General features: G+C 29.6%; 55 protein-coding genes. 45 read left to right on the top strand and 10 right to left on the bottom strand.

Translation table 11 applies throughout. The features are described from left to right. Positions 1-137: 137 nt before the first annotated feature. The 6 genes from L21TH_RS11615 (at position 138) to L21TH_RS13875 (ending at position 3604) form a co-directional block, all read left to right on the top strand. A complete protein-coding gene (locus L21TH_RS11615) occupies positions 138-452 on the top strand; it encodes an ArsR/SmtB family transcription factor (RefSeq protein ID WP_006316565.1) in 315 nt (104 codons plus the stop codon). Positions 453-474: 22 nt separating this feature from the next. After that, entirely contained in the window at positions 475-1299 is an 825-nt protein-coding gene (arsB, locus tag L21TH_RS11610; protein ID WP_006316564.1) for an ACR3 family arsenite efflux transporter, read from the top strand. A gap of 56 nt (positions 1300-1355) precedes the next feature. After that, positions 1356-1523 carry an arsenic resistance protein gene (locus L21TH_RS15245; RefSeq protein WP_006316543.1) on the top strand — a complete coding sequence of 56 codons (168 nt, stop codon included), beginning with the start codon at positions 1356-1358 and terminating at the stop codon, positions 1521-1523. Between the two features lie 33 nt (positions 1524-1556). After that, complete coding sequence (locus L21TH_RS11605) at positions 1557-1958, top strand: arsenate reductase ArsC (protein ID WP_006316536.1); 402 nt, start codon at positions 1557-1559, stop codon at positions 1956-1958. A gap of 196 nt (positions 1959-2154) precedes the next feature. Then, complete coding sequence (locus L21TH_RS11600; protein WP_006316533.1) at positions 2155-2709, top strand: histidine phosphatase family protein; 555 nt, start codon at positions 2155-2157, stop codon at positions 2707-2709. Between the two features lie 88 nt (positions 2710-2797). After that, entirely contained in the window at positions 2798-3604 is an 807-nt protein-coding gene (locus L21TH_RS13875; RefSeq protein WP_006316531.1) for a VanZ family protein, read from the top strand. A gap of 37 nt (positions 3605-3641) precedes the next feature. Here the strand turns inward: L21TH_RS13875 and safA are convergent, their stop codons facing one another. Beyond that, a complete protein-coding gene (gene safA, locus L21TH_RS15170) occupies positions 3642-4277 on the bottom strand; it encodes a SafA/ExsA family spore coat assembly protein (protein WP_006316529.1) in 636 nt (211 codons plus the stop codon). A 319-nt stretch (positions 4278-4596) separates the two neighbouring features. Here safA and L21TH_RS11585 point away from each other — a divergent pair, with 319 nt between their 5' ends. The 12 genes from L21TH_RS11585 (at position 4597) to L21TH_RS11530 (ending at position 12179) form a co-directional block, all read left to right on the top strand. After that, the gene (locus L21TH_RS11585) at positions 4597-5037 is read left to right on the top strand and encodes a hypothetical protein (protein WP_006316527.1); all 441 of its coding nucleotides are present in this window, start codon (positions 4597-4599) and stop codon (positions 5035-5037) included. A 24-nt stretch (positions 5038-5061) separates the two neighbouring features. Beyond that, positions 5062-5448 (top strand): VOC family protein, encoded by a 387-nt coding sequence (locus L21TH_RS11580; protein ID WP_006316525.1) that lies wholly within the window; start codon positions 5062-5064, stop codon positions 5446-5448. 57 nt (positions 5449-5505) lie between these two features. Then, a complete protein-coding gene (locus tag L21TH_RS11575; protein WP_006316523.1) occupies positions 5506-6012 on the top strand; it encodes a GNAT family N-acetyltransferase in 507 nt (168 codons plus the stop codon). A gap of 45 nt (positions 6013-6057) precedes the next feature. Next, positions 6058-6648, top strand: a complete 591-nt coding sequence (locus L21TH_RS11570) for a hypothetical protein (protein WP_006316521.1) — start codon at positions 6058-6060, stop codon at positions 6646-6648. 28 nt (positions 6649-6676) lie between these two features. Next, entirely contained in the window at positions 6677-7507 is an 831-nt protein-coding gene (locus L21TH_RS11565; RefSeq protein ID WP_006316519.1) for a metallophosphoesterase, read from the top strand. 24 nt (positions 7508-7531) lie between these two features. After that, complete coding sequence (locus L21TH_RS11560) at positions 7532-7804, top strand: hypothetical protein (protein ID WP_006316517.1); 273 nt, start codon at positions 7532-7534, stop codon at positions 7802-7804. Positions 7805-8040: 236 nt separating this feature from the next. Continuing rightward, complete coding sequence (locus L21TH_RS11555) at positions 8041-9039, top strand: Trm112 family protein (RefSeq protein ID WP_006316514.1); 999 nt, start codon at positions 8041-8043, stop codon at positions 9037-9039. A gap of 67 nt (positions 9040-9106) precedes the next feature. Further along, a complete protein-coding gene (locus L21TH_RS11550; protein WP_006316512.1) occupies positions 9107-9778 on the top strand; it encodes a class I SAM-dependent methyltransferase in 672 nt (223 codons plus the stop codon). 18 nt (positions 9779-9796) lie between these two features. Further along, complete coding sequence (locus L21TH_RS11545; protein WP_006316510.1) at positions 9797-10279, top strand: nucleotidyltransferase family protein; 483 nt, start codon at positions 9797-9799, stop codon at positions 10277-10279. Continuing rightward, positions 10261-11361, top strand: a complete 1101-nt coding sequence (locus tag L21TH_RS11540) for a serine hydrolase domain-containing protein (protein WP_006316509.1) — start codon at positions 10261-10263, stop codon at positions 11359-11361. The genes L21TH_RS11545 and L21TH_RS11540 overlap by 19 nt, the downstream gene beginning before the upstream one ends. After that, positions 11339-11530, top strand: coding sequence for a hypothetical protein (locus L21TH_RS11535; protein WP_034430020.1), 192 nt, complete (start codon positions 11339-11341; stop codon positions 11528-11530). Before L21TH_RS11540 ends, L21TH_RS11535 begins: the two co-directional genes overlap by 23 nt. Positions 11531-11747: 217 nt before the next feature. Then, entirely contained in the window at positions 11748-12179 is a 432-nt protein-coding gene (locus tag L21TH_RS11530) for a hypothetical protein (RefSeq protein WP_155848380.1), read from the top strand. A 36-nt stretch (positions 12180-12215) separates the two neighbouring features. Here the strand turns inward: L21TH_RS11530 and L21TH_RS11525 are convergent, their stop codons facing one another. The 4 genes from L21TH_RS11525 to L21TH_RS11510 all read right to left on the bottom strand — a co-directional run bounded on the left by L21TH_RS11525 (position 12216) and on the right by L21TH_RS11510 (position 13969). Continuing rightward, positions 12216-12737, bottom strand: a complete 522-nt coding sequence (locus L21TH_RS11525; protein WP_006316503.1) for a hypothetical protein — start codon at positions 12735-12737, stop codon at positions 12216-12218. Between the two features lie 176 nt (positions 12738-12913). Then, positions 12914-13486 carry a manganese catalase family protein gene (locus L21TH_RS11520; protein WP_006316501.1) on the bottom strand — a complete coding sequence of 191 codons (573 nt, stop codon included), beginning with the start codon at positions 13484-13486 and terminating at the stop codon, positions 12914-12916. Between the two features lie 12 nt (positions 13487-13498). Beyond that, a complete protein-coding gene (locus L21TH_RS11515; protein WP_006316498.1) occupies positions 13499-13759 on the bottom strand; it encodes a spore coat protein CotJB in 261 nt (86 codons plus the stop codon). Positions 13760-13786: 27 nt separating this feature from the next. After that, a complete protein-coding gene (locus tag L21TH_RS11510) occupies positions 13787-13969 on the bottom strand; it encodes a spore coat associated protein CotJA (protein ID WP_006316489.1) in 183 nt (60 codons plus the stop codon). 59 nt (positions 13970-14028) lie between these two features. Between L21TH_RS11510 and L21TH_RS11505 the strand changes: the two genes are divergently transcribed. Next, positions 14029-14736 carry a hypothetical protein gene (locus L21TH_RS11505; protein WP_006316487.1) on the top strand — a complete coding sequence of 236 codons (708 nt, stop codon included), beginning with the start codon at positions 14029-14031 and terminating at the stop codon, positions 14734-14736. A gap of 66 nt (positions 14737-14802) precedes the next feature. On the opposite strand, the gene L21TH_RS11500 is transcribed toward L21TH_RS11505, so the two are convergent. The 4 genes from L21TH_RS11500 to L21TH_RS11485 form a co-directional block, all read right to left on the bottom strand. Further along, a complete protein-coding gene (locus tag L21TH_RS11500) occupies positions 14803-16923 on the bottom strand; it encodes a heavy metal translocating P-type ATPase (RefSeq protein WP_006316485.1) in 2121 nt (706 codons plus the stop codon). Between the two features lie 22 nt (positions 16924-16945). Continuing rightward, on the bottom strand, positions 16946-17305 hold the full coding sequence (locus L21TH_RS11495) for an ArsR/SmtB family transcription factor (RefSeq protein WP_006316483.1): 360 nt from the start codon (positions 17303-17305) through the stop codon (positions 16946-16948). A gap of 121 nt (positions 17306-17426) precedes the next feature. Next, positions 17427-17768 carry a hypothetical protein gene (locus L21TH_RS11490; RefSeq protein ID WP_006316481.1) on the bottom strand — a complete coding sequence of 114 codons (342 nt, stop codon included), beginning with the start codon at positions 17766-17768 and terminating at the stop codon, positions 17427-17429. Positions 17769-17771: 3 nt separating this feature from the next. Next, on the bottom strand, positions 17772-19034 hold the full coding sequence (locus L21TH_RS11485; protein WP_006316479.1) for a DUF1576 domain-containing protein: 1263 nt from the start codon (positions 19032-19034) through the stop codon (positions 17772-17774). 80 nt (positions 19035-19114) lie between these two features. On the opposite strand from L21TH_RS11485, the gene L21TH_RS11480 reads away from it, so the two are divergent. The 14 genes from L21TH_RS11480 to ptsP all read left to right on the top strand — a co-directional run bounded on the left by L21TH_RS11480 (position 19115) and on the right by ptsP (position 31900). After that, the gene (locus L21TH_RS11480) at positions 19115-19315 is read left to right on the top strand and encodes a hypothetical protein (RefSeq protein ID WP_006316474.1); all 201 of its coding nucleotides are present in this window, start codon (positions 19115-19117) and stop codon (positions 19313-19315) included. Positions 19316-19361: 46 nt separating this feature from the next. Then, positions 19362-19646 (top strand): ArsR/SmtB family transcription factor, encoded by a 285-nt coding sequence (locus tag L21TH_RS11475; RefSeq protein ID WP_341349763.1) that lies wholly within the window; start codon positions 19362-19364, stop codon positions 19644-19646. Between the two features lie 244 nt (positions 19647-19890). Then, positions 19891-20442, top strand: coding sequence for a rubrerythrin family protein (locus L21TH_RS11470; RefSeq protein WP_006316469.1), 552 nt, complete (start codon positions 19891-19893; stop codon positions 20440-20442). Between the two features lie 89 nt (positions 20443-20531). Further along, a complete protein-coding gene (locus tag L21TH_RS14375) occupies positions 20532-20675 on the top strand; it encodes a hypothetical protein (protein WP_155848378.1) in 144 nt (47 codons plus the stop codon). A gap of 170 nt (positions 20676-20845) precedes the next feature. Then, entirely contained in the window at positions 20846-22762 is a 1917-nt protein-coding gene (gene abc-f, locus L21TH_RS11465) for a ribosomal protection-like ABC-F family protein (protein WP_006316467.1), read from the top strand. Between the two features lie 99 nt (positions 22763-22861). Next, complete coding sequence (locus tag L21TH_RS11460; protein ID WP_006316466.1) at positions 22862-23485, top strand: hypothetical protein; 624 nt, start codon at positions 22862-22864, stop codon at positions 23483-23485. Positions 23486-23748: 263 nt separating this feature from the next. Beyond that, positions 23749-25035: an HD-GYP domain-containing protein gene (locus L21TH_RS11455; protein ID WP_006316465.1), complete on the top strand. Its 1287-nt coding sequence runs from the start codon at positions 23749-23751 to the stop codon at positions 25033-25035. After that, entirely contained in the window at positions 25025-25639 is a 615-nt protein-coding gene (locus L21TH_RS11450) for a DUF5317 domain-containing protein (RefSeq protein ID WP_006316464.1), read from the top strand. Before L21TH_RS11455 ends, L21TH_RS11450 begins: the two co-directional genes overlap by 11 nt. Positions 25640-25761: 122 nt before the next feature. After that, positions 25762-26736, top strand: a complete 975-nt coding sequence (locus L21TH_RS11445; protein ID WP_006316463.1) for a type I phosphomannose isomerase catalytic subunit — start codon at positions 25762-25764, stop codon at positions 26734-26736. 212 nt (positions 26737-26948) lie between these two features. Then, the gene (locus L21TH_RS11440; protein WP_006316462.1) at positions 26949-28970 is read left to right on the top strand and encodes a BglG family transcription antiterminator; all 2022 of its coding nucleotides are present in this window, start codon (positions 26949-26951) and stop codon (positions 28968-28970) included. After that, complete coding sequence (locus tag L21TH_RS11435) at positions 28971-29429, top strand: PTS sugar transporter subunit IIA (protein WP_006316461.1); 459 nt, start codon at positions 28971-28973, stop codon at positions 29427-29429. 43 nt (positions 29430-29472) lie between these two features. After that, positions 29473-29820, top strand: a complete 348-nt coding sequence (locus L21TH_RS11430; RefSeq protein WP_006316460.1) for a PTS fructose-like transporter subunit IIB — start codon at positions 29473-29475, stop codon at positions 29818-29820. Between the two features lie 90 nt (positions 29821-29910). Beyond that, the gene (locus L21TH_RS11425; protein WP_006316459.1) at positions 29911-30174 is read left to right on the top strand and encodes an HPr family phosphocarrier protein; all 264 of its coding nucleotides are present in this window, start codon (positions 29911-29913) and stop codon (positions 30172-30174) included. A 13-nt stretch (positions 30175-30187) separates the two neighbouring features. Continuing rightward, entirely contained in the window at positions 30188-31900 is a 1713-nt protein-coding gene (gene ptsP, locus L21TH_RS11420) for a phosphoenolpyruvate--protein phosphotransferase (protein ID WP_006316458.1), read from the top strand. Between the two features lie 30 nt (positions 31901-31930). Here ptsP and L21TH_RS11415 read toward each other — a convergent pair whose 3' ends face one another. Next, complete coding sequence (locus tag L21TH_RS11415; protein ID WP_006316457.1) at positions 31931-33007, bottom strand: FAD:protein FMN transferase; 1077 nt, start codon at positions 33005-33007, stop codon at positions 31931-31933. A gap of 263 nt (positions 33008-33270) precedes the next feature. On the opposite strand from L21TH_RS11415, the gene L21TH_RS11410 reads away from it, so the two are divergent. The 12 genes from L21TH_RS11410 to buk (L21TH_RS11350) all read left to right on the top strand — a co-directional run bounded on the left by L21TH_RS11410 (position 33271) and on the right by buk (L21TH_RS11350) (position 46186). Next, the gene (locus tag L21TH_RS11410; protein WP_006316456.1) at positions 33271-34728 is read left to right on the top strand and encodes an NAD(P)/FAD-dependent oxidoreductase; all 1458 of its coding nucleotides are present in this window, start codon (positions 33271-33273) and stop codon (positions 34726-34728) included. Positions 34729-34730: 2 nt separating this feature from the next. Beyond that, positions 34731-35984 (top strand): NAD(P)/FAD-dependent oxidoreductase, encoded by a 1254-nt coding sequence (locus L21TH_RS11405; protein ID WP_006316455.1) that lies wholly within the window; start codon positions 34731-34733, stop codon positions 35982-35984. A gap of 2 nt (positions 35985-35986) precedes the next feature. After that, positions 35987-36352 (top strand): DUF1667 domain-containing protein, encoded by a 366-nt coding sequence (locus L21TH_RS11400; RefSeq protein WP_006316454.1) that lies wholly within the window; start codon positions 35987-35989, stop codon positions 36350-36352. A gap of 147 nt (positions 36353-36499) precedes the next feature. Beyond that, on the top strand, positions 36500-36733 hold the full coding sequence (locus L21TH_RS11395) for a hypothetical protein (protein ID WP_006316453.1): 234 nt from the start codon (positions 36500-36502) through the stop codon (positions 36731-36733). 21 nt (positions 36734-36754) lie between these two features. Continuing rightward, entirely contained in the window at positions 36755-37471 is a 717-nt protein-coding gene (locus L21TH_RS11390; RefSeq protein WP_278244308.1) for a PrsW family intramembrane metalloprotease, read from the top strand. 94 nt (positions 37472-37565) lie between these two features. Continuing rightward, on the top strand, positions 37566-38780 hold the full coding sequence (locus L21TH_RS11385; RefSeq protein WP_006316451.1) for a CapA family protein: 1215 nt from the start codon (positions 37566-37568) through the stop codon (positions 38778-38780). Between the two features lie 279 nt (positions 38781-39059). Further along, complete coding sequence (cdaA, locus tag L21TH_RS11380) at positions 39060-39896, top strand: diadenylate cyclase CdaA (protein WP_006316450.1); 837 nt, start codon at positions 39060-39062, stop codon at positions 39894-39896. Beyond that, on the top strand, positions 39874-41124 hold the full coding sequence (locus L21TH_RS11375) for a CdaR family protein (RefSeq protein ID WP_034430013.1): 1251 nt from the start codon (positions 39874-39876) through the stop codon (positions 41122-41124). Before cdaA ends, L21TH_RS11375 begins: the two co-directional genes overlap by 23 nt. A gap of 17 nt (positions 41125-41141) precedes the next feature. Beyond that, a complete protein-coding gene (locus L21TH_RS11370) occupies positions 41142-42857 on the top strand; it encodes a sigma-54 interaction domain-containing protein (protein ID WP_006316448.1) in 1716 nt (571 codons plus the stop codon). Between the two features lie 241 nt (positions 42858-43098). Next, complete coding sequence (buk, locus tag L21TH_RS11360) at positions 43099-44190, top strand: butyrate kinase (RefSeq protein ID WP_006316445.1); 1092 nt, start codon at positions 43099-43101, stop codon at positions 44188-44190. After that, positions 44183-45088 (top strand): phosphate butyryltransferase, encoded by a 906-nt coding sequence (ptb, locus tag L21TH_RS11355; RefSeq protein ID WP_006316444.1) that lies wholly within the window; start codon positions 44183-44185, stop codon positions 45086-45088. Before buk (L21TH_RS11360) ends, ptb begins: the two co-directional genes overlap by 8 nt. A 21-nt stretch (positions 45089-45109) precedes the next feature. Beyond that, positions 45110-46186, top strand: coding sequence for a butyrate kinase (gene buk, locus L21TH_RS11350; protein ID WP_006316443.1), 1077 nt, complete (start codon positions 45110-45112; stop codon positions 46184-46186). The last annotated feature ends 13 nt before the right edge of the window (positions 46187-46199 follow it).

The raw sequence follows: 46199 nt of genomic DNA, 5'->3' as shown, positions 1-46199 counted from the left end.
ATAAAATAGACGAAAAGTAGTGGGCAAAGATAAAGCGGCCTACGGCCGCATTTTTTATTGAAATATTGTATGGGTTATGTTACTCTATACATAGACACATTTAAATATATCTATATGTAATGGGAGGGGATATACGTATGAAAGAAAAAGTTGAAATATTTAAAGCTTTAGCGGACGTTAATAGACTTATGATTTTAGATATGCTTTCATGTGGAGAAATGTGTGCATGTGAAATAATAGAAGGGTTAGAGCTCACTCAGCCGACTATATCTCATCATATGAAAATATTACAGAAAGCAGGTCTAGTAAAAGGAAGAAAAGAAGGAAAATGGATGAAATATTCTATAAACAACGATAATATTGACGAATTATGTAACTATATTAAATACTTAACTTCTGATAAAGAAGATTGTATTTGTAAAAAGGTAAGCACAAGCTGCAAATTAAAATAATATTTAGAGGAGGGAAGCGCTGATGGAAAAAGTAAAAGAGCAATCAACAGGTTTAGATTTTTTCGGAAAATATTTATCAATTTGGGTTGCCCTTTGTATATTAGTTGGAGTTGTAATAGGACAGTTATTACCTATTATTCCACAAAACTTAAGTAAACTTGAATATGCTAATGTATCAATTCCAGTAGCAATTTTAATTTGGCTTATGATATATCCTATGATGCTGAAGGTTGATTTCAATAGTATTATTGAAGCTACTAAAAAGCCTAAGGGTCTTACAGTAACTTGTGTTGTAAACTGGCTTATTAAACCCTTTACAATGTATTTGATTGCAAATTTTTTCTTGAATGTTGTTTTTAAATCCTTTATAAGTCAAGAGTTAGCTTCTGAATATTTGGCTGGAGCGATTCTTTTAGGAGCAGCTCCATGTACAGCTATGGTGTTTGTATGGAGCCATTTAACAAAAGGAGACCCTGCTTACACAGTTGTACAAGTAGCGGTAAATGATATAATACTTTTATTTGCATTTACACCAATTGTTGCATTACTTCTTGGGGTTAGTAATGTAACTATACCATATGATACATTATTTCTGTCTGTTGTATTATTTGTTGTTATTCCACTTGCAGGAGGTTATTTATCTAGAAAATATATAATTAAGAATAAAGGAGAAGAATATTTCCAAAAAATATTCTTAAAAAAGTTTGACAATATAACTATCATAGGGCTTTTACTAACATTAATCATAATCTTTTCATTCCAAGGAGAAGTAATTATAAACAACCCACTACATATAGCTTTAATAGCAGTACCACTTATAGTTCAAACTTTCTTTATTTTTTCATAGCTTATGGGTGGGCTAAACTATGGAAATTACCTCATAATATATCAGCACCTGCTTCAATGATTGGAGCAAGTAATTTCTTTGAATTAGCTGTTGCAGTAGCAATATCTCTTTTTGGTCTTGAATCAGGAGCAGCTTTAGCAACAGTTGTTGGAGTATTAGTAGAAGTACCATTAATGCTAACTCTTGTGAAGATAGCAAATAATACAAGACACTGGTTTAACTAACAATAAAGTATTTTAATGATGAGGAGGAAAACTATGAAGAAAAAAGTGGCTTTTATTTGTGTTCATAACTCATGTAGGTCACAAATGGCAGAAGCTTGGGCAAAACATTTAGGAAGTGATGTACTAGAAGTATATTCTGCAGGCACTGAAGAATACCCAGAGGTTAAACCTAAAGCAGTTCAAGTTATGGAAGAAGTGGGTATTGATATGAGTGGCCATTACCCTAAACTATTAACTGATATACCTGAAGAGGTGGATTATTTAATTACTATGGGCTGCGGAGTAGTTTGCCCATATATACCATGTGAGCATCAAGAGGACTGGGGCCTTGAAGACCCATCAGGGGGTCCAATTGAGGGCTTTAGAAAAACAAGGGATATTATTAAAGAAAAGGTTGTTGAGCTTATAGAAAAAGCAAAAAAGGAAATGGAATAAAAATCAAGGGTTTTAATAGCCCTTGATTTTATTTTTTGCCAAACATCAAAGGCATATATAGATTATTTTACTAACTAATGAAGGATATAAGGGAAAAATATAGAAATTATAAAGAAGTACTAAAAAATACATCAAATTATTCAAAAGGTAGTAAAGTTAAATTTACTTTTGAGTCGTTGCAAAGGGGGGAAATAAAATGGCTACAAATATTTACTTGGTAAGACATGCTGAGGTTAAATATATTCCAGATGATTTAATAAGACCATTATCTGAGAAGGGTAGAAAAGATGTTGAGAAAGTTACAAGCTTTTTTAAAGATAAGCTAATTACTAAAATAGTATCAAGTCCCTATTTGAGAGCGATTGACACAATAATTGGTGTTGCACTAGATAAAAATATTGAAATAGAAAAGATACACGATTGTAGAGAAAGAAAAGTAGCTAATGAGTTTATTGAAGATTTTGAGTCTTTTATAAACCAACAATGGGAGGATTTTGATTTTCACTTAGAAGGTGGTGAATCTTTAAATCAAGTACAAAAGAGGGGTATTAATGTTATATTTGATTTATTGGAAAGATATGAAGGTGAAAATATAGTGCTTGGAACCCATGGAACTTGGTTGTCAGTTATTTTAAATTATTTCGACAAAAGCTATGATTTTAGTTTTTGGAAGACACTTAAAATGCCAGATATAGTTTTATTAGTTTTTAATGAAAAAGAGCTACGAAAGATTAAGAGATTTGAAATATAGTATTATATATATTAAATAGTGATTATGATAAACTATATTCTCTTAATGTAAATTAAAGCTGATTAATAAGAGTTTTGGTGGTGAACAAATGCTAAAGTCCATATATAAGAAAGTAATATTTGTTTTATTAGGATTGATGTTACTAGTTGTTGGATATATTTTTTCTGGGATTTTCAACTCAAAAATAGGGCTACTTTCAATATTTGTTTTAGCTATTTTATTGGGTACATTAGTTATGTACTTAACAAAAAATCCAATAAACAACTTAATAATGACTCTTGCCTCTACAATACTATTTGTATTTATGGCGATTTATTTAGTGTTTTTCAAACATGCATATATCTTCGACAGAGAAAATCTAATGATTTATTTACTAACCTACGTTGGTCTTAATATACCAGTTATAGTTTATAAATTTTTAGAACCTGATACTTTAAACTTTAATGATTATATTAAGTACTTAAGTTATTATTTTATATCAAGTTATTTTATTCTTTTATCATATTTTTTATTTTTTTATTATAGAGTTAGAATTTATACTAGAGGAATAAGCTTACAACCATTTAAAACGATAACACCCTATTTAACTAATGCAGCCTATGTAAACAGTAGAATTGCTATAATAAATATATTTGGTAACATTTTGCTTTTTATACCAATTGGTTTTATAGTGGGAATTCACATAAAGAATGCATACAAAAGCTTAATTGTATTATTATCGATACCAATAATAATTGAAATAGTGCAATATATTAGTGCTACTGGTATTAGTGATATTGACGATGTAATTCTTAATTTTATAGGTGAATTAATTGGACTTAGTACGCTTCTAACTATAGAATGGCTTTATAAAAAGAGACATAAGAACATAAATGAGTTAATGTTTAAGATATAATAATGGAACCCTTAACGGGTTCCATTAGATGCCCATTTTATTGATGAATAAACATTTGAGTCCAGTAAGGTGTACCTTGATTGTTAACAGCATATCCTACACCTATTTGTGAGAAGTTAGGTGATAATATATTTCTTCTATGACCAGGAGAATTCATCCAACCTTTCATTACATCTTCTGGTGTTCTGTATCCCATTGCAATGTTTTCACCTGCATAAGAGTAATTAATACCAAAGTCTTTCATCATCTTAAATGGACTACCATAAGTTGGAGATGTGTGACTGAAGTATCCCACTTGAGCCATATCTTTAGATTTGAAACGTGCAACCCTTGATAGTTCCCAATTATATGCAAGTGGCTTTAATCCATGTTTTGCTCTTTCAGCATTTACTAATCTAATAACTTCCATTTCCTTTGCTTTTACATCATCAAAATTAGGGATGTTGATTCTTTGACCTGGATATATTAAGTCTGGATTTTCTAGATGAGGGTTAGCATTAATTATTTCTGATAATCCAACTTCATAACGTACTGCTATTTTCCATAAAGTATCTCCATATCTAACTGTATGAACAGTTTTTATATCAGTTTGTGCAAAGCTTGTACTCATATATGCAAATAATAAAACAACTATAATCCCAGTGAAAACAAATTTCTTTAAAATTTTATTCATGATTAAAACCTCCTTCATTTTATTATGAGGTCGGCCTTTTATCATAATGGGAAGATTTTGATAAGGTCATTTACTAGAAAAGACATATATCGAGTATAACATTTATATTACTATAAATTAAGTTGTAATTTTTACATAGAAGGGAAAATATAGGTGATTATAGAAGTAGAATATAGAAAAGAAAATACTCCACATTAAAAATACAAAATTAAGAAAAATTCGAATAAATTTATGCAACTATTTGTTTAAAATAGAGTCTATATATATTGATAGGGGATTATAGAATAGGAGTTAGTGAGATTAAATAGGAGGAATTAATTTGAATAAAAAAACATTAAAAATAATAATTGTTTGTGCTTCAATTACTTTTATATTGTTAACTGGATGTGCAAGTAAAGAGACAAAAGTAGGATTAAAGGTTTATAATTGGAGTTCTAGCATAGGGGCTGAAAATGGGAATAGCTTAGATAAAACTAGATATTCATATTATATAGACATAACAAATGAAAATCCTAAATCTCTATATATAAAATCAGTAGAGCCTATTATCAGTGAAAATATTAAGGATAAAGTTTTAAAAGCAGAAATAGTAGAAGTAAATAAACATATTAATTCTAATGAAACTATTGAAGTTGAAGGAAAAATAATTATTGATACTAAAGGTCTAAATAAAACAGATATCATAGAGCTTGAACCTTTTATTACAGATATAAAGGTTATAACAGAAGAAACTATAAACTTAAACTATAAATTAAAGTAAATTACAAAAGGGAGAAATGAATAAATGAAAACAAAAATTAGTTTAATTACAATATGGACTAATAATATAGATAAAATGAAGGAGTTTTATAATAAGGTACTTGGATTTAAAATCAAGTTAGACCTTGGAGAATATTTGGAATTTGAAAATGATGGTGTTAGATTTGCTATCTGTATGAGAAAGGTTATGTATAATTATAGCCATGATTTTAAGAAAGAGTGTAGTGGTCAAATACTAGAATTAGCATTTCCATGTGAAAGTCCAGATGATGTAGATATTACATATGATAAGTTAATTTCAAAAGGGGTTAAAGGAATTCAACCACCGACAAATATGCCGTGGAATCAAAGAACAGTTTTGTTTGCTGACCCAGATGGAAACATCCATGAAATCTTTTCAGATTTAAATTAATTAGCATTTATTTATCAATTATGTTCAACAATTAAAGTAAATTCAAGGGGGATAAAAATGAATATATCAATAAAAGAACTTAATGATGATATGTTTATAATTACAGCTAAAATGGTTACAGAACTAATGAATTATCATAGAAAATTAAATAATGCTCCAAAAAAGTATTGGCATACACTTGAAGAAGGAAAAAAAGCTTTAAATGAATGGCTAAGTAAGGGAAGTGCTTATAACATCCTTTTGGATGGAGAAGTAGTAGGATTTTTATATGTTAGATATGGAGGACAAGATGTAGCTTGGTTAGAAGACTTATATATTGCAGAAGAATACAGAGGAAAAGGTATTGGAAGATATGCTATGAATAAATTAGACAAGATTATGGAGGAAAGAGGTATAGTTTCAATGTTTGTTGATGTTATACCACGGAATACAAGTGCAATGGAATTTTACACAGAATGTGGCTTTGACCACCTCAATTTAATTCAGTTAAGAAAGAATTATGATAAAAAATTGAATAAACAAGATGAAGTAGAAATATTAGGATTTAATTTAAAGAAGTATTAAATTAGAAATATAATAATTTTTTATTCATAAATAAGGAGGATGATTTTGGAGTCCAAAAAAATACGTAAGTTCAAGAAAATTATTATCCTATTAATAGTATTATTAATAATTAGCTCTTATTTTAATTATCAATATTATAGGTATAAACAGAAAGAAAGCTATAAATATGAAATTTTTTTAAATCATTTTTATTTCAGTGTAAACTATTCTATAAACATCTTAGATGAAATACTAAATGAGCAATTAATCAGTGAGCAATTAAATAAGAAAATTATGAGGTTAGTATATTTTTTAAATGAAGCTGACCATTTATTAAGTGAGAGTGCATTTTATATTGAAGGAGTAAATTCACGTGGTACAACATTTTTTAAATTAGTTTCTAACGTGATTTCATATGGAACAGAGTATGAAGGGAATAAAATTACTGCATTTTTAAATGACTATAAAATAAATCAAAGTGAAAGGGCATATTTAAGTGAATTGAAAAAATATCTTGAGGATATACATTCAAAGCTTTATTCAGATGAGACAGGACAAGAAAATCCTAACATTAGTAAATATGTATTTAATCATGAAATTATTCCTAGTGCTAATGAAGATTATATTTTATTGAACCAATATATAAACAGTAAATAGTATATTAAAGCCAATTAGAGGTGAATATATGCAGTATATTAAATTAGTAGCGCTTATTATACTAATCATATTAATAGCAATATTTTTATATTACGAGAATAATGCTATACAGATAACATATTACAACATAAAAAATCGAGACATACCTGAGGATTTTATAAACTATAAAATTGTACAATTATCAGACCTTCATAATAAAAGCTTTGGAGAAAATCAAGAAAAACTTGTGAAACTTGTGAAAAAAATAAATCCAAATATTATTGTTATAACGGGAGATATAATTGATAGACGAAGATATAATGAAACACCTAGTTTAATTCTTGTAAGTCAACTTACCCAAATAGCTCCTGTTTATTACGTTACCGGTAATCATGAAGAATGGTCTGGGAAATTTAATGACCTTGAAAAGAAGTTAGCTAAATATAAAGTAAATGTATTAAAGAATCAACGGGTAGAAGTAAAACAAGGAAATTCTAAAGTTAATATCATAGGTGTAAACGACTATGCATATTTTCAAAGCGTTATTGAATATAAACAAGTATTAGAGGATTTAACAAGCAAAATAAATAAATCAGATTTTACTTTATTACTTTCCCACAGGCCTGAGAAAATAAAATATTATAGTGAGTATCATATTGACCTTGCACTTACAGGTCATGCCCATGGAGGACAGATTAGATTACCTTTTATAGGTGGATTAGTAGCACCTGACCAAGGGCTAATACCTAAATATACAGGTGGTTTTTATGAAAAAGGTAACTTACAAATGATAGTAAATAGAGGCTTAGGTAATAGCTTATTTCCTCAAAGATTGTTTAATAGACCAGAAGTAGTGGTAATTACTTTAAAAAGAGAGTGAAAAAAGCTAATAGGAGGTGTTTATATGAATAAGAAAAGGATAATATCTATAGGTGTATTGATATTAGCGATAGTGGTATTTATTATAGGATTAAATATGATATTTAGTTCTGTTAATGTTGGACAAATAGAGGGAGCTGAAGCAATACGAAGACATGGCGGTTCAATGAGTACTGATAAATATCTTATTATTCTTGAATCCGCTATAGAAAATCATCGTACAAGTGGAATAATTGTATCACTTATAGGTGGTTTAGGAATTTTACTTAGTGGTGTAGGTGTGTATAAGGAATTTTAAGTAATATATAAACTTAACTTTTCTTAGTTCATGGGCAATATGGTCTGTAGCTTTATTAAAAACCTAAGGAATAGTTAATATATCATTTCCTAATGAATTAATTATACAAATTGGTAGTTATGCTTTTTTATTATCTTAATTCAAAATAAGAATATTATGTTTAATAAATTTAAGATAAAAGAAGATTAGTGTAAACCAAAATATTATTTCTAAATTTATAACAAGGGGGAATGGGGATGCATAAATATTTAATGGAGATGCTAGAATGTCCAATATGTCATAATGAACTTGACTGGACTATAAATAAAGAAAGTAAAGAAAGAATTATTGAAGGTGAAGCCTATTGCAATGCTTGTGGAGCAAGTTATCCTATTAAAGATGAGATTGGTATATTTTTAACACCTAAGTTACCACGTAATGACTTATGGGAGCAAGGTAGCACTCATTTAACTGAATATCTAAAGGAAAATCCTAAAATTGAAAAACAGCTAATGAATTCTCCTTTAGAAGAACTTTCACCTGCAGACCAATTTATTAGGGGGATGGTTTTAGAAGAATGGGGTAAGTATAGTGAAGCGAATAAAGCATTTAAAGTTGCAGTAAAAGGTATATATACAGAGGATTATGTTAGTTGCTGGGATAAGCAAATTGAATATGTTTGTAATAGTGTTCAATCTACAAATCAACCTATAGTGGATTTGGCTTCTGGACGTTGTTATCTTGTTGAAGAGCTAGCTAAAAAAACTGACAATTTTATCGTGGCTACTGATTTTAGTCCTCGTGTATTACGGCATAGTAGATTGGATTTAAAACAATTAGGTTTATACGATAAAATTAGCCTGATTTCTTTTGATGCTAGAATTACGCCTTTTAAAGATGGAGCAGTTAATATACTAACGACAAATTTAGGATTATCCAATATTGAAAAGCCTAAAAACTTATTAAAAGAACTTAGACGTATAGTAAGTGGAAAATTAATATCAGTAATTCATTTTTATCCTGAGGTTGACAATGAAAATACGGACATTATTTACGAATTAGGTGTTGAAACATTTGCATTTGAAAATATTGCAATAAATAGTTTTAATGAAGCTGATTGGAAAGTAGAACTAGTGAATAAATGTAAAGGTTTAGCTAAACCAACACCAACTGGAAAAATAATCAAGGAAGCTCAGATAGATGGATTACCTGTAAAAGAAACAGAGCTTGAGTGGGCTGTGTTAATTGCAGAGTAACAAGTGATGTAGTTTATCAAAAAATTAAAAGTATTTACAGCCTTTTGGTAAAGGAGAGGAGATACAGATGAGTGATAATACAAATAAAAAACCAGAAGAAATGAAAAGTTTTTTTGAAATTAGAGCTGACGGATATGATGAGCATATGAGAAATAACGTTGATTCATTTGAAGAATTGTACAGTAAAATTGCAGAACCTATTGAAGCGACAGAAGAACAGATAAAGATTTTAGATTTAGGCTGTGGAACTGGATTGGAATTAGATTGGATTTTTAAAAAAGCTCCTAACTTGTTAGTTGTTGGTATAGACTTATCAGAAGAAATGCTTAATAAACTGAAAGATAAATATCAAAGCCATAACGAACAAATAACACTTATAAAGGATTCATATTTAACCTATCCTTTTGAAGAAGAAAGGTACGATTATGTTATTTCAGTTATGACTATGCACCATTGGTTAGAAGAAGAAAAGATGGATTTATACAGGAGAATAAAAGACAGCCTGACTGAAGAAGGAAAGTATATTGAAGGCGACTATGTTGTTAACGAGAAAGAAGAGAAAGAATTTTTGAGAAACTATAAAGAGCAAATGAAAAAAGTAGACGAAAATGAATTATATCACATAGATATACCAATGACAGAAGAAAAACAAATAAGATTATTAAAAGAAGCAGGATTTAAAAGTGTAGAAGTTATTCACAGAGCAGATGAGAACAAAATATTTGTTGCTACAAAGTAAATATGGAGGATTAAAAACATGGACGGAATTATAAAAATTAGTGAAAAAATAAAGAACCGACTACCAAAGACATATGAAATTCTTAAGGATTCAAATTTAACAGTACATCCATATGTTTATAAGGTAATATTAACTGGATCGAGGGGACTAGCAGGTAATTATAGGCCAGATTCTGATATTGATTTATCACTTTTGGTTGACATTAAAAAAATAAAGTCTAATGGAAAAGAAGAAGTAATTTTGAAAGAGGTACTAGATACTACAATGAGAAAATGGAAAGGAAAAGTTGAATTAGATACAGCTGCAGTTTTTGATATTAATAACTGTAACTTAAAATGCTTGAACTATGAGGAATCAGATGTGAAAGATTATTGCAGTAAAGGTACTGATTGTATAGGCTTGTATAAGCTACAAAAAGAATTTTCAGGGTATGTATCGAATATAGGTATTGACATTAAGTGGATTTATCCTCTTATAAGTGTATGGGAAAGAAAAGAGTAGAAATAAAAAATTTTATGAAAGGGTTTGGGAATATGAGATTAGAAATTAGCAATATAAAAGATATTGTGGATAAGAAGAAGGATTTTTCAGGAGTTGTATTTATAAAGGAAAAGGGAAATGAGATATATAAACAAGCCTTTGGATATGCAAATAGAAGCTATAAAGTTTTAAATAACATAGATACTAAATTTGGAATTGCTTCAGGCTGCAAATTATTTACCGCTATAGCTATATGTCAATTAGCGGATAAAGGAACAATAAGCTTTGAAACTAAGTTAAAAGATTGTTTAAATATTGATTTTCCTAAATTTGATTCAAATATTACTATACACCATTTATTAACCCATAGTTCAGGTATTCCGGATTACTTTGATGAAGAAGTTATGAATGATTTTTCGGAGCTTTGGAATGAAAGACCTATGTATAATATTAAAACTCCTAAAGACTTCTTACCTATGTTTCAAAATAGAAATATGGATTTCACTCCTGGGGATAGGTTCAAATATAATAATGCAGGTTATATACTACTAGGACTAGTAGTTGAAGAACAAACAGGGGTTGAATTTTCAGAATATATTGAGAAAAATATTTTTGAACCATGTGAAATGTTTGACTCTGGATACTTTTCATTGGACAGATTGCCAATTAATACAGCGAATGGATATATTAAAGAAAAATCAGGTGAGTGGAAAACTAACATTTACTCCATACCTATAATAGGGGGTCCAGATGGTGGTGCTTATACAACAGTTAGAGACTTGTCGAAAATATGGAACGGTATATTTACAAATAAAATTTTAAGTAAGAAAGCAACTAAGACTATGTTAAAACCTCATATTAATGTAAAGGGTGATTTTAACTATGGATATGGTGTTTGGATATCAAAAAAAGATAATGAAATATTTAAATATTATATTATGGGAGAAGACCCAGGTGTGAGCATGATGTCTTCAGTATATCCTAAATATAATATAGAAGTTACCATTATAGGAAATATAGAGTTTGGTACATGGGATATTGCTAAGGAGATTCAAAGTTTAATTAGTAGGGAGAGTAAAAATGAAGATAAAAGATACATATAGGAAAGTATTGATGATACTAGGAATTTTGGTCATAGTTCTATTGTTTGTAGGTTATATTATAAGACAATATTTTGATATGAGAGCTGGTATGTTTGTTAGTGCTTCTATACCTCCGTTAGTTTTGATATTCGTAATATTATTAGTATTTTCTTTAATAAGCAGAAAGTAAAGTGAAAAATAGATATATTTACGTTTGTAAATATATTAATGATTATCGGTTTCGGGTACACTTGTTATTATTAAAGATATCGAATAAATAATCAAGGAGTAAAAGGAGGACAAACTATGAATTATAAAAATATAGCAAGATTTCATGTAGAATTTTTGCTATTTTCACTTTTATCAGATTTATTTTATTTTTACCATCTATTATTTATCCACTTTTTATGGGAAGTGTAGGTATAAAACCATTTAATACTATATTACCAGTTTTACTATCGACAATCTTATTATTAATTCTCAGTATTATACTTTGGACTTTTTCAGAAAAAATATCAAATCTTATGACAAAGGATTTAAAGGCAGAAAAGGATATAGACATTGATTATAATAAATTACAGTATATAGCTTTTTCTATAGTTGGACTTATATTAGTAATATTTTCGATACCTAAAATTATAACTACATCCGTAGAATTAAAACACATGATTTCATTAGGGATGGAGATGGAGAGTGTAAATCCTTCAATAGCTAGATTTAAAGGTAGACTAGGAAGTGATATAGTTCAGCTGTTAATAGGAATATGGTTATTATTAGGGACAAAGGGGATTTTAAATGCAATTAATAAATTAAGAAGAGCAGGAATAAGTGAGGAGTAATGATAAGGAAAATAAGGTTAAATTATGTCTATAGCATTATTCATCTTCGCTTAAAGAGTAGAACAATTGATTTAAATAGTTGAAATCTATACTATCATTTACTATTTTATAAGTGTGACGGTTATCTACAAGCTTGTAAGTTTTAATTTTCTTTTCCTTATCTTCTTTTATAGCAAGGTGATTAATATTAACAAAAAGAAGATTATCACCTAGTATATGTATTACTATATTCTCCATTGTATCATTGTTAGAGAGATATATTGTATATTTAAAGTATGATGTTTCTTTAGTTTCGACAATTTGAAATTTATTAAAATTAGATAGAAAATCATTAATAACAGTTATATCCTTACTGCTCCTCCTTTCATAGTCTCTTGAGTTATGATTTGTTATAGAAATTTCATCAAAAGTTTTACCACTAGCTTTATTTAAGTATTCATCTAATACAAGTTCTTTAAAAGTACCTCTTTCATTGAACACTCCAATATCTGATAAAGACTCATATCCTACAACAAAAGCCACTAAAATAGCAACTATTAACAAAAACTTCTCGAGCAAAAAAATCACCTACTTTTATAACTATTAAACCATAATACACCATCATTATAATATATTACCATAAACTTTACAACAGATTAAATGTGAAATTATGTAAAATGGTTGAATGAGCGTATGGTACATATTGAAAAGATATAAAAGTCAAGGGTGCAGTGAACTGCACCCTTGACTTTAACTTAATAATATTTTTTTCTATCCTTTTCTTCTTGTACTATCATAAGTGTTTCGCCGAATCTTTGGAAATGAACAACTTCTCTTTGTCTTAAGAATCTAAGGGCATCTGTTACACCAGGGTCATCACTAATTTGAATAAGCTTTTCATAAGTAGCCCTAGCTTTTTGTTCTGCGGCCATATCTTCATGCAAGTTTGCAATAGGGTCTTCCTTTGATTGAATGTAAGCGGCAGTCCAAGGTACACCTGCAGCATTGGCAGGATATAAGTTTCTACCATGATTTGTATAATAAGGTTCTAAAGGAGTTCCCTTTATTTCTTTAACAGGAGCATCCTTTATTAATTTCCATACTATAGTACCTATTATTTCCCAATGAGCCAGTTCTTCAGTTCCTATATCAGTAAGTATACCTTTAGCTTCATTAGTAGGCATAGCCCACCTTTGGGATAAATATCTTAAAGCTGCTGATAATTCTCCATCGGCTCCACCAAATTGTTCTAATATCATAGCTGCTAGGGCTGGATTACAACAGTCTACTTTAACGGGATATTGTAACTTTTTTTCATAAATCCACATATTCTTACCTCCTTATAATCGACTATAGTCTATATTCCAAGGCCATGGGCTTTCGATATATTGCCAAGGACACCTACTCATTTGAGTGTACATTAAAGGACCGAATTGTTTTTGATATGCATCTACAAGCTCCTTATATCTTTTAGAGTATGAATTATGAAGTCTTATAGCTCTATCGTCAGTTGGATGGGTATCTAAATATAGATTACTTTCAACTAAGCAAAAGCTAACTTCCATTAATTCCTTTAATAGTTCTAATTGATTTTTTTTCATAAATACACCTCCATTTAAAAACACAATTTATTTATATTTATGTTCATACTTGTATGGTATATACAGCTCTGGGAATAGTGTCCCTCTTTTTAGAGCCTTTTCACAGTCATAAACCATTCCCATTACTTGAAATGGAATATATGCACGAGCTAATCTAAACTCAGGCTGCATTATAGGTTGATTACAGTTTGGATACATTTGATTTTCCATTATATTACCTCCCTATGAAGTTTTCATTTAGCACTACTATATTTTACGTATATTGTTATATGGTTGTGATTGAATGTTTAAAGGAATTGAATAAAAAAGCTTTGTATAATAAAATGTATAAAAATAACTATTATACAGAAAAAGCATATAAGGAAAAAAGAAATGCTACAATAGAACAATTAAAGGAAAAGACTTTTGAAGAAAGTGGTGAAGAATTTATATTTGAAAATATAGATTTGCTTGAACAGGAGATTTTAACAAAGGAGGAACTTGATTCTATAAAGAAATTAGTTGATACTAAAAATGCATTGAAGTCAAAGGATGATATAGAACTGATAAATAAATATATAGAGGATACGGAAGAACTTATAAAATACGAGTTAATAAGAAGAGATATTGATATAAACAACTTACAAATAGAAAAACAACTTAAGTCCACTGATGGATATAAACTAATGAGAAAGTATTTAGATACTAATAGTGAATTAATAATGGATGAACTTACTAAAAGGGGATTGTATTCAGAAGAATTATTGAGAAGGGTTAAAGTGCTTAAAAATCTTAGAGATAGTGACTTAATGCTTGACTATTTTAAGCCCGAGGACGAGATGGTAGCTAAGGAGCTTATGTATAGGAAATTACCATTAAGCAAAGAGAAAATTGTAAAGAAACTAGATAATATTAATCTTATTGAACTGTATAATGAAACACAAAATGGATTAATTGAAGAGGAGTTAAAGGAAAGGGAATTAACGGAGTTTATATAAAAATATATGGGCTGGATATAATCAGCCCATATATTTTTAAAGACTTCTATTTATTACCAAATTTAATCATTTCTTAAATCTCAAAATTCTCATTGCATTTACTACAGCTAATAGTGCTACTCCTACATCAGCAAATATCGCCTGCCACATTGAAGCCATTCCAATAGTACCTAATAATAAAACTGCTATTTTTATAGTGAGGGCAAATATTATGTTTTGCCATACTATAGTTTTTGTTTTTCTTGCTATCTTTATTGCAGTTACTATTTTAGAAGGTTCATCTGTCATTATAACAATATCAGCTACCTCTATTGCTGCATCAGACCCTAGTCCTCCCATAGCTAAACCGATATCTGCTCTAGCAATAACAGGAGCGTCATTTATACCATCTCCTATGAACATAAGTCTTTTATGTGGGGATTTTTGATTATATAAGGCTTCTAGTTTTTCAACCTTTTCGTCAGGTAAAAGTTCATAATATACTTCATCAATATTTAATTTTTCTTTAACTTTTATAGCAGTAGATTTATTATCACCTGTAAGCATCACATTCTTTTTAATTCCTAGGCTTTTTAGTTTATTTAACGCTTTAAAGGAGTCTTCTTTTATTGCATCAGCAACTACTATATATCCTGCATATTTATCATCTAATGCAATATGAACAATAGTACCTATTTCATTAACATTTTTATATTTAACACTTTGTTTCTTCATTAACTTTGCATTTCCTATTGCAATTTTTGTATTTTGTATAACTGAAATTATACCATGTCCTGGTATTTCGTTATACTTTTGTATCTTAGTTTGGTCAATAGATAAACCATAAGATTTAATAATAGATTTAGCAATAGGGTGATTAGAGTAGCTTTCAGCATAAGCTGCTAATTCTAGCAATTGTTCTTTAGTTATATTGCCATCAGGTTTTATTTTACTTACTTCAAATACTCCTTTTGTAAGAGTTCCTGTTTTATCAAATACAGCTATTTCAACATCATTTAATGCTTCTAAATAATTTCCACCTTTGACTAATATACCATTTTTAGATGCACTACCGATTCCACCAAAGAAACCTAAAGGTACTGAAAGTACAAGTCCACAAGGACAAGATACTACTAAGAATATTAAACTTCTATATAACCAATTAGAAAAAGTAGCTTCTTTGACTAAAAGGGGAGGTAAAAAAGCTATTGTTAAAGCTAATAAAACTACAATAGGTGTATAGTATCTTGAAAATCTTGTAATAAAACGTTCGGTTGGAGCTTTTTTACTACTTGCATTTTCTACTAATTCAATTATTTTTTGTGCTGTAGATTGTTCATAGTTTTTAGTTACTTTTATAGTTAATATACTGTTAGTATTAATAAAACCACTTAAAATTTCATCACCATTTCTTACTTTTCTAGGGACTGATTCACCAGTAAGCATAGATGTGTCAACGAAGGATTCTCCATCAATGATTACTCCATCTAATGGAATTTTTTCACCTGGTTTAATTACTATAATATCACCTATATTTACTTTTTCAGGTGATACCTGTTTAATCTTATCATTTAATTTTAGATTCACATAGTCAGGTCTTAGGTTTAGTAATGACTTGATAGATTTTTTAGAATTATTGACTGCGAGACCTTGTAAATACTCACCTATCTGATAAAAAAGCATAACCATTATTGCCTCTGGAAATTCTTTTATTATAAAGGCGCCAATGGTTGCAAGAGTCATAAGGAAATTTTCATCAAACAATTGTTTCTTTAATATATTTCTATAAGCATTTGATAATACTTTTCTACCTATTAGTAAGTAGCTTGTTAAATATAAAGTTAATTCAACAGGAGAGGTGAGGTTAGCAAATGTAGCTATAAGAAAGATTAATATTCCTATAATATCTAGTATAAATATTTTTAAATTAAATAAGTTATTCTCAAAGTTATTTTTAAACTCATAAGATTTATTCGTTTCTATAACTTTAACATTTGGCTCAATTTCTCTTATAATTCCTTTTGCTTTTTTAGTAATTATATCTAGGGTTTTGTTATCATAAACTTCTATTGTTAATTTACCTGTTGCAAAATTAATATTTACTTTTTTTACGTGATTTAAATTACTAATTTTATTTTCTATCTTTTGTGCACAACTGGCACATATAAGTCCATCTAATATATATTCTTTTCTAATATTTGAACTCACAACGATACCCCCTCAGCTACATTTATTTCTCGTTTATATGTTCTAGACCAGACTTAAAAATTTCTTTTATATGATTATCGTCTAGAGAATAGTATATAACTTTACCTTCCCTACGGTATTTAACAAGTCTAGCTTGCTTTAAAATTCGTAATTGATGGGACACTGCTGATTGTGTAACATCTAATAGAGCTGCTAAATCACACACGCACATTTCAGATGAAGATAAAGCATACAATATTTTAATTCTTGTATTATCACCAAAAACTTTAAAGAACTCAGCTAATTCTTTTAGTTTAGATTCTTCAGGCATAGAGTTTTTAACATTATCAACGGTATGTTGATGAATGATATTACAACTGCAAACCTCAATGTTTTTTTTCATTATCAATACCTCCTTATATGAATATATGAACAAGTATTCATATGTTAGTTATATTATATTGCTTTTAACTATAACTGTCAATAAAAAAAGACGACTAAGAAGTCGCCTTTAGGTCTAGATATTATCTATACCTGTATAGAGTAAGATATAATGATGTACCTTTAAATTCTACCTCAGCCCTATCTACCATTGCTCCTACTAGTGTGAACTCTGTGTCACTGTCGCATTCTCCTGCAAGCTCCCAGTAATATTCTTCTATTTCTTCTTGACGAGGGCTATTTAAAAGTTTTTTAAGTTCTTGAACTCTTCTATCTGTACAGTCGATGTTGTCAATTACAAAACTAATCTTAAAGTATTCATTATGGTTTTCAATATTTACATTCATTTCATTGGTGCCATGAAGAAAGCAAAAAGTAACTAGTTCATCAAGAATTTTAGATATTCTTTTAATCTCATGTTTCATAATCTAATCTCCCTTCCTAAATGCATCAATTATGGGAACTAACATTGAAGCAACTATACCACCTGAAAATCCGTTATTATAAAGATTTAATCCTCCGTGTAAATAACCTACGTTCATAACAAGAGATAAATGGAAAAATCCAGCTAAAATACCACTGAACCATCCATATTCCCCTGCAATAGGAGCTAAAGTAGTACCAAATAATCCAGCTATAATTAAAGCAGTTGAATTAGTTTCCCAAATTCCAGTCATACCTGCCAGATATACACCTACCAGAATAGGGATACAGTTTCTAGGATGTTTACCAAAGGCTGAAAAACCGACTATTGTTAATAAGCCACCGATTACAGGTCCATTTACCACTCCATTAGATATTATAACATAAATCATACCTATAAGGCCCATAATACCCATATTAATTAATGTAATACCTATACCAACTAGATGGGTAAAGTCAGTAATAAGTCTTCCTGTAAACCATAATATATCACTATAACCCTTAAAGCTTCTGTTGTTTAGAAAATAACCTATGACTATTAAAATTATAAAAAATGAAGTAAGAAATATCTTTAAAATCAAGTCATATTCTGAGGATAGTATTAATGTACTTTCTCCTATAAAACCATAGCTTTTCATTATTGACATTATTATAGCTCCAATAAAACCAGCAGTAAACCCTATATTATAAAGACTATATCCATCATGGGTTCTTAAGAAATGTGATGAAAGTGGTGGTAGTACGAAACCTACTAAAATACCAACTGATACACCTAAAATTATATTAAATGGGAATGGTAAATTAGTGCCATAAGCTATTTCATTTACTAAAGGAGCTAAAGCAGTACCAAACATAGATACTATAGCTACGTTTTTGAATTTTCTACCTTGATATTTTGTATAAATAAATCCACCAAGATATATAGCCCATACATTAAATAAATTCTTACCAAAAAAAGCAAATCCAGCTATAATAAATATCGCTGCCATTGAAATACCATTAACACTTATATTGTTTTTTCGTAAAATATAAATGTTCAATAATGTTAATATTGCAGAGTTGAAAAAGGCAGCTCCTATTCCACCCACCTTTATATAATCAGTCAATAATATATCAGGATGTATTATTATTTTATAAAGTCCTTTAATGATATCTACAGGAGTATCAAAAACAAATGCTAATACTAGCATCGATAAAGGTAAAATCATAAGGACTGAAATTTTCTGTTTTTCAGTTAATTGTTTAGTATTAAGTTTTGTTTTCAGCAAAACTACACCCTCCTATGATATATTTGTAAGTTTATATATATTATCTTTATTTAATTAGCAATTATGAAAAAAGAAGGATAATGAATAAAGTATCTATGATAAGATATGATATAGATAGAGAAGAAATGCATTTTACAAATAAAGAGGACGTTAATAAAATAAGAAAAAATAAGAATAAATTAGGTAAAATAATGAAAAGGTTTGCTGATTCCATTGTAACATACAAAACGAATAAAAGAAATAAAAAATATAAATTTGACAATTTTTTAATCATATCGTAATATTACAATATAAAGATTATATTGAATTATATCGAGGTGATGAGCCATTAAAGAGATAATTGATTTAAGAAGAGAACTAGAGAAAAAAGCAGAAATACTTAAAGCGATTTCTCATCCGATTAGATTGTGTATTGTAAAGAAACTTTCAGAAGAAAATGGTTGTAATGTTACTAATATGCAGAATTGTTTAGGAGCACCGCAATCTACAGTATCACAGCATTTGGCAAAATTAAAGGCAGCAGGGATTGTTGAAGGTAGAAGAAATGGTGTTGAGATATACTATTATTTAACTAATGAAGAGGTTAGAAAAATTATTGAAGTTTTCTTGTAGAGCATATTAATCTTTTAATATGCTCGAAATTGTTTATTTTTTAACAAGAATATTCAAATATTCTAATATACAAATGAAAGGGCAGGTGGAGAAGATGGAAAAAAGTATTAATTGTTGATGGAGCTGCTGAAGAGTCAAATATAAATCTATTTATTTATTTCATATATCACTTGTTTAATATATAACATATTGGGTACATATATGTTGTATATTAACATGGAGAATATGAAGGGGGTTTTTTATAATGAATGCAATGACAGCAGAAAATTTAAGATCAGCTTTTGGAGGAGAAAGTCAAGCTCATATGAGATATAGAGTATGGGCTAAAAAAGCAGAGGAAGAGGGATTTAAAAATGTAGCAACACTTTTCAGAGCTATATCTTATGCAGAAGAAGTTCATGCAAGTAACCACTTTGAAGCTTTAAAGGATGAAAAAGGTGACTTTTTAGTTGCATCTGGATCAGGTTTTGGGTTAGGAACTACTTCAGAAAATTTACAAGCTGCAGCAGATGGTGAAATGTTCGAAGTAGAGCAAATGTATCCAGCATATAAAGCAGTAGCAGAAATGCAAGGAGAAAAATTGGCAGCTAGGTTTATGCATTATGCTCTAGAAGCAGAAAAGACACATGCAGAGCTTTATTTAAAAGCAAAAGACTCAGTGGATGAAGGAAAAGATTTTAACATAGATAGTGTGCATGTTTGTGAGATTTGTGGGTATACTACAATAGATGAGGCTCCTGATGTATGCCCAGTATGTGGTGCAAAGATAGAGAAATTTAAGGCATTTAGTGAATAAGAGTTCTATTGAAATATTCAAAAAATATTGAAAAATAAATGAAAGTTATGATAAAATATAGTAAGTGATAAATGTAAGGAGGGTTAGTGGTGCAAGTTCTAGTTAATATAGCTTTAGACAGACTTCCAGCTTCACATTCAGCTATAACATTTATTCAACAAGACCTTGGGATTAGTATGTCTAAAAGCAAATATTATGTTAACTTAGAACGAGTAAGTAATCTTTACCACTAGCTTAGTTATTAAATTTAACTGTATAAAATTAAGCTAGAAATTTGGCCTAGGTAAAGTATGAATTACCTAGGCTTTTTTATTTATATTTTTATGCATTGTATATAAGTTCTTTTAAGCCTAGGTAGAGATTTACTCACCTAGGCTATTTTTGCAAAAAAGGAGGAACAAAAATGATAGAGTTTAATTTAAATTCAATACAAAAATACTATGGAGCAAATAAAGTGCTTGATGATATTAACTTTGAAGTTAATACTGGAGAAAAAATAGGAATTGTTGGTGTGAATGGTACTGGTAAGACTACTATATTTAAAATAATTTCAGGAAGAGAAGGGTATGATGGAGGAATATTATCGATAAAAAAAGGCTCTGTAATAGGTTATATTGACCAGATACCAGACTATCCCAAAAGCTATTCAGTTATGGATGTATTAAAAACTGCATTTAAAGAATTATTTAGCATAAAAAAAGAGATGCAAAATTTAGAAGAAAAAATGTCAGCAGTTAAAGAGTCAGAGTTAGAAAAAATAATGAAGAGATATAGTAATTTACAAATTAAATTTGAAAACAATGGTGGATATGAAATAGAAGAGAAGTTAAATAGGATTTGTACGGGCTTAAGATTTAGTGAAGAGTTTAAAAAAAGGAAGTTTGACACTTTAAGTGGAGGTGAAAAAACTACTGTAATTTTAGGAAAGACTTTATTACAGAGTCCTGATGTTTTACTTTTGGATGAGCCAACTAATCACTTAGATATCGAATCAATTGAATGGTTGGAAAGCTTTTTACAAGACTATAAAGGTACAGTTTTAATTATATCCCACGATAGATATTTTCTTGATAAAGTAGTTCAGAAGATAATTGAGATTGAAGGTGGGAAGGCCCATGTGTATAATGGAAATTATTCTTATTATATAGAAGAAAAAGAAAGACGACTTCTAGCTCAAATGCAAGCATATAAAAATCAGCAGAAAAAGATAAAAGCCATGGAGGAAGCTATAAAAAGGTTTAGAGATTGGGGTTCTAGGGCAGATAATGAAGATATGTTTAAAAAAGCGAAAAATATGGAAAAGAGAATAGAAAAAATGGATAAAATAGATAAACCTATATTAGAGAAAAATAAAATTAAGCTTGACTTTTCAACTGATAATAGAACAGGCAAAGAAGTTATATATATACAGGGATTAAAGAAAAAATTCAAAGATAAAGTTATATTAGAAGATGTAGATTTACTTGTATTGAAAAAAGAAAAAGTAGGGTTACTAGGTAAAAATGGAAGTGGGAAATCCACTTTATTAAAAATAATATTGAAGGAGTACTCTATTGACGAAGGTGAAATAAAAATAGGGCCAAGTATAAAGATAGGTTATCTTGAACAAGAGGTAACTTTTGAAGATGAAGAACACACAGTATTACAAGCCTTTAGACATGTTGCTCCTATGATTGAAGGAAAAGCAAGAAATATATTGGCGAAATTTTTATTCTGCGGTGAAGATGTATTTAAAAAAGTAAAGACTTTATCTGGTGGTGAAAGAACTAGACTAAAATTATGTCAGCTAATGCATCAAGACATAAATACATTAATATTAGATGAACCTACTAATCATTTAGATATTGATTCAAAAGAAATATTAGAAAAAGCTTTATTGGAATATGATGGTACTATAGTATTTGTATCCCATGATAGATATTTTATCAATAAAATTGCTGAAAGGATTGTTGAAATAGAAGATAAAAAGCTAGTAAATTATAAAGGAAATTATGATTACTATAAAAGAGAAAAGGGAAAACAACATACATTTAACAAACAAGATTATAGAAGTGAAAAGAGAAAAAAGAAAAAGAAATTAAGTGATAAAAACCAAAAAATCAGAACTCATTATAATAAAAAAGTAAGTAATTTAGAAAAAGAAATAAAAGAGGTAGAAAAATTATTGAAAGCAAAGGATAATCAAATGCTTCAACATGCCACGGATTATGACAAACTACAAAGGTTACACAAAGAAAAGGAACAAATACAACATAAGTTAGATAGCTTATTAGAGCAATGGGTTGAGTTAAACGAAAAAATGTCGAAAAATAAAAAATAAAAAATATAAAATAAATTTTCGAAAAATAAAGGAAATTCGCGATTAGAATAGAATATATAACTTAGATATACAACAAAATTTGGTTATGTAGGTGATAGTATGCAGATAAAAGAGATTGAAAGTTTTTTAGAACAGATAAAATCAGTAATATCGTGTAAGGTTATTGTAGATAAAGAAGACAATATTGAAGAAATTCATATCTTATCAGATATAAACAGAAGCCCTAAACAGGTATCACGGGATATTCAATCGGGATTAATTTCAAAATTTGGTATAGATATAGACCATAAAAAGATATCGATTGCACAAATTGACGAAAAATCTGTTGCTGAAAGGAATTTTAGATTAAAGATTAAAACTATAGAATATACAACATCAGGATATAAAGGTAAGGTAAAGGTTGTATTAGAAAAAGATGAAGAGTTGTTTATAGGTGAGACTTCAGGACCGAATACTAAATACAATTCACAGCGTATGATTGCTTCTGCAACACTAAAAGCTGTAGAGAAGTTTTTAAGTATTGAAAATAATTTAATTTTAGAGGATATAAAAATAACTTCATTAGCGGGAAGAGAAGTAGTGGTAACCGCTATTTCTTTCATTTCAGACTATGGAGAACAGTTATTTAGTGGATGTTCAATAGTGAATAGAGATATAAAGGAAGCAGTAGTAAAATCAACTTTAGATGCCATTAATAGAAGGATTGTTAAGCATCATTGCTAATAAGGCCGGCTCACATATATAAACTAAAATTAACTTAAAGTTATAAAAGAAAATACATAGCGTAGCGAGTATAGCCTGCTGACCTAGCGTATTAGCAGAGCATCAGAATAAAGGGGGCTATATAAATGAAAAAAATACTTATGGTATTAGTAAGCTTATTAGCACTAGTATTAGCTAGTGGAGCTAATTGGACATGGATTTAATATTTACTTAGTAAATACATAAAGATAAAGAGCCGGTCTTTATTTTAGGGAGGATTAGTTATGTTGAAAATTTCTAAAAAAGTATCTATGTATATAATATGTATGTTTATAAGTTCTTTAATTTTATTATTTTATATTGTAAATAAATATAGCTTACCTAATCTTGATATTTTATTATTTTGGACAATATTATCAGTAATAGCAGAATCATTGATAGTTGTATTACCAAGTGGAGCAGGACTATCAGTAGGGTTTGCTATAAGTTTAGCAACTATTGTTGCAGAAGGTCCTTTAGCTGCAGTTTTGGTTACATCAATTGGTATTACATTACGAATTGCAAAAGTTAAAAATAGAGGATTTATTCATATATTTAATACACCTATTTATAAAACAATTTTCAATATATCCCAGAGTATTATTGTTACTGGAATTTCAGGAATTTTATATTTTTATGTAAACGAACAATTATATAAGGAAATAGTTGATTTTTCTTTATTTACTATTATAGTTGTAATATTAGTACATACATTATTGAATACTATTTTGTTATCAATACTATTTACTTTAATAAAAGAGGAGAAGTTTATAAAGAATTGGCTTAACAATGTGAAAGGTGTATATTTAAGTGCGTTTGCTGTAGGAACACTTGGAGTAATAATAGCATTAGCATATATAAGCTATGGTTCAGGTGCAGTTTTATTATTCTTTGGTCCATTACTATTAGCAAGATACTCATTTAAATTATATATGGATACAAAGCATATGTATATAGAGACTATACATGCTTTAACCAAAACAATAGAAGCAAAAGATTCTTATACAAGTGGACATGCCTGCAGAGTTGCTGAATATTCAGTGAAACTAGCAAAGGCTTTAAACTTATCCGATAGAAAAATAGAAAATATTAAAACAGCTGCACTTTTACATGACATAGGGAAAATAGGTATAGATGATGAAATCTTAAAAAAGCCAGGGAAGCTTACAGATGTTGAATATAACATGATTAAGCAGCACCCAGTAATAGGCTCAGATATATTAAAGGACGTAGACTTTTTAGATGAAGTTGCAAAGATTATTAAATATCATCATGAAAGATATGATGGTAGAGGTTATCCAGAAGGATTAAAAGCAGATAAAATACCCCTAGAAGCTGCTATACTATCGATAGCAGATGTATATGATGCTATGACTACCGACAGACCATATAGAGGGGCACTTACAAAGGAGAAGGCAATAAAGGAAATAAAAGAAAATTCTGGTACACAGTTTCATCCTAAATTGACAGATGCTTTTATTAAAATTATAAGACAAGAAATTAGTAAGGAGTTGCTTGAAAATGTTGGTTGAATCGATGGCTACTTCAGTTATTGTAGGTAAAGCAAGAGGAGGAAAGGTAAAAAATATTGAAAAAATAAATATAAAAGCATGGTACCTTTTTATTTTAGGTTTTATATTAGAATTTACATCAGTTTATTTATATAGTAATAAAATAGGGAATTTTACTAAAATCATTGATAATTATTTTATATACATACATGGTTTTTCATACTTATTGATATTTATTGGACTCATACTTAATTTTAATAAAAAATCTTTGGTGTTAGTGTTTATAGGTACTTTATTAAACTTTATTGTAATCACGGCAAATGGTGGACAAATGCCTGTTTCTGGAGCTGGTCTTGAAAATTTAGGATTAATGGACCAACTAAATATGCTTAAACAAGAATCAATAGCAACTCATACATTAGTTACAGATAGTTCAAAATTAGTTTTCTTAGGGGACATTATACCAATACCTAAACCTTATCCATTACCTAAAATGATAAGTATAGGTGATATTTTTATTGCACTTGGTATATTCTTTTTTTTACAGGGAGCTATGGTTAATAGAAAATTATCAAAGCACAAGCCTAATATGATAAGATTTCAATATAAAAGCAAAAATATGTAACGGTAAACGACCTACAATGGTCGTTTTTTATATAAAGTAATTATTATAAAAATAAGGAGACTAGCTAACATTTTATGGTATAATGATAATGTTTGAAAAAAGAGTGTAGAGGAGGAATTTATATGTATCCTTTAAAGTTCGAAAATATATATTGCGAAAAAGTTTGGGGAAGTAGAGACCTAGAAAGCTTTAGGGATAATTTACCTGAAGGTAAAATAGGTGAAAGCTGGGATGTAGCATGCCATAAAAATGGTACTAGTGTGATATCAAATGGCGAGCATAAAGGCATGAGACTAGATGACCTTATTAAAGAAAAGGGTCAAGAGCTAGTAGGTAGTAAGATTTCTACTGAATGGTTTCCATTATTAATAAAATTATTAAATACTAGTGGTAAGTTATCAGTACAAGTGCATCCTGACGATGAATATGCTAGAAAAGTTGAAGGAGATATGGGTAAGACAGAAGTTTGGTATGTAGTAGACGCAAAAGAAGATGCTAAACTAATTTTAGGAACAAATAATTGTACAAAAGCAGAATTTGAACAGGCTATTAATAATGGTAACCCAGAAGAATATATGAATGTGGTAAAAGTAAAAAAAGGTGATGTATATTTAATTAAAAGTGGATTAATACATACTATGGGAGAGGGCCTAATAATTGCAGAAATTCAGCAAAATAGTGATACTACATATAGAGTATATGATTATGGTAGAGGTAGAGAGTTGCATATAGAAAAGGCTTTAGATGTTATTGATTTTGAGCTGCAAGGAAAGAAGAGCGAAGGATTAACTGTAAAGAAATCTGGTTATAGCAAAACTTACTATTGCTTAAATGAACACTTTGCATTAGAATTATATGATGTACATACAAGTTTTGCAGAAAAAAGTGATAAAGAAAGGTTTTATATATTTACTTGTGTAGAAGGCGAAGGGAAAATTAAGTATAGAAATGGAATAGAAGAAATAAAAATGGGGGACAGCTTATTAATTCCAGCTACTTTAGGAGAATATGAAGTAATAGGGAAGATGAAACTATTAAAAAGCTATGTACCAGATGTTGAAAAAGTAGAAAGAGAAATATTAAATGTTGCTAAATAAATGTGGTAAAGGTAGTTGAAAATTCGATTTTCAACTACCTTCTTTATTTATAAATAATTACCACATTAATAAGTGAAATATTATTAACTTTGAAAACTAGAAAAGAACAAAGGGTTATGATATTATTTTATAATAGAAAGTCAATCTATTTATTTATAGACTACCACAATAATAATTTAGTTTCATATAAATAGACTTTTGAGGTGTTAAAAATGAATGATGTTCCTAACTCTAGATGTTGGGAAATTATAAACATATTACTAAATGAAGTTGAGCCAATAACAATAAATAACATAGCAAAGAAATTGGATGTTTCAAATAAAACTATAAGAAATGACCTTAAGCATATTGAAGAATACTTTGAATGTGGTAAATATGGAAAGCTTATAAAGAAGCCTAGAGTAGGAGTTTGGTTGGAAGCTAATCAAGAAGAGAGAATATTACTTAGAGAAGCAATTAGTAAAAGTAAAGTATATATTCAACCTTATTCTTCAGAAGAAAGACAGTTATATATAACTAAGAGGTTATTATTATCAAACGAATCTATTACAATGCAGCTTTTAGCAGATGAGCTTTATGTAAGTAGAGTTACTATATATAAGGATTTAGAAGAAGTAGAGAAATGGCTAGAAAAATATAATCTTAAGCTTTTAAGAAAGCAGAATTATGGAATAGAAGTAGTAGGAGATGAAAAGAACTGGAGAAAAGCAGCAGCAGATTTATTAGTTTTACTTAAAAACGATGAAGAAATAAAAAATATTTTGCAAAATCAAGATAATTTTGAAAAAGTAGATAGTAGAATAAGTAGAGAAGACTATGAATATATAAAAAAAGTTTTTTCAGATATAGATATAAGAAAAATAGAGGATATATTGTCAGAAGCAGAGAAGAAAATGGAGTTTTTATTAACAGATGAAGCATTTGCAGGGTTAATAGCTCATATAGCAATAGGAATTAAGAGAATAAAACAGAATAAAGATATAGATATGGAGTCAAAGCAGCTGTCAGTAATTAAAGAGAAAAAAGAATACGAAATAGCAGCGTGGATAGCAAAAAAAATAGAGAAAGAGTTTGATATAGAAGTACCAGAACCAGAAGTAGGATATATTTCATTACACGTTTTAGGAGCTAAAATAAAAGAAAATTTTCATTCGAATGAAGTTAATGATGTATTAAAAAATGTTGACTCTAATATTTTAGAGCTGGCAAAAGAAATAGTAGAATTAATTGGAAACATTCTATCTGTGGATTTTACTAAAGATAAAAAGCTGCTAGCGGGATTAGCATTACATTTAAGGCCTGCAATAAATAGACTTAAATATGGTTTAAGCTTAAGAAATCCTTTATTAGACGATATAAAGAATAATTACCCTAGTGTATTTGGTGCAGCTTGGGCAACAAGTGTACTGTTTGAAAAGTTTTTTGGTGTTAAAGTTACTGAAGAAGAGATAGGGTATTTATCTATACACATAGGAGCAGCTTTAGAAAGATTAAATAAAAAAACAAGAGCAATAGTTGTGTGTAGTAGCGGGATAGGAACAGCGCAACTTGTTGCTGTTAGATTAGAAAAAGAAATACATGGATTAGAGATTGTAGACATTACTTCAGTGCATGAGGTTGATAAGATAAATCCCAAGGACTTTGATATAGTCATAACTACAATACCTTTTAAATACACGTCAAAACCAACAGTTCAAATTAGTGTGTTTGTAAATGCAAACGATATAGAAAGAGTAAAAAAATATATAAAGAATGTAGAAAACACTAGGAAATTTGATAAAGAAATCATAGAAAGCAAAGAAAATAGTTTGTTTAATCAAGAGCTAATTTTTTCAAAGATGAATGCAAGTAGTAGAGAAGAAGTTATAAATAGATTAGGGGATGAACTAGTAAATAAAGGATTTGTAGAGAAGGGATATATAGAAACAGTTTTAGATAGAGAAAAGGTTACATCAACCGCAGTAGGAAAAGGGGTGGCTATACCCCATGGAAATGAGAAATTAGTCCATCGACCTTCAATTGCAATAGCGACTCTTAATGAGCCGATAGATTGGTCAGGAGAAAAGGTGGATATAGTGTTTCTGCTTGCTCTTGGTTTTGAGGCAAGTAATGAAATAAGGAAATTTTTTAAAAGCTTTTATTCTATGTTAGACAATGTAGATATTTTAAATACAATAAGAGATAGCAAGACATCTGAGCAAATTTATGAGGTGCTACTAGAGAGGAAGAGCTAGATGAGTAAGCTTATTAATGAACACTTAATAAAGTTAGATGTAAGTGAGAGTAGCAAAAGAAAAGTAATAATAGAATTAGCAGAGCTAATAAATGTTCAAAATAGACTGTATAATCTTGATGGTTATTTATCAGAAGTTTTTAGAAGGGAAAGGCTTTCTACTACAGGGATTGGATATGGAATAGCTATCCCCCACGGAAAATGTAAAGATGTAAAAAAACCTACTATTGCCTTTGGTAGATTAAAAAAAGGTGTAGATTGGGATTCAGTTGATGGTAAGCCTGTAAACTTAGTATTTCTATTAGCAGTACCACAAGAAACTGATTCTAAACAGCATTTAGAAACAATATCTGCATTGTCAAGAAAGTTAGTTAATGAAGAGTTTAGACATGCTCTTTTATCAATAGATAGCAAGGATAAATTTATTAGTTTATTTAATTCTATATTTAAGGACAGATAGTAAAGTATAACGATATTAGGTTATTGGATGAACCCCATTGTAGATGGAGGTGACAAAGATTAAAGTTGTTGCAGTAACAGCTTGCCCTACAGGCTTAGCACAAACGTATTTAGCAGCTGAAGCTTTAGAAATAGCAGCAAAAAGGGTAGGAATACAAATAAAAGTTGAAACTCAAGGTAAAATAGGCATTGAAAATCAACTATCGCAAGAAAATATAAAAAATGCCGATTTAGTTATCTTGACAAAGGATAAAGATATTATAAACAAAGAAAGATTTAAAGATAAAGAAGTATTTAAGGTAAGTGTTGTAGATATCATTAAAAAATCAGATTCAATACTTAATAGCATCAAGGATTATTTAAAAGGAGAAAAGAAGGTATTGACTTTATAAAAATTAGTTGCTAAACTTATGCAAGTATCAATCAAATTAGCTAATTAATATTTTTATTATAAATATAAAAAATAAAAGGAGGAATAATAAATGCAAAAAGTAGAAATTGTATTACAAAATGAAACAGGTTTACATGCAAGACCAGCAAGTATATTTGTAAAGGAAGCTTCTAAATATACATCAGAAGTAACAATAGTAAAAGATGGTACAAAATTCAATGGAAAAAGTATAATGGGTATCTTAAGTATGGGAGCTAGCAAAGGAGATAAGCTTGAAATAATAGCTGAAGGTGACGATGAAAAGGAAGCAGTGGAAGCATTAAAAGAGCTAGTTGAGAACAACTTCGGAGAATAGGAGTGTATACTAAATGAAAGGAATAGGAGCATCACCAGGGATCGCTATAGGTAAAGTCCTAGTAAAGAAAGACCCAGAGATTAAGATTGAAAAGAAGAGTATAGAAAATGTTGATGCTGAGATTAAGAGACTAGAAGAAGCTAGAAAAGTAAGTAAAGAACAAATCAATAAGCTTTATGAGCATACATTAAAAAACATTGGAGAGAAAGAAGCTAAAATATTTGAAGCTCATAGTATGATATTAGATGACCCAGAGTTCTTTGGTCAAGTTGAGCAAAAGATTAAATCTGAAGAGGTTAATGCAGAATTTGCATTAAATGAAGTAACTAATAATTTCGTTCAAATATTTGAAAGCATGGATAATGAATACATGAAAGAAAGGGCAGCAGACATTAAAGATGTTTCTAGCAGAGTAATTAAACAGTTACTTGGAATTGAAACAACTGATTTATCAAGACTTGAAGAAGAAGTCATAATTATAGCCGAGGATTTAACTCCATCGGATACAGCTCAGATGGATAAAGAAAAAGTGCTTGGATTTGTTACTGAAATAGGTGGAAAGACAGCACACTCAGCTATAATGGCTAGAACTTTAGAAATACCTGCAGTAGTAGGTGTAGAGGGTATAACAACAAGTGTTAAAAACGGTGACATTTTAATATTTGATGGTGAAGAAGGTAATGTAATTGTAAATCCAGAGGAAAAAGTTATAGAAGAATATAAAAATAAAAAAGAAGAGTATGAAAAATTCAGAGAAAGACTAGCTGAGCTTAAAGGTGCTAAAAGTGAAACTAAAGATGGATTTGAAGTAGAATTAGTAGCTAATATAGGTACACCAAAAGATGTAGATGGAGTAATTAGAAATGATGGGGAAGGAGTAGGTTTATATAGAACAGAGTTCTTATATATGGATAGAGATGACCTACCAACAGAAGATGAACAATTTGAAGCATACAAAGAGGTTGCAGAAAGATTAGAAGGAAAACCAGTAGTAATTAGAACCTTAGATATAGGTGGAGATAAAGATTTACCATATTTAGAGCTGCCTGAAGAGATGAATCCTTTCCTAGGATATAGAGCTATAAGATTATGCTTAGATAGAACTGACATATTTAAAACTCAGTTAAGAGCATTATTAAGAGCAAGTGCATATGGAAATATAAAAATAATGTTCCCTATGATTTCAAGTATAGAGGAACTTAGACAGGCTAAAGCTATATTAGAAGAAGTAAAAGAAGAACTAAGAAGCGAAAATGTTAAATTCAATGAAGAAATTGAAGTAGGTATGATGATAGAAATACCTGCAGCAGCAATTATGTCAGATGTATTTGCTAAAGAGGTGGATTTCTTTAGTATAGGAACAAATGACTTACTTCAATATACAACAGCAGTAGATAGAGGAAACAGACAAATTTCGTACTTATATAATCAATTCCATCCAGCATTACTAAGACTAGTAAAACAGGTTATTGATAATGGGCATAAAGCAGGAATATGGGTTGGAATGTGTGGAGAAGTTGCAGGAGACCCTAAATTAATACCAATTCTAATAGGTATGGGATTAGATGAGTTTAGTATGAGTCCGATATCAATACTTAAAGCTAGATGGATAATTAACAACTTATCAAGAGAAGAAATGAAAGAGATGGCTGAAAAAGTTATAAACTTGCCAACTGCTGAAGAGGTTAAGAAATTTATTGAAGAAAATATAAAAATAGAATTTTAACAAAAACCCCAGATTTTTTCTGGGGTTTTATTAATCTATATTACTCGATAAAATTTTTAGAGTAAACTCGTTATCTGTAAGTTCAAAGCTATTTTTAAGTCCAGTAGTAATGTAAACATTTTGTTTATCGTCAATAAATATTGCTTCTATTCCTTCAAGGGAATTAATTAGATTAGCTCCTTTATCTAAACCTAATGTGAAAACTGCAGTAGATAATCCATCACCATCAATAGATTTATCAGAAACAATAGTAACACTTAGTAAAGAGTTTTCTACAGGATAACCAGTAAAAGGACTTAGGATATGATGATACCTTTTGTCATTGTGTACGAAATACCTTTCATACACACCAGATGATACTACAGATTTATCTTTTAATTCTACGGTTCCCAAATAAGTCCCTCTAGTTTCTAATGGGTTTTGTATTGCTATTTTCCAAGGGGTTTTATCCGGTCTTGCTCCTAAAGCATATACATTGCCTCCTAAATTTATTATGGCACTGTTTATGTTGTTATCTTTCAGATAAGAAGCTATTTTATCAGCTGCATAACCTTTTGCAATACCTCCAAGGTCAATCATCATACCTTTTTTAGATAATCTAACACTGTAATTTGATTTATCTAAAATAATGTTACGATAATCTATATTATTAAGAGCTTCTTGTATTTGTTTAGAAGATGGTATCTGTTCATTACCACTACCAATATTCCAAAGTTCAACTAAAGGACCTATACTGATGTCAAAATTACCATTTGAAATAGATGAATAATATTTTCCTTTATTTATTACATTGAAAGTTTCTTCTGATACATTAACACTTTTAATACCAGCATTATTGTTAATTTTAGAAACTTCACTTGTTTGAATATTTACACTCATTTTGTTTTCTATTTCATCTAGTATATTAAATACTTTATCAAATATTGCTTCATCAACTTGGTCATAAATTTTTACTTCAACTATAGTACCCAATAAAAAGCCAGTCTTAGAAATAGGTTCATTTGTGTATTGTTTACCCTTTGAAAAAAACAAATTATATCCTAAAGTAAGCAGTAAAGTAATTACTAACACTGAAATAATAATATTCTTTTGTAATTTTCTAGCCATAAAAGAGTCCTCCTCTTTAGTCAATAGAATAACGAATTATGAAATAAATTATACCATTAAATTTTACTTTTGGAAAGTTTACTAAACAAATGAGAATAAATATAAACTGATAACTTGTTAGCCAAAATATTTAATGGTATAATTATATTATAAAAGTAAATATTGGTTTGAGAGTGAGAGAAGGCCATACTAAAAAGCCTCTGGAAGGAGGTTTATTTAGTCGTGGCCTTTTTATTTTTATGAAAATAAAGGGGGTTAATATTATGTATGATGTATGTATTATAGGTGCAGGAGTAATAGGAAGTGCAATAGCAAGAGAATTGTCTCGGTATGATTTGAATATATGTTGGCTTGAAAAAAGTGAAGATGTGGCATGTGGAACTACTAAAGCAAACAGTGGTATTGTGCATGGTGGATATGATGCAAAGCACGGTACTTTAAAAGGAGAATTAAGTGCTAAAGGAAATAGTATGTTTAAAAGACTTGATAAGGAATTAAGTTTTGGTTTTGCAGAAATAGGTTCATTTGTAATAGGTTTCGATGAAGATGATGAAAAAGAAATAAAAAGATTATATGAGAATGGACTAAAAAATGGTGCAAGAGGTCTTGAAATAGTAGATAAAGAGTTTATAAGCAAAAAAGAACCCTATATAAATAAGGAGGTAAAAATAGGACTTTACTGTAAAACAGCAGGGATTATATCACCTTATGAATTTGCTATTGCATTAGCAGAAAATGCAGTTGAAAATGGTGTGATATTACACTTAGAAACTGAGGTAGTTGATATAAACAAGGAAGAAAAAGGTTTCATAATAAAAACAAATAGGGGAAATTTCACATCAAAATATGTAATAAATGCAGCAGGGGTACATGCCGATGATATAGCTAGAATGGTTGGTATAAATGATTTTGACATAACGCCTAGAAGGGGGCAATATCTACTATTTGATAAGGAACAGGGGTATTTAGCAAACAGTGTTATATTCCAAACTCCTAAAAATGGAACAAAGGGAGTATTAGTAACTAAAACTTATCATGGTAATCTTTTATTGGGACCAAGTGCCGAGTATATAGATGATAAAGGAAATATAGATACAACAAAAGAAGTTTTAGAAGAAATATTACAGACGGGAAAGAAATCAATTCCTGAAGTAGATGGAAGGAAAGTTATTACTTCATTTTCAGGTTTAAGGGCTAGTTCAAAGAATGGTGACTTCATTATTGAAGAAAGTGAAATAAAGGGTTTTATAAATGTAGCAGCAATTGATTCACCGGGGTTAACTTCAGCTCCAGCTATTGCTGTTAAAGTAGTAGATATTGTTTCGAATTTAGGACTTCAATTAAAAGAGAAAGAAAATTTTAATCCATATAGAACACCTATAAATAGAACAGAAAATATGAGCCCAGAAGAAATAAATGAGCTTATCAAAAAAGACCCACGATACGGAAGGATAATATGTAGATGTGAAAGTGTTACAGAGGGAGAAATTATTGAAGCATTAAATAGACCAATCAAAGTAAGTACAATAGATGGAATAAAAAGAAGAGTAAGAGCTACTGGGGGTAGATGTCAAGGAGGATTTTGTACACCTAGAATAATTGAAATCATAAGTAGAGAGTTAAATATTCCTATGGAAGAAATTCAGAAGAGAAATAAGGGTTCAAATATATTAGTTGATAGAACAAAAAAAGCTTTCGAGGATTATAAGGGGGATTGTTAACTATGAAGTATGATGTAGTAGTTATTGGTGGTGGTCCAGCAGGGTTAGCAGCTGCATATGAAGCTTATAGAAATGGAGTAAATAAAGTATTAGTTATAGAAAGGGATAAGGAATTAGGAGGTATATTAAATCAATGTATTCATAATGGTTTTGGAATTCATCATTTTGGTGAAGAATTAACAGGGCCTGAATATAGTCAAAGATTTATTGATGATATAGATAAAACAAATATAGAAGTAATAGTTGACACAATGGTTTTACAAATTGATGAACAAAATAAAGTACATGCAATAAATAATGAAAATGGTTATATGATTATTGAAGCTAAAGCAGTTATTTTAGCAATGGGTTGTAGAGAAAGGACTAGAGGAGCAATAAATATACCTGGAAGTAGACCTGCAGGAGTATTTACAGCTGGAACAGCACAGAGGTTTATAAATATGGAAGGATATATGCCAGGTAAAGAGGTAGTTATATTAGGTTCTGGAGATATTGGACTTATAATGGCTAGAAGAATGACCCTTGAGGGAGCAGATGTAAAATGTGTAGTTGAGCTTATGCCATATTCAAATGGATTAACTAGAAATATTGTTCAATGTTTAGATGATTATGGTATACCACTAAAATTAAGTCATACTGTAGTTAATATACATGGAAAGGATAGAGTAGAAGGTGTTACGATAGCGAAAGTAGACAAAAATTTAAAGCCAATAAAGGGGACAGAGGAGTTTATTAAATGCGATACATTATTATTATCTGTGGGACTTATTCCAGAAAATGAGCTTACAAGGGCTTGTGGTATAAAAATAGATAGAAGAACTAATGGTCCTGTAGTTGGGGAGTTAAGGCAAACAAGTAAAGAAGGGGTATTTGCATGTGGTAATGTGGTTCATGTACACGATTTAGTAGATTATGTGACAGAAGAGGGATATTTAAGCGGTAAAGGAGCAGCTTTATTTGTAAAAGATGAAATGAATACAGATATTACACATAAGACTAAAAATGGATATGGTATTGGTTATGTAGTTCCCCAAAATATTAATATTAACAATATAGAAAATGAAGTTAGATTTTATATGAGGGTTAAAAATGTCTATAAAAATCATGTTATAAAAGCTAAAGTTGGTGATGAAGTAATTGCTAAAAAAAGAGAAGTTAAATTTACTCCTGGTGAGATGATAGGGTTTTCAATTAAAAAAGAGCAATTTGAGAAGTTGGTAGGTAATGAAATAGAGTTTTTTGTAGAGGGGGTATAAGGATGAATGAAGCTAAAACTCTAACTTGTATAGTTTGTCCCATAGGATGCACAATTGATATAAAAAAAGAAAATAATGGTTTCATGATAAATGGGAACAAATGCAAAAGAGGGGAAAAGTATGCTATTGAAGAATTAACAGCACCAAAAAGGATAGTGACTACTACAGTAAAAGTTAATAATAGTGTACATCCTGTAGTTTCAGTTAAAACATCAGAACCAGTACCTAAGGAAAAAATATTCGATATTATGGAAGTTATATCAAATACTGAGGTGACAGCACCTGTTAAAATAGGTGATATTATAGTTAAAGATATTTTAGATACTGGAGTAGATATAGTTGCCACTAGAAATGCAAAGGAAATATAGGGGTGTTAGTAGTAAGTGGTTAGTGGCTTAATTATTTTTTTAGTATTAAATACTTAAAAAGTGGTCAGGCTTTGGCCACTTTTTAAGCATATAAAACCTCCTATAAGTCAATAATAATTTTAAATATTCTTATAGGAGGTGCATAATATGGAAGATTATAACACAATAGAAAATATAATTAATCAAATGAAAGATGTAGAGAAAAATAACTGGAGTAATATGGAGTTTATATCAGGTATTGATTTATTATTAACTTCAAATAATAATGGAACTGATAAGGATGAAGAACTATCACAGAAATTCTATAGTTTAAGGGAAAAAATGCAGGAAGTAATAGATTCTACGAATGATATTCTTACTTATTTAAATGAGCAAAAGTAGTTTATAATAACATAAGAAGAGGTGAATAGTTTGCTAACTAGACTGTTGATTATAGCTATAACTCCTGCAATATCTATAGCATTAGCTATTTATTTAAGTGATAGATACGACAGAGAACCTATAAAGCTATTATTTAAGACATTTATTTTTGGAGGACTCTCCATAATTCCAACCATAGTATTTGAGAGACTATTGATGTCAGTTAATATTTTGCCTGGAATTTTAGGTATTGCTTATACAGCATTTATAGTGGCAGGATTTACTGAAGAATTTTTCAAAAGAGAAGTGGTACTTAGACTAAATTATAATAGTAGATTTTTTAATGAAAAACTTGATGGTATAGTATACTCAGTTTTTTCAGCATTAGGATTTGCAACTGTAGAAAATATAGTTTACGTATTTAGGTTTACAACTACTTACAATCCCTTTGTGGGTTTATATAGAGGTATACTTTCAGTACCAGCCCATAGTATATTTGCTGTGACTATGGGATATTATTTATCTTTAGCTAAATACTCAGATAATGAAGAGGTAGAAAGACAATATTTAAGAAAAGCACTTATAATACCTGCAATATTACATGGTATATTTGATTTTATATTAATGTCTGGAATTCCAATGCTTGCTGTCTTATTTATTCCATACATAATATATATATGGAGAACTAATCAGATTAAATTAAATGAATATATAATTGAATCAGGAAGGCGGTATTTAAAAAAAGATAGAGAAGAGTAATAAAACTATACATATATGAGAGGAATTAGAAGATAAATGTAGAATATTATAAATAAATTGAGATTATTTTAAAATAATAAGTGAGGGACTTAATATGAAAAAAAGGAAGATAGTTATAAGTCTAGTAATTTTATTGTTTTTATCTTCTGTATTCCTTGCTAAATTTTTTTCAAGTAGCATTGGGACAAGCGGAGATTTGGAATTTATTAACTTTAATAAGAACGTAAAAACGCTAAACAAAAGAGAGATAAAATATATACGAAATCCTAATATGGGTAAGATAAATATATCCATAGCAGCTACAGGAGATATAATGTTTCATACAACACAGATAATAAGTGCATATGACAATAAAACTGGTACTTATGATTTTGAGAGTCCATTTAAACCAGTGAAAAAATATATTGAATCAGCAGATATTGCTATTGGCAATTTAGAAACTGTAACTGCGGGGCGAGAACATGGTTTTACAGGCTACCCTAGATTTAATTCTCCAAAAGTAGTTGTAAGAGCATTAAAGAATACTGGCTATGATATATTGGCTACAGCAAATAATCATAGTTTAGATAGAGGAAAAGAAGGAATAATAGAGACTATTGATAATATAAAAACATATGGCTTAAAAAATATAGGTACATATAAGACACCAAACAACGATATACTTATTGAAAATGTAAAGGGAGTAAAGGTGGCTTTTTTATGTTATACTTACGGATGTAATGGTTTAGAGAGTCTTTTAACTAAAGATGAATTAAAGTATATGATAAATCTAATAGACGAAGACAGAATAAAAAATGATATAGAAAAAACTAAACTAGCAGGAGCTGATTTTACAGTAATATTTATACATTGGGGAAATGAGTATCATAGAAATGCATCACCTTTTCAGAAACAGTTGGCTGAAAAAATGGTAAAATGGGGAGCTGATATAATTCTTGGTAGTCATCCTCATGTAGTTCAGGAATCTGACATTTTAGAATATAACGGTGAAAATAAGTTTATCATATATTCAATGGGGAATTTTATATCAAATCAAAGATATGAAACAGTAAACAATAGATATACAGAAGATGGCGTTATTGTTATATTAAAATTACAAAAAGATTATGTAAATGAAATTATAAGTATAGAGTCAATTGAATATATACCTACTTGGGTAAATAGATATAGAAAAGATGGAAAGTATAAATATGAAATATTGCCAGTAGAAGAGTATTTAAATAATAAAGCTCAGGATTTAAGTAAAGAAGTATTTAGTAGAATGAAGAAATCATTTAATAGTACTATGACAAAAATGGACCAGAGGTAAATTTGAGATTATCTCTGGTTTTTTTGATAATTTGTTGGATTAACAGAAATGGAACTATTTTACTATTTTAACTTATCTTAAATATAAACAAACGGATTTTACGAAGGTATTTTTCAAGAAGATATGTATTTTTTACCTATTCAATTTTATTACCTAAATGAATGAAAAAATGTATAAACTATAAATTTTCTAGATAAAATTATGGTTTACTAACAGGAATATGATAATAAAAAAAGAATATATAAATTAATACTATATTAATGCTTAGAGGTGACTGAATTGCAGTTTTTTCAAGAATTGTTTTTTAATATGAGGATAAGAGATTTTATAGATATTGCCATAGTTGCATTTGCATTTTATAAATTATTCATGCTTATAAGAGAAACAAGGGCTGAACAATTAGTTAAAGGAATTTTGGTTTTATTTGTTGCTACAAAAGTAAGTGAATGGATAGAGTTACATACTGTACAATGGATACTTGAAAAAACCATGACAGTAGGGGTTATAGCTTTGCTTATAGTTTTCCAGCCTGAACTTAGAAGAGCATTAGAGTATATAGGAAGAAGTCGTTTTTTTACCAAATCCTTTATAGAAGTTAAAGATGAGGATATAAACCATATTGTAGATGAAATAGTTGAAGCTACAGCATCCCTTTCTAGACAAAAAATAGGTGCTTTGATAGTAATCGAAAGAGAAACAGGACTAAATGAAGTAATAGAAACGGGTACTGAAATAAATGGATTAATTTCCAGTGGACTATTAATAAATATATTTATTCCTAATACACCACTACATGATGGAGCTGTTATAGTTAGAGATAATGTTGTTAGGGCAGCAGGATGTTTTTTACCTTTGACAGAAAATATGGACTTAAGTAAGGAATTAGGAACTAGACATAGAGCAGCATTAGGTATATCGGAGAGGTCAGATGCTATATCGCTTATAGTATCAGAGGAAACAGGAGCAATTTCTGTAGCTGATAACGGTAAATTATCTAGATATATAGATATAAAAACTTTAAGACAAATTTTACTTGAAGTATATAAGCCTAACGAGCAAAAACAAAGTTTATTCAAAAAATGGAGGCAGAGTGATGAAAAAGAAGAAGCCGAATAATATAACTATAAAAATTATATCTATTGTCTTTGCTGTTATCATGTGGACTTATGTTATGAGCGAAATGAACCCACAAATTGATAAAGAGATAAAAAATGTAAAAGTTGATATATTGAACTTAGAATCGGTAGAACAGTCAGGATTAGTTCTAATGGACCCTAAGGAAGCTACAATAGATGTAAAAGTAACAGGAAGAAGAAATGATTTAGTTAATATAACAAATACAGATATCATAGCACAAGTAGACGTAAGGGGGTATTCGGAAGGTGTAAATAAAGTTCCTGTTGAGGTAAAGGGTCCAGATGAATTAGAAATAATAGATTTTACTCCTAAACAAATTTTATTTAAGTTTGACCAAATTATACAAAAGCAACTACCTGTTACTATAAAAACTATAGGTAAAGTTGCAGATAGTTATAGCTTAGGGAAGTTTCAGTTAAGTCCAAGTTCAGTCATAGTAAAAGGACCAAGAAGTTGGGTAAATTCAGTTAACACTGTTACTATAACAGTTGATGTTAATGAATTGTCTAGTGACTTAAATACGAGTTTACCACTAAAACCAATAAACGATAAAGGAGAAGAAGTGGGTACAGTAGAAGTAAATCCTAATGTTGTTAATGTAAATGTACCTATTTTACCTGTAAAAATAGTTTCAGTTGAACCTCAATTAAAAGGTGAGCCATTAAAAGATTTTAAAATAACAAGTGTAATAGTAAACCCTACAGTAGTAAAAATAAAGGGAAGAAAAGAAGTGCTTGATAAAATTGAATCAATTAAGACACAACCAGTAGATATAAGTTATACCATTAGTAATATTAAGCGAGAAATTCCATTACAAATACCACAGGGAGTAGAGGTTATAGGAGATGCTCAAAATCCAGTGGTAAGAGTAGGTATTGAGGAAATATTAGATAAAGAGATTAAAATTAATGTGGAAGATATAAGTTTACGAAATAAACAAGATAATTTAGGAGTAGAGATAATTGAGCCTTTACAAGAAATATCAGTTAATGTAAAAGGGATTGAAAGTAAAATTCAAAATTTATCCTCAGAAGATATATCATTGTATTTAGACCTAGAAGGCCTTACAAAAGGTGAGTATGAGGTTAGTATAAAAAATGAATCTATATACGGTATTGATGATATTAATATTAATCCTAAAAAATTAAAAATTGTATTAAAAAATGTAACAGACGAAGAAGAAAATCAAACAGAAAATGATTCTTAAGTATAAGGAGGATTAATTTGAGAAGAGAACTAGAAGTGATATTAAACTCAACCCATGATGGAATGATTGCAGTAGACAAAAAAGGAATAATTACACTTTTTAATAAAGCAGCTGAAAGACTAACTGGTATAAAGGCTAATTATGCATTGGGAAAGCCTGTAAAAGAAGTAATTATAAATACTAGATTAATGTATATTTTAGAAACTGGAGATTTTGAGCTTAATAGACAACAGGATTTAGGAAATATAAAAATTATAACAAATAGAATGCCGGTTAAGGATAAAGATGGTAATATAATTGGGGCAGTTGCAGTTTTTAGAGATATTACAGATGTTATAGAGTTAGCGGAAGAAATAACTAATCTTAAAGAAGTGCAAAGTCTTCTAGAAGCAATTTTCCATGCTACCCAGGATGCAATATCAGTTGTTGATTGCAAAGGGATGGGAGTTCTTGTAAATCCTGCATATGTAAAACTTACAGGTCTTAGAGAAAAAGATGTAATAGGTAAGCCTGCGACAGTAGATATAGCAGAAGGTGAAAGTATTCATATGAAGGTTTTAGAAACAAAAAAGCCTGTAAAAAATGCAAGATTAAAGGTTGGGCCTAATAGAAAAGAGGTTATTGCTGAAGCAGCACCAATAATGGTTGACGGAGAACTGAGGGGGAGTGTAGGAGTATTACACGACGTATCTGAGATTATAAAATTGACAAATGAATTGAAAGAAGCAAAGGAAATAATAAGAAAATTAGAAGCAAAATACACATTTGATGATATAGTAGGCAACAATGAATTGATTCGTTCAGCAATAGAAAGGGCTAAGAAAGCAGCAGAAACTCCAGCTACAGTTATACTTAGGGGAGAAAGTGGTACAGGAAAGGAACTCTTTGCACATGCCATACATAATGCCAGTGATAGAAGATTTGGTCAATTTGTAAGAGTAAATTGTGCTGCATTAAGTGAAAGCTTGCTTGAAAGTGAGTTATTTGGTTATGAAGAAGGTGCATTTACAGGAGCTAAGAAAGGTGGAAAAAAAGGTTACTTTGAACAAGCTAACAATGGAACCATATTTTTAGATGAAATAGGGGAAATAAGTATAAGTACCCAAGTAAAATTACTTAGGGTTCTTCAGGAAAGGGAGATAGTTAGAGTAGGTGGAACAAAGCCTATAAGCATTAATGTAAGAATAATAGCAGCTACAAATATGGATTTAGAACAAGCTGTAAAAGAAGGTAAGTTTAGAGAGGATTTATATTACAGATTAAATGTAGTTCCTATTAATATTCCTCCTCTAAGGAAAAGAAAAGATGATATATATTATTTAACCTTAAACTTTATAAAAAAATTTAATCAAGAATACGGACGAAGTGTTATAGACATTTCAGACATAGCATTAGAAAGATTACGACAGCATGACTGGCCAGGGAATGTTAGAGAATTAGAAAATGTTATTGGTAGGTCAATAATAAATATGAAACATAATGAAAATATAATCCAAGAAAAACATTTACCACAAATTGAACCCTTTACTAGCCAAAATACACCTAATAATGATATTGATAAGAAACAAGTAGAAAATATAACATTAGATGAATATATTTCAAAAGCAGAAAAAAGATTTATTGAGGATGCATTAAATAAATATGGATATAATAAAACTATGACTGCAAAAGCGCTAGGTATTTCAATCAGAAGTCTTTACTATAAAATGGATAAATATAAGATAAGAAAATAGTATGCAAAAAATTGCATGCTGGCGCAAAGTATGCAAAAATATGCATGCAACAATTCGCAAAAGCTAAAGATAGATGTTCTATTTGTAGAATAAATGATTTTTTACCAAAAATTACACTTACCACAAAACATACTAAACAAGCAGACTTGAGAGAAAATTATGTCGAAAAAAGAAATATTATAATTATTGGCATATATATTGCAACTAAAATAATATGGATAAATGATTAAGGGGTGAAAGGATGGATAGAAAAAATATTTTAGTTATAAACCCTGGCTCTACTTCAACTAAAGTAGCAGTCTTTAACAATAAGGAAAAGGTTATCCTAAATAGTATTGACCATAAACCAGACGACTTAGAAAAATTTAATAGTATAGTAGACCAATATGAATACAGATTAAATCTAATTTTAAATTGGTTAAAAGAAGAAGGGATAGAAACATCAAGTTTAAGAGCTGTTGTTGGTAGAGGTGGACTTTTACGTCCTATGCCAGGTGGTACATATTTAGTTACAGAAAAAATGATAGAGGATTTAAGAAAAGGTGTACAAGGGGAGCACGCTTCGAATTTAGGAGGTATACTAGCGAAAGGTATAGCAGATAAGGAAGGCATAAAAGCATATATAGTAGATCCGGTAGCAGTAGATGAATTTGATGAAGTGGCAAGAATATCAGGTATGCCAGAAATAAAAAGAAAATCATTATTACATGCTTTAAATATAAAAGCAGTTTCACATAGATTGGCTGATGAGTTAAATAAAGAGCTAAAAGAGTTAAATTTAATAGTTGCACATTTAGGTGGAGGTATATCAGTTGCACCTGTAAAAAAGGGCAGAATTGTTGATGTGAATAATGCGAATGAGATGGGACCATTTTCACCTGAAAGAACTGGTAGTTTGCCTGTAGGAGATTTAGCAAAGATGTGTTTTTCAGGTAAATATACATATAAAGAAATAAAAACTAAGATAAAAGGTAAAGGTGGATTAGTAGGCTATCTTGGAACTAATGATGCGAGAGAAGTTACTAAAATGATTGAAAATGGAGATAAAAAAGCCAAACTAATATTTGAAGCTATGGGATATCAGATTGCTAAGGAAATAGCTGCTATGGCGACAGTATTAAATGGTGATGTAAATCACATAATATTAACTGGAGGATTATCATATTCAAAATTATTAACTGAGTATATCAAGGATATGGTGGAGTTTATTGCTCAAATAACAATTTATCCAGGTGGAGATGAACAAGAAGCTTTAAATAATGGTGTTCTTCGTGTACTAGAAGGAAAAGAAGAAGCAAAAATATATGAAAACGAGGTGAAAATTGATGATTAAAGGATTCAAAGATGTACTTGAATTAGCCAAAAAGAAGGGACCAAAAACTATATCAGTAGCTGTTGCCCAGGATAAAGAAGTTTTATCAGCAGTTAAAGAGGCAAATGACTTAGGAATTGCCGATGCTATATTAGTGGGTGATAAAGAAGAGATTGTAAGTAAAGCTAATGAAATTGGTATGAATGTAGACAAATTTGAAATAGTTGATGTAAAAGATTTAAAAGAAGTATCGAGAAAAGCTGTTGAATTAGTGAGTACAGGAAAAGCTCACATGGTAATGAAAGGTCTAGTTGATACTTCAATAATTTTAAAAGCAGTTTTAGATGAAGAAATAGGCTTAAGAACAGGTAAGGTCTTAAGTCATGTAGCTGTATTTGATTTAGAAAGATATCACAAAATTCTTTTCGTTACAGATGCAGCTATGAATATAGCCCCAAGTCTTGAGCAAAAGAAACAAATATTAGAAAATGCAGTATTTGTTGCACATTCATTAGATATAGAAGAGCCAAAGGTTGGAGTAGTATGTGCTAAAGAAAAGGTAAATCCTAAAATGCCAGATACTGTGGATGCTCAAAACCTTGAAGAAATGAATAAAAAAGGTGAAATTACTGGATGTGTAGTGGGAGGACCATTTGCACTAGATAATACTGTTTCAAAAGAAGCTGCAGAGCATAAAGGAATAGACCACGTAGTAGCAGGAGATGCAGATATATTATTAATGCCTGATATAGAAGCAGGTAACATTTTATATAAAGCTTTAGTTTTCCTAGCAGGAGCACAAAATGCTGGGGTTATAGTAGGAGCTAAAGCACCAGTTGTATTGACATCAAGAGCTGACAGTGACGAAGCAAAATTAAATTCAATTGCATTAGGAGTACTGATGGCATCAAATAAATAGGAAAAGAAAGGAGCATACTAAATGAGTGAAGTTTTTAGATTACTTATCATAAACCCAGGTTCAACATCTACTAAAATTGCTATTTTTGATAATGAAAAGCCAGTTTTAGAAGAAACATTAAGACATTCATCTGAGGAATTAGAAAAGTATGAAAAAATTTATGACCAATATGAATTTAGAAAAAATATTATACTAGAAACTTTAAATGAAAAAGGATTTAATATAACAAAGCTAAGTGCTGTAGTTGGTAGAGGTGGACTATTAAAGCCAATCGATGGAGGAACATATAAAGTTAATGAACCTATGATTGAGGACTTAAAAGTAGGAGTTTTAGGTGAGCACGCATCAAACTTAGGTGGTATTATTGCTAACGAAATAGCTTCACAGCTTAATATTCCAGCTTTTATAGTTGACCCAGTTGTTGTTGATGAAATGGAAGATGTAGCTAGAATATCAGGTATGCCAGAATTAGAAAGAAAGAGTATTTTCCATGCGCTAAATCAAAAAGCAGTTGCGAGAAGAGCAGCTAAAGAATTAGGTAAATCTTATGAAGAAGTTAATTTAATTGTTGCACATTTAGGTGGAGGAGTTTCAGTAGGAGCTCATAGAAAAGGTAGAGTTATAGATGTAAATAATGCATTAGATGGTGAAGGACCATTTTCACCAGAAAGGTCAGGAGGATTACCTGTAGGAGACTTAGCTAAACTTTGCTTCTCAGGAAAATATACTCTTGCAGATATTAAAAAGAAAATAAAAGGTAATGGTGGTTTAGTAGCTTATCTAGGAACAAATGATGGTAGAGAAGTAGTTAAAATGATTAAAAATGGAGATGAGAAAGCAGAGCTTGTATATAAAGCTATGGCATATCAAGTAGCAAAGGATATAGGAAGTTGTGCAGCAGTTCTTAAAGGAGAAGTAGATGGAATAGTTATTACTGGAGGAATTGCTTACGACGATATGTTTGTAGGTTGGGTAAAAGAAAGAGTAGGATTTATTTCAAAAGTATTTGTTTACCCAGGAGAAGATGAAATGATAGCTTTAGCACAAGGTGGACTTAGAGTTCTAAGAGGAGAAGAAGAGCCAAAAGAGTATAAGTAAGCTTAATTAAGTG

Origin of the sequence: Caldisalinibacter kiritimatiensis, assembly GCF_000387765.1 — a bacterium.
GTDB lineage: Bacteria > Bacillota > Clostridia > Tissierellales > Caldisalinibacteraceae > Caldisalinibacter > Caldisalinibacter kiritimatiensis.
This window is presented reverse-complemented; position numbering and strand designations above follow the sequence as displayed.

Excerpts from the sequence above, each read along its gene's own strand:
- L21TH_RS11615 (WP_006316565.1), top strand. The coding sequence starts at position 138 with ATGAAAGAAAAAGTTGAAATATTTAAAGCTTTAGCGGACGTTAATAGA.
- arsB (WP_006316564.1), top strand. The coding sequence starts at position 475 with ATGGAAAAAGTAAAAGAGCAATCAACAGGTTTAGATTTTTTCGGAAAA.
- L21TH_RS15245 (WP_006316543.1), top strand. The coding sequence starts at position 1,356 with ATGATTGGAGCAAGTAATTTCTTTGAATTAGCTGTTGCAGTAGCAATA.
- L21TH_RS11605 (WP_006316536.1), top strand. The coding sequence starts at position 1,557 with ATGAAGAAAAAAGTGGCTTTTATTTGTGTTCATAACTCATGTAGGTCA.
- L21TH_RS11600 (WP_006316533.1), top strand. The coding sequence starts at position 2,155 with ATGGCTACAAATATTTACTTGGTAAGACATGCTGAGGTTAAATATATT.
- L21TH_RS13875 (WP_006316531.1), top strand. The coding sequence starts at position 2,798 with ATGCTAAAGTCCATATATAAGAAAGTAATATTTGTTTTATTAGGATTG.
- safA (WP_006316529.1), bottom strand. The coding sequence starts at position 4,277 with ATGAATAAAATTTTAAAGAAATTTGTTTTCACTGGGATTATAGTTGTT.
- L21TH_RS11580 (WP_006316525.1), top strand. The coding sequence starts at position 5,062 with ATGAAAACAAAAATTAGTTTAATTACAATATGGACTAATAATATAGAT.
- L21TH_RS11575 (WP_006316523.1), top strand. The coding sequence starts at position 5,506 with ATGAATATATCAATAAAAGAACTTAATGATGATATGTTTATAATTACA.
- L21TH_RS11565 (WP_006316519.1), top strand. The coding sequence starts at position 6,677 with ATGCAGTATATTAAATTAGTAGCGCTTATTATACTAATCATATTAATA.
- L21TH_RS11560 (WP_006316517.1), top strand. The coding sequence starts at position 7,532 with ATGAATAAGAAAAGGATAATATCTATAGGTGTATTGATATTAGCGATA.
- L21TH_RS11555 (WP_006316514.1), top strand. The coding sequence starts at position 8,041 with ATGCATAAATATTTAATGGAGATGCTAGAATGTCCAATATGTCATAAT.
- L21TH_RS11550 (WP_006316512.1), top strand. The coding sequence starts at position 9,107 with ATGAGTGATAATACAAATAAAAAACCAGAAGAAATGAAAAGTTTTTTT.
- L21TH_RS11545 (WP_006316510.1), top strand. The coding sequence starts at position 9,797 with ATGGACGGAATTATAAAAATTAGTGAAAAAATAAAGAACCGACTACCA.
- L21TH_RS11540 (WP_006316509.1), top strand. The coding sequence starts at position 10,261 with ATGGGAAAGAAAAGAGTAGAAATAAAAAATTTTATGAAAGGGTTTGGG.
- L21TH_RS11535 (WP_034430020.1), top strand. The coding sequence starts at position 11,339 with ATGAAGATAAAAGATACATATAGGAAAGTATTGATGATACTAGGAATT.
- L21TH_RS11530 (WP_155848380.1), top strand. The coding sequence starts at position 11,748 with ATGGGAAGTGTAGGTATAAAACCATTTAATACTATATTACCAGTTTTA.
- L21TH_RS11520 (WP_006316501.1), bottom strand. The coding sequence starts at position 13,486 with ATGTGGATTTATGAAAAAAAGTTACAATATCCCGTTAAAGTAGACTGT.
- L21TH_RS11515 (WP_006316498.1), bottom strand. The coding sequence starts at position 13,759 with ATGAAAAAAAATCAATTAGAACTATTAAAGGAATTAATGGAAGTTAGC.
- L21TH_RS11510 (WP_006316489.1), bottom strand. The coding sequence starts at position 13,969 with ATGGAAAATCAAATGTATCCAAACTGTAATCAACCTATAATGCAGCCT.
- L21TH_RS11505 (WP_006316487.1), top strand. The coding sequence starts at position 14,029 with ATGGTTGTGATTGAATGTTTAAAGGAATTGAATAAAAAAGCTTTGTAT.
- L21TH_RS11495 (WP_006316483.1), bottom strand. The coding sequence starts at position 17,305 with ATGAAAAAAAACATTGAGGTTTGCAGTTGTAATATCATTCATCAACAT.
- L21TH_RS11490 (WP_006316481.1), bottom strand. The coding sequence starts at position 17,768 with ATGAAACATGAGATTAAAAGAATATCTAAAATTCTTGATGAACTAGTT.
- L21TH_RS11480 (WP_006316474.1), top strand. The coding sequence starts at position 19,115 with ATGAATAAAGTATCTATGATAAGATATGATATAGATAGAGAAGAAATG.
- L21TH_RS11470 (WP_006316469.1), top strand. The coding sequence starts at position 19,891 with ATGAATGCAATGACAGCAGAAAATTTAAGATCAGCTTTTGGAGGAGAA.
- abc-f (WP_006316467.1), top strand. The coding sequence starts at position 20,846 with ATGATAGAGTTTAATTTAAATTCAATACAAAAATACTATGGAGCAAAT.
- L21TH_RS11460 (WP_006316466.1), top strand. The coding sequence starts at position 22,862 with ATGCAGATAAAAGAGATTGAAAGTTTTTTAGAACAGATAAAATCAGTA.
- L21TH_RS11455 (WP_006316465.1), top strand. The coding sequence starts at position 23,749 with ATGTTGAAAATTTCTAAAAAAGTATCTATGTATATAATATGTATGTTT.
- L21TH_RS11450 (WP_006316464.1), top strand. The coding sequence starts at position 25,025 with ATGTTGGTTGAATCGATGGCTACTTCAGTTATTGTAGGTAAAGCAAGA.
- L21TH_RS11445 (WP_006316463.1), top strand. The coding sequence starts at position 25,762 with ATGTATCCTTTAAAGTTCGAAAATATATATTGCGAAAAAGTTTGGGGA.
- L21TH_RS11440 (WP_006316462.1), top strand. The coding sequence starts at position 26,949 with ATGAATGATGTTCCTAACTCTAGATGTTGGGAAATTATAAACATATTA.
- L21TH_RS11435 (WP_006316461.1), top strand. The coding sequence starts at position 28,971 with ATGAGTAAGCTTATTAATGAACACTTAATAAAGTTAGATGTAAGTGAG.
- L21TH_RS11430 (WP_006316460.1), top strand. The coding sequence starts at position 29,473 with ATGGAGGTGACAAAGATTAAAGTTGTTGCAGTAACAGCTTGCCCTACA.
- L21TH_RS11425 (WP_006316459.1), top strand. The coding sequence starts at position 29,911 with ATGCAAAAAGTAGAAATTGTATTACAAAATGAAACAGGTTTACATGCA.
- ptsP (WP_006316458.1), top strand. The coding sequence starts at position 30,188 with ATGAAAGGAATAGGAGCATCACCAGGGATCGCTATAGGTAAAGTCCTA.
- L21TH_RS11415 (WP_006316457.1), bottom strand. The coding sequence starts at position 33,007 with ATGGCTAGAAAATTACAAAAGAATATTATTATTTCAGTGTTAGTAATT.
- L21TH_RS11410 (WP_006316456.1), top strand. The coding sequence starts at position 33,271 with ATGTATGATGTATGTATTATAGGTGCAGGAGTAATAGGAAGTGCAATA.
- L21TH_RS11405 (WP_006316455.1), top strand. The coding sequence starts at position 34,731 with ATGAAGTATGATGTAGTAGTTATTGGTGGTGGTCCAGCAGGGTTAGCA.
- L21TH_RS11400 (WP_006316454.1), top strand. The coding sequence starts at position 35,987 with ATGAATGAAGCTAAAACTCTAACTTGTATAGTTTGTCCCATAGGATGC.
- L21TH_RS11395 (WP_006316453.1), top strand. The coding sequence starts at position 36,500 with ATGGAAGATTATAACACAATAGAAAATATAATTAATCAAATGAAAGAT.
- L21TH_RS11385 (WP_006316451.1), top strand. The coding sequence starts at position 37,566 with ATGAAAAAAAGGAAGATAGTTATAAGTCTAGTAATTTTATTGTTTTTA.
- L21TH_RS11375 (WP_034430013.1), top strand. The coding sequence starts at position 39,874 with ATGAAAAAGAAGAAGCCGAATAATATAACTATAAAAATTATATCTATT.
- buk (WP_006316445.1), top strand. The coding sequence starts at position 43,099 with ATGGATAGAAAAAATATTTTAGTTATAAACCCTGGCTCTACTTCAACT.
- ptb (WP_006316444.1), top strand. The coding sequence starts at position 44,183 with ATGATTAAAGGATTCAAAGATGTACTTGAATTAGCCAAAAAGAAGGGA.
- buk (WP_006316443.1), top strand. The coding sequence starts at position 45,110 with ATGAGTGAAGTTTTTAGATTACTTATCATAAACCCAGGTTCAACATCT.